Annotated in this window: 45 protein-coding genes, 1 other RNA gene and 1 pseudogene (2 of these 47 only partly in view); 18 read left to right on the plus strand and 29 right to left on the minus strand. The window is 64.2% G+C overall.

From position 1 onward, the window contains the following. On the plus strand, positions 1–554 hold the end of the coding sequence (locus tag JMY28_RS02470) for an FMN-binding glutamate synthase family protein (protein WP_201694279.1). The gene continues 1,054 nt to the left of window position 1, outside the view; 554 of the gene's 1,608 nt are visible here — the last part of the coding sequence; its start codon lies off the left edge, out of view; it ends in the stop codon at positions 552–554. Between the two features lie 101 nt (positions 555–655). Here JMY28_RS02470 and JMY28_RS02475 read toward each other — a convergent pair whose 3' ends face one another. Beyond that, complete coding sequence (locus JMY28_RS02475) at positions 656–1,267, minus strand: glutathione S-transferase C-terminal domain-containing protein (RefSeq protein WP_201694280.1); 612 nt, start codon at positions 1,265–1,267, stop codon at positions 656–658. A 271-nt stretch (positions 1,268–1,538) separates the two neighbouring features. Here JMY28_RS02475 and JMY28_RS02480 point away from each other — a divergent pair, with 271 nt between their 5' ends. The 9 genes from JMY28_RS02480 to JMY28_RS02520 all read left to right on the plus strand — a co-directional run bounded on the left by JMY28_RS02480 (position 1,539) and on the right by JMY28_RS02520 (position 11,015). Next, the gene (locus JMY28_RS02480; RefSeq protein ID WP_236596675.1) at positions 1,539–2,945 is read left to right on the plus strand and encodes an aminopeptidase P N-terminal domain-containing protein; all 1,407 of its coding nucleotides are present in this window, start codon (positions 1,539–1,541) and stop codon (positions 2,943–2,945) included. Positions 2,946–2,998: 53 nt separating this feature from the next. Further along, the gene (locus JMY28_RS02485) at positions 2,999–4,279 is read left to right on the plus strand and encodes a UbiH/UbiF/VisC/COQ6 family ubiquinone biosynthesis hydroxylase (RefSeq protein WP_201694282.1); all 1,281 of its coding nucleotides are present in this window, start codon (positions 2,999–3,001) and stop codon (positions 4,277–4,279) included. A 192-nt stretch (positions 4,280–4,471) separates the two neighbouring features. Then, positions 4,472–5,539 carry a tRNA dihydrouridine synthase DusB gene (gene dusB / locus JMY28_RS02490; RefSeq protein ID WP_201694283.1) on the plus strand — a complete coding sequence of 356 codons (1,068 nt, stop codon included), beginning with the start codon at positions 4,472–4,474 and terminating at the stop codon, positions 5,537–5,539. After that, the gene (locus JMY28_RS02495) at positions 5,536–5,769 is read left to right on the plus strand and encodes a Fis family transcriptional regulator (RefSeq protein ID WP_201694284.1); all 234 of its coding nucleotides are present in this window, start codon (positions 5,536–5,538) and stop codon (positions 5,767–5,769) included. Before dusB ends, JMY28_RS02495 begins: the two co-directional genes overlap by 4 nt. Before the next feature lie 64 nt (positions 5,770–5,833). Then, entirely contained in the window at positions 5,834–7,399 is a 1,566-nt protein-coding gene (gene purH / locus JMY28_RS02500) for a bifunctional phosphoribosylaminoimidazolecarboxamide formyltransferase/IMP cyclohydrolase (protein WP_201694285.1), read from the plus strand. 188 nt (positions 7,400–7,587) lie between these two features. Beyond that, positions 7,588–8,130 carry a crossover junction endodeoxyribonuclease RuvC gene (gene ruvC, locus JMY28_RS02505; RefSeq protein WP_028201962.1) on the plus strand — a complete coding sequence of 181 codons (543 nt, stop codon included), beginning with the start codon at positions 7,588–7,590 and terminating at the stop codon, positions 8,128–8,130. A gap of 119 nt (positions 8,131–8,249) precedes the next feature. After that, the gene (gene ruvA / locus JMY28_RS02510; RefSeq protein ID WP_201694286.1) at positions 8,250–8,831 is read left to right on the plus strand and encodes a Holliday junction branch migration protein RuvA; all 582 of its coding nucleotides are present in this window, start codon (positions 8,250–8,252) and stop codon (positions 8,829–8,831) included. A 98-nt stretch (positions 8,832–8,929) separates the two neighbouring features. Then, positions 8,930–10,006, plus strand: coding sequence for a Holliday junction branch migration DNA helicase RuvB (gene ruvB / locus JMY28_RS02515; RefSeq protein ID WP_201694288.1), 1,077 nt, complete (start codon positions 8,930–8,932; stop codon positions 10,004–10,006). A gap of 64 nt (positions 10,007–10,070) precedes the next feature. Further along, positions 10,071–11,015, plus strand: coding sequence for an oxygenase MpaB family protein (locus tag JMY28_RS02520; RefSeq protein ID WP_201694290.1), 945 nt, complete (start codon positions 10,071–10,073; stop codon positions 11,013–11,015). A gap of 89 nt (positions 11,016–11,104) precedes the next feature. Here JMY28_RS02520 and JMY28_RS02525 read toward each other — a convergent pair whose 3' ends face one another. From JMY28_RS02525 to tyrS, 4 genes are all read right to left on the minus strand, one after another. Then, positions 11,105–12,250, minus strand: a complete 1,146-nt coding sequence (locus JMY28_RS02525) for a branched-chain amino acid ABC transporter substrate-binding protein (RefSeq protein ID WP_201694292.1) — start codon at positions 12,248–12,250, stop codon at positions 11,105–11,107. A gap of 340 nt (positions 12,251–12,590) precedes the next feature. After that, positions 12,591–13,274: a histidine phosphatase family protein gene (locus JMY28_RS02530; RefSeq protein ID WP_201694294.1), complete on the minus strand. Its 684-nt coding sequence runs from the start codon at positions 13,272–13,274 to the stop codon at positions 12,591–12,593. A 3-nt stretch (positions 13,275–13,277) separates the two neighbouring features. Next, on the minus strand, positions 13,278–13,748 hold the full coding sequence (gene dtd / locus JMY28_RS02535; RefSeq protein ID WP_201694296.1) for a D-aminoacyl-tRNA deacylase: 471 nt from the start codon (positions 13,746–13,748) through the stop codon (positions 13,278–13,280). After that, positions 13,745–15,010, minus strand: coding sequence for a tyrosine--tRNA ligase (tyrS, locus tag JMY28_RS02540; protein ID WP_201694298.1), 1,266 nt, complete (start codon positions 15,008–15,010; stop codon positions 13,745–13,747). The genes dtd and tyrS overlap by 4 nt, the downstream gene beginning before the upstream one ends. 272 nt (positions 15,011–15,282) lie before the next feature. On the opposite strand from tyrS, the gene JMY28_RS02545 reads away from it, so the two are divergent. Next, positions 15,283–16,437 carry an anhydro-N-acetylmuramic acid kinase gene (locus JMY28_RS02545; RefSeq protein ID WP_268960609.1) on the plus strand — a complete coding sequence of 385 codons (1,155 nt, stop codon included), beginning with the start codon at positions 15,283–15,285 and terminating at the stop codon, positions 16,435–16,437. A 58-nt stretch (positions 16,438–16,495) separates the two neighbouring features. Here the strand turns inward: JMY28_RS02545 and erpA are convergent, their stop codons facing one another. From erpA to rplM, 3 genes are all read right to left on the minus strand, one after another. Further along, positions 16,496–16,861 (minus strand): iron-sulfur cluster insertion protein ErpA, encoded by a 366-nt coding sequence (erpA, locus tag JMY28_RS02550; protein WP_042262553.1) that lies wholly within the window; start codon positions 16,859–16,861, stop codon positions 16,496–16,498. 222 nt (positions 16,862–17,083) lie between these two features. After that, on the minus strand, positions 17,084–17,476 hold the full coding sequence (gene rpsI / locus JMY28_RS02555) for a 30S ribosomal protein S9 (protein ID WP_028201950.1): 393 nt from the start codon (positions 17,474–17,476) through the stop codon (positions 17,084–17,086). A gap of 11 nt (positions 17,477–17,487) precedes the next feature. After that, positions 17,488–17,916, minus strand: a complete 429-nt coding sequence (gene rplM / locus JMY28_RS02560; protein WP_028201949.1) for a 50S ribosomal protein L13 — start codon at positions 17,914–17,916, stop codon at positions 17,488–17,490. Between the two features lie 634 nt (positions 17,917–18,550). Between rplM and JMY28_RS02565 the strand changes: the two genes are divergently transcribed. Beyond that, positions 18,551–18,973 (plus strand): OsmC family protein, encoded by a 423-nt coding sequence (locus tag JMY28_RS02565; RefSeq protein ID WP_201694300.1) that lies wholly within the window; start codon positions 18,551–18,553, stop codon positions 18,971–18,973. Between the two features lie 68 nt (positions 18,974–19,041). Here JMY28_RS02565 and rnpB read toward each other — a convergent pair. The 3 genes from rnpB to pyrC all read right to left on the minus strand — a co-directional run bounded on the left by rnpB (position 19,042) and on the right by pyrC (position 21,516). Further along, positions 19,042–19,452: RNase P RNA component class A (gene rnpB / locus JMY28_RS02570), an RNA gene on the minus strand. Between the two features lie 70 nt (positions 19,453–19,522). Next, complete coding sequence (locus JMY28_RS02575; RefSeq protein ID WP_407945456.1) at positions 19,523–20,464, minus strand: DUF3025 domain-containing protein; 942 nt, start codon at positions 20,462–20,464, stop codon at positions 19,523–19,525. Next, entirely contained in the window at positions 20,461–21,516 is a 1,056-nt protein-coding gene (pyrC, locus tag JMY28_RS02580; protein WP_201694302.1) for a dihydroorotase, read from the minus strand. The genes JMY28_RS02575 and pyrC overlap by 4 nt, the downstream gene beginning before the upstream one ends. A gap of 351 nt (positions 21,517–21,867) precedes the next feature. On the opposite strand from pyrC, the gene JMY28_RS02585 reads away from it, so the two are divergent. Next, complete coding sequence (locus tag JMY28_RS02585; protein ID WP_201694303.1) at positions 21,868–22,776, plus strand: class II glutamine amidotransferase; 909 nt, start codon at positions 21,868–21,870, stop codon at positions 22,774–22,776. Between the two features lie 77 nt (positions 22,777–22,853). Here JMY28_RS02585 and JMY28_RS02590 read toward each other — a convergent pair whose 3' ends face one another. The 7 genes from JMY28_RS02590 to JMY28_RS02620 form a co-directional block, all read right to left on the minus strand. Then, entirely contained in the window at positions 22,854–23,579 is a 726-nt protein-coding gene (locus JMY28_RS02590) for an amino acid ABC transporter ATP-binding protein (protein ID WP_201694305.1), read from the minus strand. Further along, the gene (gltK, locus tag JMY28_RS02595; protein WP_201694307.1) at positions 23,576–24,253 is read right to left on the minus strand and encodes a glutamate/aspartate ABC transporter permease GltK; all 678 of its coding nucleotides are present in this window, start codon (positions 24,251–24,253) and stop codon (positions 23,576–23,578) included. The genes JMY28_RS02590 and gltK overlap by 4 nt, the downstream gene beginning before the upstream one ends. Then, positions 24,253–24,993, minus strand: coding sequence for an amino acid ABC transporter permease (locus JMY28_RS02600; RefSeq protein ID WP_201694308.1), 741 nt, complete (start codon positions 24,991–24,993; stop codon positions 24,253–24,255). Before JMY28_RS02600 ends, gltK begins: the two co-directional genes overlap by 1 nt. Positions 24,994–25,082: 89 nt before the next feature. Beyond that, complete coding sequence (locus JMY28_RS02605; protein ID WP_201694309.1) at positions 25,083–25,976, minus strand: glutamate/aspartate ABC transporter substrate-binding protein; 894 nt, start codon at positions 25,974–25,976, stop codon at positions 25,083–25,085. A 224-nt stretch (positions 25,977–26,200) separates the two neighbouring features. Further along, a complete protein-coding gene (locus tag JMY28_RS02610; protein WP_201694310.1) occupies positions 26,201–27,487 on the minus strand; it encodes a Glu/Leu/Phe/Val family dehydrogenase in 1,287 nt (428 codons plus the stop codon). A gap of 188 nt (positions 27,488–27,675) precedes the next feature. After that, entirely contained in the window at positions 27,676–28,632 is a 957-nt protein-coding gene (locus JMY28_RS02615) for a LysR family transcriptional regulator (RefSeq protein WP_201694311.1), read from the minus strand. A 98-nt stretch (positions 28,633–28,730) separates the two neighbouring features. Beyond that, positions 28,731–30,533 (minus strand): tetratricopeptide repeat protein, encoded by a 1,803-nt coding sequence (locus JMY28_RS02620; protein WP_201694312.1) that lies wholly within the window; start codon positions 30,531–30,533, stop codon positions 28,731–28,733. A gap of 254 nt (positions 30,534–30,787) precedes the next feature. Between JMY28_RS02620 and purB the strand changes: the two genes are divergently transcribed. Beyond that, positions 30,788–32,176: an adenylosuccinate lyase gene (gene purB / locus JMY28_RS02625; protein WP_201694313.1), complete on the plus strand. Its 1,389-nt coding sequence runs from the start codon at positions 30,788–30,790 to the stop codon at positions 32,174–32,176. Between the two features lie 106 nt (positions 32,177–32,282). On the opposite strand, the gene JMY28_RS02630 is transcribed toward purB, so the two are convergent. The 4 genes from JMY28_RS02630 to edd form a co-directional block, all read right to left on the minus strand. Continuing rightward, the gene (locus JMY28_RS02630; RefSeq protein ID WP_201694314.1) at positions 32,283–32,792 is read right to left on the minus strand and encodes a gluconokinase; all 510 of its coding nucleotides are present in this window, start codon (positions 32,790–32,792) and stop codon (positions 32,283–32,285) included. Between the two features lie 13 nt (positions 32,793–32,805). Next, positions 32,806–34,167, minus strand: a complete 1,362-nt coding sequence (locus JMY28_RS02635) for a GntP family permease (RefSeq protein WP_201694316.1) — start codon at positions 34,165–34,167, stop codon at positions 32,806–32,808. Between the two features lie 307 nt (positions 34,168–34,474). Next, positions 34,475–35,116, minus strand: coding sequence for a bifunctional 4-hydroxy-2-oxoglutarate aldolase/2-dehydro-3-deoxy-phosphogluconate aldolase (eda, locus tag JMY28_RS02640; protein ID WP_201694318.1), 642 nt, complete (start codon positions 35,114–35,116; stop codon positions 34,475–34,477). A 23-nt stretch (positions 35,117–35,139) separates the two neighbouring features. Beyond that, complete coding sequence (gene edd / locus JMY28_RS02645) at positions 35,140–37,032, minus strand: phosphogluconate dehydratase (RefSeq protein WP_201694320.1); 1,893 nt, start codon at positions 37,030–37,032, stop codon at positions 35,140–35,142. 290 nt (positions 37,033–37,322) lie between these two features. Between edd and JMY28_RS02650 the strand changes: the two genes are divergently transcribed. The 3 genes from JMY28_RS02650 to JMY28_RS02660 all read left to right on the plus strand — a co-directional run bounded on the left by JMY28_RS02650 (position 37,323) and on the right by JMY28_RS02660 (position 42,029). Further along, entirely contained in the window at positions 37,323–38,180 is an 858-nt protein-coding gene (locus JMY28_RS02650; RefSeq protein ID WP_201694322.1) for a MurR/RpiR family transcriptional regulator, read from the plus strand. Positions 38,181–38,529: 349 nt separating this feature from the next. Beyond that, complete coding sequence (locus JMY28_RS02655; protein WP_201694324.1) at positions 38,530–38,715, plus strand: hypothetical protein; 186 nt, start codon at positions 38,530–38,532, stop codon at positions 38,713–38,715. After that, entirely contained in the window at positions 38,715–42,029 is a 3,315-nt protein-coding gene (locus JMY28_RS02660; protein WP_201694326.1) for a hybrid sensor histidine kinase/response regulator, read from the plus strand. Before JMY28_RS02655 ends, JMY28_RS02660 begins: the two co-directional genes overlap by 1 nt. Before the next feature lie 270 nt (positions 42,030–42,299). Here JMY28_RS02660 and JMY28_RS02665 read toward each other — a convergent pair whose 3' ends face one another. From JMY28_RS02665 to JMY28_RS39480, 4 genes and pseudogenes are all read right to left on the minus strand, one after another. Beyond that, positions 42,300–44,234 carry an alkyl/aryl-sulfatase gene (locus JMY28_RS02665; RefSeq protein WP_201694327.1) on the minus strand — a complete coding sequence of 645 codons (1,935 nt, stop codon included), beginning with the start codon at positions 44,232–44,234 and terminating at the stop codon, positions 42,300–42,302. Between the two features lie 61 nt (positions 44,235–44,295). Beyond that, positions 44,296–45,963, minus strand: coding sequence for a GMC family oxidoreductase (locus JMY28_RS02670; RefSeq protein ID WP_201694328.1), 1,668 nt, complete (start codon positions 45,961–45,963; stop codon positions 44,296–44,298). A 477-nt stretch (positions 45,964–46,440) separates the two neighbouring features. After that, entirely contained in the window at positions 46,441–53,373 is a 6,933-nt protein-coding gene (locus JMY28_RS02675; RefSeq protein WP_236596659.1) for a YadA-like family protein, read from the minus strand. A 15-nt stretch (positions 53,374–53,388) separates the two neighbouring features. After that, a pseudogene (locus tag JMY28_RS39480) lies at positions 53,389–53,880 on the minus strand (ESPR domain-containing protein); the annotation flags it as partial. A gap of 811 nt (positions 53,881–54,691) precedes the next feature. On the opposite strand from JMY28_RS39480, the gene JMY28_RS02680 reads away from it, so the two are divergent. After that, positions 54,692–55,144, plus strand: a complete 453-nt coding sequence (locus JMY28_RS02680; RefSeq protein ID WP_201694330.1) for a nuclear transport factor 2 family protein — start codon at positions 54,692–54,694, stop codon at positions 55,142–55,144. Positions 55,145–55,191: 47 nt separating this feature from the next. Here JMY28_RS02680 and JMY28_RS02685 read toward each other — a convergent pair whose 3' ends face one another. The 3 genes from JMY28_RS02685 to holA form a co-directional block, all read right to left on the minus strand. Further along, positions 55,192–55,614, minus strand: coding sequence for a CopD family protein (locus JMY28_RS02685; RefSeq protein WP_201694331.1), 423 nt, complete (start codon positions 55,612–55,614; stop codon positions 55,192–55,194). A gap of 78 nt (positions 55,615–55,692) precedes the next feature. Further along, positions 55,693–56,964, minus strand: a complete 1,272-nt coding sequence (locus tag JMY28_RS02690) for a glutamate-5-semialdehyde dehydrogenase (RefSeq protein WP_201694600.1) — start codon at positions 56,962–56,964, stop codon at positions 55,693–55,695. Positions 56,965–57,162: 198 nt separating this feature from the next. After that, positions 57,163–57,671 carry the final stretch of a DNA polymerase III subunit delta gene (gene holA / locus JMY28_RS02695; protein WP_201694332.1) on the minus strand. The gene runs 688 nt beyond the window's last position, so only the last 509 of its 1,197 coding nucleotides appear in the window; its start codon lies off the right edge, out of view; it ends in the stop codon at positions 57,163–57,165.

The following is a 57,671-nucleotide window of genomic DNA, read 5'->3' on the forward strand; positions in this document are numbered from 1 at the left end:
ACCATATCGGCACGCCGCTGCAGGAAGGGCTGCTCCTCGTGCACAACACGCTCGTGGGCATCGGCCTGCGCGACAAGATCAGGATCGGCGCGAGCGGCAAGATCATCACCGCGTTCGATATCGCGCGCACGCTCGCGATCGGCGCGGACTGGGTGAACTCGGCGCGCGGCTTCATGTTCGCCGTGGGCTGCATCCAGGCGCAGAAGTGCCATTCGGACCGCTGCCCCACCGGTGTCGCCACGCAAGACCCCGTGCGCCAGCGCGCGCTGAACGTGCCGGACAAGGGCGAGCGCGTCTTCAACTTCCATCACAACACGCTGCACGCGCTGCAAGAGCTGATTCAGGCCGCGGGTCTTGCGAGCCCATCGGATCTGCGCGCGCATCACATCGTGCGGCGCGTGTCGTCGTATGAGGTGCAGTTGATGTCGGAACTGCTCAAGTACCTGAAGCCCGGCGATCTGCTCGAAGGCCGCTATCGCTATCAGCTGTATGAGAAGTGGTGGCCGGTCGCGCGCAGCGATTCGTTCGCGCCGGCGGAGGAAAAGATCGTCTGAGGAAGACGATTCGCGCTGCTGCGCGACGCTCACGAAAACGCCCGACGGCACGCCATGCCGTCGGGCGTTTTCACATCGACTGCCTGCCTGTGAACTGCTGATTAGCCTTGCGGCACCGTGTCGACGAACGACTGGCGCTGCGAGAGCTTCTCAAAGTGGCGCGCGAGATTCGGATGCGCTTCGCGCCAGTTCAGCTCCGGCATGCGGAAGTCGAGATAGCCGAGCGCGCAGCCCACGGAGATATCCGCGATCGTGTAGCGGTTGCCTGTGCACCACGGATTGCCGTCGAGTCCCTTGGCCATCGCGGCGAGACCTTCGTGGATCTTGCGCTCCTGGCGCTTCACCCACGCCTCGCTGCGCTGCTCCGGCGTGCGTTGCGTGCCTTCGAGGCGGATCAGCACGGTGGCGTCGAGCATGCCATCGGCGAGCGCCTCCCAGCAGCGCACTTCAATACGCTCACGGCCTGCGGGCGGAATGAGCTTGGCCACGGGCGAGAGCATGTCGACGTACTCGCAGATCACGCGCGAGTCGAACACGGCCTCGCCGTCGTCCATCACGAGACACGGAACCTTGCCGAGCGGGTTGAAATCGTGAATCGCCGTTTCCTCGCCCCACACGTTCTCGAGCACCAGCTTGTAGTCGATTTTCTTTTCAGCGAGCGTGATCCGCGCCTTGCGGACATACGGGCTGCCGAGCGAACCGATAAGTTTCATACCACCTGCCTTTTCTGGAATCCGGCCGAAGTATACGTTGGATTCGCATTTTTCTGACGTGCCACCTGTTGCGGTGCAGGATTTTTCCTACAAATGATGTAGGCAGGAGACAACCCCCGGCGGCGGCGGCGCGTGCCGAGGATCGCCGCGAGCGCGCGCGTCCGTGTGTAGCCAGCGCTACAATCTCGCGATGGACTCGACCCTCAAGCACAGCGCCCCGGCCGCCTCGAGCGAACCCCACCCAGCCGCCAACGTGGCCGACGCAGCCGACATGCAGCGCGGCCCCGACGGCGGCGCGGCGCTCTATCGCGCGCGCCGCGAACGCGTGCTTGCGGCGCTGCGTGCGCAAGGCGGTGGCGTCGCGCTCGTGCCGACCGCGCCCGAAGCGCTGCGCAATCGCGACGCGGACTATCCCTATCGGCACGACAGCTACTTCTACTACCTCACCGGCTTCACGGAGCCCGAGGCGCTGCTCGTGCTCGACGCGAACGCGGGTGAAAACCAGCCTGCGGCGATCCTGTTCTGCCGCGCGAAGAACGTCGAGCGTGAAACGTGGGAAGGGTTTCGCTTCGGTCCCGACGCCGCGCGCGAAGCGTTCGGCTTCGACGCCGCCTTTCCCTTCGACGAACTCGATGCGCGCATCCCGCAGCTCATCGCGAACCGTCCGGCGCTGCACTACGCGCTCGCGGCTTCCGGGCGCTTCGACGCGCAGGTGAAGCGCTGGATCGATGCGGTGCGTGCGCAGGGGCGCAGCGGCGTCACCGCGCCAGCCGCCGCGTACGACCTGCTGCCGCTGCTCGACGACATGCGAGTGATCAAGGACGCGCACGAACTCGACACGATGCGCCGCGCGGCGAAGATCTCGGCGCTCGCGCACGTGCGCGCGATGCAGACGTGCCGGCCCGGCATGCGCGAATACGAGATCGAAGCGGAGCTGCTCTACACGTTCCGCAAACACGGCGCGCAGGCGCCGGCCTACGGCTCGATCGTCGCGGCAGGCGCGAACGCATGCGTGCTGCACTACCCTGCGGGCAACGCGGTGGCGCGCGAGGGCGACCTCGTGCTCATCGACGCCGCGTGCGAGTTGAACGGCTACGCCTCGGACATCACGCGCACATTCCCCGCGAGCGGCCGCTTCACGAGCGCGCAACGCGAGCTTTACGACATCGTGCTCGCCGCGCAGCAGGCTGCCATCGACGCCACGCGCGCCGGCGTGAACTTCGAGGCGCCGCACGACGCCGCGGTGCGTGTGCTCGCGCAGGGGCTGCTCGATACCGGCATCGTCGACCGCCAGCGCTATGCGAGCGTCGACGACGTGATCGCCGAGCGCGCCTATGCGCGCTTCTATATGCATCGCACCGGGCACTGGCTCGGCATGGATGTGCACGACGCGGGCGATTACCGTGAGCGTGGTGATCGTGGCGTTGCGGCGAGCGCCGACAAGCCGGACGCTGCGCCGCCCTGGCGCACGCTGCGCCCCGGCATGACGCTCACGATCGAGCCGGGCCTCTACATCCGCGCGGCCGAGGACGTGCCTGAGCGCTACTGGGACATCGGCATTCGCATCGAGGACGACGCCATCGTCACCGAAACGGGCTGCGAGCTGATCACGCGCGGCGTGCCCGTTGCCGCCGATGAAATCGAAGCGCTGATGCAGGACGCGCAGCACGGCGCCTGACCCAAGCGCAGACGCGAACGCGCGAAGATTCCACACGAAGCGAAGCAAACGACATGAACGCAGTTTCCGGCAGCGCGAACGACACTTCCACCGGCGCGAACGCGCACGCCCATTTCGATCACGATGTGACGATCGTCGGCGCGGGGCCGGTGGGTCTCGCGCTCGCGGGCTGGCTCGCACGGCGCAGCGCCACGCAAGGGCTCTCGATCGCGCTGATCGACGCGCGCGAACCCGAGGACAGCGCCGGCGACCCGCGCGCCATTGCCGTTTCGCAGGGCAGCCGCACGCTGCTCCAGGCGCTCGCGTGGCCGCGCGACGCCACGCCCATCGAGCGCATCCATGTTTCGCAGCGCGGCCATTTCGGGCGCACGCTGATCGACCGCCACGACTATGACTTACCCGCGCTCGGCTACGTGGCGCGCTATGGCGCGATTGTTCAGGCGCTCGCGGACGCCGTGCGCGGTACGCACGTGCACTGGCTGCGTCACACGCAGGCGCACGATCCCGTCGTGGAGCACGACGGCGTGACGCTGCCGGTCGTGAGCGCGGGGGTCGAGCGGCAGTTGCGCACGCGCATCCTCGTGAACGCAGAAGGCGGCCTGTATCGCGCGCTGCCGCAACACGACACGCAAGACGATACGGACGAGGCCGACGTGAAAGCTGTCGTGCCGGCCGCCGAAACCAAACGCACGCGCGACTACGGCCAAACGGCGCTGGTCGGCGTGGTGACGCTCGCGGCCCCGCAGCCACACGTGGCGTGGGAGCGCTTCACGAGCGAAGGCCCCATTGCGCTCCTGCCGATGGGCGGCGTGCGCGGCGCGGACTACGCACTCGTGTGGTGCTGCTCGCCTGCGCAAGCCGAGCGCCGCGCGCAGCTTTCCGACGCCGATTTCCTCGCCGAGCTCGGCGTGGCGTTCGGCGCCCGCATGGGCCGCTTCACGCAAATTCACGGTCGCGCGGCGTTCCCGCTCGGCTTGAATGCGCTCGATGCGCTGGTTTCCGGTAACGGCCGCATCGCGGCGGTCGGTAACGCCGCTCAGACGCTCCATCCGGTGGCGGGCCAGGGCCTCAATCTCGGCCTGCGCGACGCCCACGCCCTTGCCGACTCCCTCGCGCAACACGGCGCCACGCCGCGCGCGCTCGCCGAGTTCGGGGGCCGCCGCGCGTTCGACCGGCGCATGACGATCGGCGCGACGGATACGCTCGCACGCCTGTTCACCGTCGATTTCGGGCCCCTCGCCACGCTGCGCGGGCTCGCACTCACTGCGCTCGAATTCGCACCGCCCGTGAAGACGGCGCTCGCGCGGCAGATGATGTTTGGACAGCGGAGTTGATGCGGCTAACTGAGGGTCGCATCACTTTTCTTTGCATGGCGCAACGCCATCCCGCAACAGGACCAGGGTCCGCGCTGCGCGACCTCGCATCCCGCTTACGCTAAAATACGCGTTTCCCCTTTTTCAAATACACGCCGTTCGCCGCGCCAGCCGGAATGCCATCCGGGTCGCGGCACCGGCCTCGCCCGCGTCATGTTCACTATCGGCCGTCACACCTTGCGTAATAATCTGTTCGTCGCCCCCATGGCGGGTGTCACGGACAGGCCGTTCCGCCAGTTGTGCAAGCGCCTCGGCGCGGGCTATGCGGTGTCCGAAATGGTCGCGTCCAACGCGCAGCTCTGGAAGAGCGAAAAGACCATGCGCCGCGCCAATCATGCGGGCGAAGTGGAACCCATCTCCGTGCAGATCGCCGGCGCCGATCCGGAAATGATGGCCGAAGCCGCGCGCTACAACGTGGCGAACGGCGCGCAGATCATCGACATCAACATGGGCTGCCCGGCCAAAAAGGTCTGCAACGTCGCGGCCGGCTCGGCGCTGCTGCAGAACGAGCCGCTCGTGGCGCGCATCGTCAAGGCCGTGGTCGACGCCGTGGGCGCGGGCCCGGACGCCGTGCCCGTCACGCTCAAGATCCGCACGGGCTGGGACCGTGACAATCGCAACGCGCTCACCATCGCGCGCATTGCTGAAGAAAGCGGCATCGCCATGCTCACCGTGCACGGCCGCACGCGCGCCGACCTCTATCACGGTGAAGCGGAGTACGAAACGATTGCCGCGGTAAAAGCCGCGGCACGTATTCCGGTGGTCGCGAACGGCGACATTACGTCGCCGCAAAAGGCGCGCGAGGTCCTCGCGCTCACGGGCGCCGACGCCATCATGATCGGCCGCGCGGCGCAGGGACGCCCGTGGCTGTTCCGCGAAATCGAGCATTTCCTCGCGACGGGAGAGCTGTTGCCGCCGCCGCGCGTGGACGAAATCCAGTCGATCATGAATGAGCATCTGGAGGACCACTACGCGTTTTATGGCGAATTTACGGGTGTGCGTACTGCGCGCAAGCATATCGGCTGGTACACTCGCGGCCTTTGCGGCGCCAATACGTTCCGGCACCGCATGAATACGCTGGACACCACGCGCGAGCAGCTCGTCGCCGTCAACCAGTTCTTCGACGAACAGAAGGCGCGCTCCGAGCGCCTCGTCTACGTCGACGACGAGAACAACGACAGCGACGGCAGCGACGAATCAACCGATCGACTGGCAGCATGAGCAAGCACAACATCGAACAATCCGTCCGCGAGAGCCTTGGCATCTACTTCCAGGACCTCGACGGCAGCAATCCGCACGACGTCTACGACATGGTGATGGCGTGCGTCGAAAAACCGATGCTCGAGGTGGTGCTCGAGCAGGCAGGCGGCAATCAGTCGCTGGCCGCCGAGTATCTCGGCATCAACCGCAATACGCTGCGCAAGAAGCTCCAGCAGCACGGCCTGCTGTAACGCCGCTGCGCTTTACTGGACCTTCGGCGCGGACTCCTCGATCTATCGGCAACTCTCCCACATCATGATCAAGCAAGCGCTCATCTCCGTTTCCGACAAGGCAGGCATTGTCGACTTCGCGAAATCCCTCTCGGATCTCGGCGTCAAGATCCTGTCGACCGGCGGCACCGCGAAACTGCTCGCGGACGCGGGTCTTCCCGTCACCGAAGTGGCCGACTACACCGGCTTTCCGGAAATGCTCGATGGGCGCGTCAAAACGCTGCACCCGAAGGTGCACGGCGGCATTCTCGCGCGCCGCGACCTGCCCGAGCACATGGCCGCGCTCGAAAAGCACGACATCCCGACGATCGACCTGCTCGTCGTGAACCTCTACCCGTTCGTCCAGACGGTGTCGAAGGACGAGTGCACGCTCGAAGACGCGATCGAGAACATCGATATCGGCGGCCCGACCATGCTGCGCTCGGCGGCGAAGAATCATCGCGACGTGACCGTGGTGGTCGATCCCACGGACTACGCGAAGGTACTGGAAGAGATGCGCGCGAACGGCAACACCGTGGGCTACGCCACGAACTTCCGCCTCGCGACCAAGGTGTTCTCGCACACGGCGCAGTACGACGGCGCGATCACGAACTACCTCACGAGCCTGACTGATGCGCTCGAGCACAAGTCGCGCAACACCTACCCGGCCGTGCTGAACCTCGCGTTCGACAAGGTCCAGGACCTGCGCTACGGCGAGAACCCGCACCAGAGCGCCGCGTTCTACCGCGACCTCACGACGCCCGTCGGCGCGCTCGCGAACTACACGCAGCTCCAGGGCAAGGAACTCTCGTACAACAACATCGCCGACTCGGACGCGGCATGGGAATGCGTGAAGACGTTCGACGTCCCGGCCTGCGTGATCATCAAGCACGCCAATCCGTGCGGCGTGGCGATCGGCGCGAACGCGCTCGAAGCGTACTCGAAGGCGTTCCAGACCGACCCGACCTCGGCGTTCGGCGGCATCATCGCGTTCAACCGCGAAGTGGACGAAGCCGCGGCGCAGGCCGTTGCGAAACAGTTCGTCGAAGTGCTGATCGCGCCGTCGTTCTCGCAAGCCGCGAAGACCGTGTTCGCCGCGAAGCAGAACGTGCGTCTGCTGGAAATCGCGCTGGGCGATGGCCATAACGCGTTCGACCTGAAGCGCGTGGGCGGCGGCCTGCTCGTGCAATCGCTCGACGCGAAGAACGTGCAGCCGCACGAACTGCGCGTAGTGACGAAGCGCCACCCCACGCCGAAGGAAATGGACGACCTGCTGTTCGCATGGCGCGTCGCCAAGTTCGTGAAGTCGAACGCCATTGTGTTCTGCGCGAACGGCATGACGATGGGCGTGGGCGCGGGCCAGATGAGCCGCGTGGACTCGGCGCGTATCGCCAGCATCAAGGCCGAGAACGCGGGCCTGAAGCTCGCGGGCACGGCAGTCGCGTCGGACGCGTTCTTCCCGTTCCGCGACGGCCTCGACGTGGTGGTCAACGCAGGCGCGACCTGCGTGATCCAGCCGGGCGGCTCGATGCGCGACGACGAAGTGATCGGCGCCGCCGACGAGCACAACATCGCCATGGTGATGACGGGCATTCGCCACTTCCGTCACTGATCCTTGCGCGCGGCGCGTGAGCTGCGCGGTGAACTGCGCGTGACGCACCGCTTGAGCCGAGCCCGCCGGACGCATGTCCCGCGGGCTTTTTCTTTGCGCGGCGCGCCGTGTTCGCTAGCGCCCTCGAGGCTCGCGGCATGGATGCCGTTCGTTGTACCATCGCAGCACATCCGTTTTCCCCGCAATTCATGAGAATCCTCGGCATCGACCCCGGCTTGCGTGTCACCGGCTTCGGCGTGATCGAGCGTCACGGCCATCAGCTCACGTATGTCGCAAGCGGCGTCATCCGCACGGCCGATGCCGATCTGCCCACGCGCCTCGGCACCATCTTCGAGGGCGTCTCCACGCTGATCCGCCAGCACGCGCCCGATCAGGCCGCGATCGAAAAGGTCTTCGTCAACGTCAATCCGCAGTCGACGCTCCTGCTGGGGCAGGCGCGCGGCGCGGCGATTTGCGGGCTGGTTTCGGGCGGCGTGCCGGTGGCCGAGTACACCGCGCTGCAGCTCAAGCAAGCCGTGGTGGGCTACGGACGCGCGACCAAGGAGCAGATGCAGCAGATGGTCGTGCGCCTGCTCGCCCTCACGGGCACGCCCGGCACCGACGCGGCCGACGCGCTCGGCATGGCGATCTGTCATGCCCACGGCGGGGATGCGCTTGCCACGCTCGGCGGGCTTGCGCCTGCGCTCGCGAAGAAGGGCATGCGGGTGCGGCGTGGACGGTTGATAGGCTGAATGCGAGGCTGAATGCGCGGCTGATGCGCGTGGCCGAACGGCCAACGTTCCGGCCGCGCTCTCCGTACTGCCCTGCCCTGGGCTACACTCCTGAGCTTTCCCTCATCACAGAAACCGCCATGATCGGTCGCATTGCCGGCGTATTGCTGGAAAAGAACCCGCCGCACCTGCTTATCGACTGCAACGGCGTCGGCTACGAAGTCGACGTGCCGATGAGCACGTTCTACAACCTGCCCGGCACCGGCGAAAAAATCGTGTTGCTCACGCAGATGATCGTGCGCGAAGACGCGCATCTGCTCTTCGGCTTCGGCACGCAGGAAGAGCGCGCGACGTTTCGCGAACTGCTCAAGATCAGCGGCATCGGCGCGCGCATGGCGCTCGCCGTGCTCTCGGGCATGAGCGTGCACGACCTCTCGCAAGCGGTCACACAGCAAGATGCGGCGCGCCTCACGCGCGTGCCCGGCATCGGCAAGAAAACGGCCGAGCGTCTGCTGCTCGAACTCAAGGGCAAGCTCGGCGCGGACCTCGGCGCGATGGCCGCCGCAGCATCCCCTTCCGACCACGCAAACGACATCCTCAACGCGCTGCTCGCGCTCGGCTATTCGGAGAAGGAAGCGCTCGCCGCGATCAAGAACGTGCCCGCCGGGACCGGTGTTTCCGAAGGCATCAAGCTCGCGCTCAAGGCGCTTTCGAAGGGCTGATCGCCGTCGCGCAGGCCTGCGCTGGGCTGTTAGTTGCGGCGCCATCGTGGTGCTCGGGACGGTCCGCCGCCGCATAGTCTGCGCGGTACAATCGCTGGATGATCGAAACCGACAAACTCGCCGCCAACCACGCCGGCGCCGACCGCGTGATCGCCGCCACGCCCACCTCGACTCACGAGGAAGCGTTCGAACGCGCGTTGCGCCCGCGCCAGCTCGACGAATATGTCGGCCAGGAAAAGGTGCGCGGCCAGCTCGAGATTTTCATCGAGGCAGCGAAGCGCCGTTCCGAACCGCTCGACCACGTGCTGTTGTTCGGGCCACCGGGCCTCGGCAAGACCACGCTTGCGCACATCATCGCGCGCGAAATGGGGGTCAATCTGCGGCAGACGTCGGGCCCCGTGCTGGAGCGCGCGGGCGATCTCGCGGCGCTGCTCACCAATCTCGAAGCCAACGACGTGCTCTTCATCGACGAAATTCACCGGCTCTCGCCGGTCGTCGAGGAAATCCTGTACCCGGCGCTCGAGGACTACCAGATCGACATCATGATTGGCGAAGGGCCGGCCGCGCGCAGCGTGAAGCTCGACCTCCAGCCGTTCACGCTCGTGGGCGCGACGACGCGTGCGGGCATGCTCACGAATCCGCTGCGCGACCGCTTCGGCATCGTCTCGCGCCTCGAGTTCTACAACTCGAGTGAGCTTTCGCGCATCGTGCAGCGCTCCGCTTCACTGCTCGGCGCGCAGATTCACCCTGACGGCGCGCTCGAAATCGCGCGCCGCTCGCGCGGCACGCCGCGTATTGCGAACCGCCTGCTGCGGCGCGTGCGCGACTACGCCGAAGTCAAGGCCGACGGCTCGATCACCGCCAAGGTCGCCGACGCCGCGCTGCGCATGCTCGACGTCGATCCCGTAGGCTTCGACCTGATGGACCGCAAGCTGCTCGAAGCCATCTTGCACAAGTTCGACGGAGGCCCGGTGGGCGTGGACAACCTGGCCGCAGCAATCGGCGAGGAGCGCGACACGATCGAGGACGTGCTCGAGCCGTATTTGATCCAGCAGGGCTATCTGCAGCGCACGCCGCGCGGCCGCGTGGCCACGCAACTCAGCTACCGCCACTTCGGCCTCACGGTGCCGGACGACGCATCGGCGGGCGGCGACTGGGCACCGGACGCGTCGTAAGGCGCGGCACATCTCCGCGGCACCCTCCATAACGCAACGTCACCGCAGCGCGAGCGAGAGCACGATGTCCGATCACGCCGGCCTCCCTCCCAACGCTCCAGAGCCGACCGGCTTTGCCGGTCAACTCGCGCGCCGCCTGCGCATGACGCTCGCCGAAAGTATCACGCACCTCACCACCGGCAGCGGCCCGAGACTCGATTACTCGAATCCACCGGGCGACCCCGGCCTCTTCGGCCCCGACGCCGTTTGCTGGAAAGTCCACGCCGATTTCGCCGCGATGATGGCGGGCGGCGTCAGTGCACTGCTGCTTCAGGCGCTGCATCCGCTCGCGCTCGCCGGTGTGTGGGACCATTCGACGTTTCGCATCGACATACTCGGGCGGCTGCGGCGCACCGCCACCTTCATTGCGGGCACGACGTACGGCAGCCGCGCCGACGCGCTGGCTTTGATCGAACGCGTCAAGACGATCCACGTCGCCGTGACGGGCGTCACGCCCGATGGCCGCCCCTATCGCGCGAGCGATCCCGCGTTGCTGACGTGGGTGCACGTGGCCGAAGTCTCGAGCTTTCTCGGCGCGTATTTGCGCTTCGTGAATCCCGCGCTGCCGGGTGAGATGCAGGATCAGTACTACGCCGAAGTCGCGCGCATTGCCGAACTGCTGGGCGCGACGAACGTGCCGCGCTCGCGCGCCGAAATCGCTGCGTATTTGCAGTCGATGCAGCCCGAACTCGTCGCGAGCGACCGCACGTTCGAGGTCGTGCGCGTGCTCATGGTGGCGCCTGCGCCGCGCCCAGGAATGCGCCCCGCCGGCGCGCTGATCAGGAACGCGGGCATCGACCTGTTGCCGCCCTTCGCGCAACAGATGCTCGGTTTCGACTCCTTCGCCTTCGCGCGCCGCGCGCTCGTGCGGCCCGGCATGCGAGCGATCGCACCGGTATTGCGCTGGGCGCTCGTCAATGGCGTGTCGAAACGCGCGCGGCGGCGGGCTGCGGCAAAAGCCACGCAATAAGCGCGGCGCAATAGAAAAACGGCCAACCCGCCTGGCGCCGGTTGGCCGTTCCGTTTGCAGCGCGCCGATGCGGCTGGGCGCCTGCGTACTTACATCTTCACCACGTCGAGCAGCGTCTTCTTGCCCGCCTTGTAGTTGTAGAGCGAGATCACGCCGTGCTTGAGGTCGCCCTTCGCATCGAAGGTCGTCTCGCCAATCACGCCCTTGTAGTCCGTGCCCGGGATCTGCGCGAGGATCTTCGCGTGGTCGGTGGAGTTCGCGCGCTTCATCGCATCGACGACGATGTACACCGCGTCATACGTGAACGGCGCATCGAATTCGATCGGGTGACCGAAGCGCTTCTGATACTTCGCCGCGAACGCCGCACCGCCGTTCATGCGCTCGACCGCCATGCCGGCCTGCGAGCAGACGATATTGTCCGTCGCCGCGCCCGCGAGCTCCGCGAGGCTTTCCGTGCACACGCCGTCGCCCGACAGCACCTTCGCGCGCAGACCGAGTTGCTTCGCCTGCTTCGCGAACGGGCCACCGGTAGCGTCCATGCCGCCGTACATGATTGCGTCGGGGTTTTCGCCCTTGATCTTCGTCAGAATGGCGCGGAAGTCGACGGCCTTGTCGTTGGTCGCGTCGTGCGAGAGCACCTTCATGCCCAGCGACTTCGCCGTCTTCTCGAACTCGTTAGCGAGGCCCTGGCCGTACGCGGTCGAGTCGTCGACCACGGCCACGGTCTTCACGTTCAGGGTCTTCGCCGCATAGTCGGCGAGCGCGGGGCCTTGCTGGGCGTCGGTCGCAACCACGCGGTACGTGGTCTTGAAGCCCTGCTGCGTGTACGAAGGATTGGTCGACGACGGCGAGATCTGCACGATGCCCGCGTCGCTGTAAATCTTTGAAGCCGGAATCGATGCGCCCGAATTCAGATGGCCAATCACGGCAGCGACCTTGTCGTCGACCAGCTTCTGCGCGACCTGGGTGGCCTGGCGCGGGTCGGCGGCGTCGTCCTGGGCGTCGAGCGCGAGCGTGACCTTCTGGCCGTCGATCGTGAGACCCTGGGCGTTGATTTCCTCGATAGCGAGGCGCGCGCCGTTCTCGTTGTCCTTGCCGAGGTGAGCCGAACCGCCCGTAAGCGGCCCGACGTGGCCAATCTTGACGACCTGGTCGGCCGCCGCATTGCCCGACAGCGCTGCGAGCGCCATGACCGCTGCGCTCACCGGCAGCAGTTTGTGAAGCTTGAACGTCATTGATCTTTCTCCTGCGTGTTTTTCTGGGAATACCCGTTCGTATAACAACCTTGGGCACGCGGCTTCACGCTTGTCATGCGCGCGCGTCCCTCTTCAACGCAGGGCCAGGCCTCGCGCCCGGTTGCCAAAGTGCCCAAAGGTCCGACAAATGTTAGCAGGACGCTTAACTTTGCGGTTGGGCTTTGGAAAGAACCCGCAAGCGAGCGGAAAGAAAATAGCTGGGGCCTTAGCCTGAACTCGGGCGCGGCCCAGGAACAACGGGGATGAACAACGCGGGGATGGGAAAGGCTGAAAAAAACAGGACAGCGCGGCTGGACACCGCGCTGTCTGGGAAAACAGGTTAGCGCCCCGCCTCGGGCGTGCGCTTGAAGCCATCGTCGGCGCTGACACCGCCCAGATGCGCCACGTCGCCCCATGCGACAACGCGCGCCTGCGTCACGTAGTCGTCGCGTTCGAAATCGACGACGTTCGCGCTCGTGTTGAGAAGCGGCCACGCGCGCGGCGCGTCGAGCGTGAGGCCGTTCGCGAACCGGTACACGCAGTCGAGCACGCCGCCGTGCGCAACGCACGCAATACGGCCGCCCGGATGCCTGGTCAGGATCGGCTCGAGCGCGTGTAGCACGCGGTGGTAGAACTCGCGCTGCGACTCGCCCTCGGGCGGCGCGAAGCCAGGGTCGCGCGTTTGCCAGTGCGCGTACTCGTCCGGAAAGCGCTCGGCGATTTCGTCGCTGTCATGGCCCTGGAACGCGCCATAGTTGCGCTCGCGCAGCCCGTCGGTGAGCTGCACCGGCAAACCCAAGGCTTCGGCAATGGGCTGCGCCGTCTGTTGCGCGCGCAACAGGTCGCTAGACCAGATTGCGTCGATCCGCGCGCCCGACTGCACTTCTTTCGCGAGCCGCGCGCCGAGTTGCTGCGCCTGTGCCACCCCGCTTTCAGCGAGCGGAATGTCGATATGCCCCTGGATGCGCTTGATGCGGTTCCAGTCCGTTTCGCCGTGGCGGATAAAGAGGATCTGCGTATTCATGGTTCAGTTGCGCACTTGCAGCCAGAACGTGACCGGGCCGTCGTTGACGAGCGACACCTGCATGTCGGCGCCGAACTCGCCGGTCTCGACGGTCGTGTGTTTCTCGCGCGCGGCAGCGACGAAATAATCGAACAGACGCCGCCCCTCTTCGGGCGGCGCGGCCGGCGTGAAGCTCGGGCGCAGGCCGCTGTTCGTATCTGCGGCGAGCGTGAACTGCGAGACGAGCAGCAGGCCGCCGGGGGCACCATTGCCGTCGATGTTCTGCACGCTCAGGTTCATCTTGCCCGCCGCGTCGCTGAACACGCGATAGCCGAGCAGCTTCGCGAGCAGCTTGTCGGCGTTGGCCTCGGTGTCGCCGCGCTCGGCACACACCAGCGCGAGCAGCCCCTGGCCGATCGCACCGGTCACGCGCTCGCTGCCGCCTTGCGCCACGCGCACTTCCGCGCGGCGCACGCGCTGGATCAGCGCAATCATGCGGTGAGCGTCACGCGCGCAAAGCGCCGCTTGCCCACTTGCACGACGAACTCGCCCGCCTCGATCTTGAGGCCCTTGTCGGAGACGGTAGCGCCGTCGATCTTCACGCCGCCCTGCTCGATGTTGCGCAGTGCTTCGCTCGTGGACGGCACGAGCCCCGCCTGCTTGAGCAACTGGCCGATGGCAAGCGGCGCGCCCGCGAGCGTGACCGACGGAATGTCGTCCGGCACGCCGCCCTTCGCGCGGTGGTTGAAGTCTTCGAGCGCGCGCCCGGCGTCGGCCTGCGAGTGAAACCGCGCGACGATTTCCTGCGCGAGCAGCACCTTGAAATCGCGCGGGTTGCGGCCCGCTTCGATTTCGCGCTTGAAGCCCTCGATCTCGTCCATCGGGCGGAACGAGAGCAGCGTGAAGTAACGCCACATCAGCACGTCGGAAATGGACATGAGCTTGCCGAACATGTCGTTGGGCTTCTCGCTGATGCCGATGTAGTTATTCTTCGATTTCGACATCTTCTCGACGCCGTCGAGGCCTTCGAGCAGAGGCATCGTAAGAATGCACTGCTGTTCCTGGCCGTACTGCTTTTGCAGTTCACGGCCAACGAGCAGGTTGAACTTCTGGTCCGTACCGCCGAGCTCGAGGTCCGCATTGAGCGCGACCGAGTCGTAGCCCTGCATGAGCGGATACAGGAATTCGTGGATCGAGATGGGCACGCCGCCCTGGAAGCGCTTGGTGAAATCCTCGCGCTCCAGAATGCGCGCAACCGTGTAGCGCGACGCGAGCTTGATCATGCCGTCGGCGCCGAGCGGCATCGACCATTCGCTGTTGTAGCGGATTTCGGTCTTTTCACGGTCGAGCACGAGCGCGGCCTGCTCGAAGTATGTTTTCGCGTTCGATTCGATCTGTTCGCGCGTGAGCGGCGGCCGCGTGGCGTTGCGGCCCGACGGGTCGCCGATCAGCGAAGTGAAGTCGCCGATCAGGAAGATCACGGTGTGGCCGAGATCCTGCAACTGGCGCATCTTGTTGAGCACGACCGTATGGCCGATGTGGATGTCGGGCGCCGTCGGGTCGAGGCCGAGCTTGATGCGCAGCGGCTTGCCCGTGGCCGCGCTGCGGGCGAGCTTCTGCTCGAATTCTTCTTCGATCAGCAGTTCGTCCACGCCGCGCTTCGTGACGGCAAGCGCGTGACGGACTTCGTCGGTGACCGGAAAGGCGTCTTTTGCGCCGGTGTTGGCGCCGTTGCTGGAGGTGGACTCGTTGCTCATGCTTCGATCGGTTCTGTCGTTAAGTCTGGGTCTAGACCGCAATTTTACGTGATTCGACTCGCGAGGCTGCGGTTTGCGGGTGTTTGTGGGTCGCGCACGCGGCGTTGACTCGCATTCCACGACTTGATCATGATTCTCCAGACCAACGAGATCGAGCATGGGGGTCTGAAGCCAGGAGCGGACAACAGTCAGCCGATCGGCTTACGCTCGAACGGCATTGCGCCGATAATTCCCTCGCAGGGCACTGAATTGCATTGATAAAGGAGCAGAACGTGGCGCCACGCGACGCACGAAACGAGAGCGCACACGCCGCCGACGGCGTGTATTTCGGCCTGATGTCGGGCACGAGCATGGATGGCGTGGACGGCATTGCCGTGCGCTTCGAGGCTGGCCAGCGGCCAGTGGTGCTGGCCGAGGCCTTCGTCGGCTTCGCGCAGGGGCTGCGCGAAGCGCTCTTTTCGTTGCAGCAGCCAGGCGAGAACGAGATCGAGCGCGAGGCGCTCGCCGGCAACGCACTCGCGGCCCGCTATGCGGTGTGCTGCCACGAGTTGCTGCGTGCGGCCAATGTTTCCTCCGGCGATGTGCGCGCAATCGGCGCGCACGGCCAGACCGTGCGGCATCGTCCGGAGAAGGGCTACACGGTGCAGATCCAGAACCCGGCGCTGCTCGCGGAACTCACCCACATCGACGTAATCGCCGACTTCCGCAGCCGCGACGTCGCCTCGGGCGGCCAGGGCGCGCCGCTCGTGCCCGCGTTCCACGCGACGCTGTTCGGCTCGCAGGAAGACACTCGCGTGGTCTGCAACCTGGGCGGCATCAGCAACATCACGGTGCTCTCGTCGACGGGCGCCGTGCGTGGGTTCGATTGCGGCCCGGCCAACGCCCTGCTCGACCTCTGGGCCGAGCGCCATCTGGGCAAGCCCTACGACGAGAACGGCAAGTTCGCCGCCAGCGGCAATCTGCATCAACCGCTTCTGAACGCCCTGATGGACGAACCGTTCTTCGAACAGCAGCCGCCCAAGAGCACAGGCCGCGATCTTTTCAATGCCCAGTGGCTCGACGACAAGCTCAAGGGCTTTGAGTCGCTCACGCCCGCCGACGTGCAGGCCACGCTAGTCGCACTGACCGCCGTGAGCGTGGCGCGCGAGATCGAGCGTCACGCGAGCGATTGCCGCGCCGTGTATGTCTGCGGCGGCGGCGCGCGCAACGCGGCATTGATGGCGGCGCTGCAAAAGGCGCTCGAAACGGGCGGTGTGGCCGGCGTGCCGGTCATGACGACCGAGGCGCTAGGCGTACCGCCGCATCAGGTGGAGCCGCTTGCCTTCGCGTGGCTTGCCATGCGCTGCGTAGCACGCGAGCCGGGCAATCTCGCCGCCGTCACCGGCGCTGCCGGCGAGCGCGTGCTGGGTGCGATCTATCCGCGCTAAAGTGAACGCGCCAAAAAAACGGGGCCGAAGCCCCGTTTTTTATTCGGCAGTCAATCGATCAAACCGAGAACGACGAGCCGCAACCGCACGTGGTGGTCGCGTTCGGGTTCTTGATGACGAATTGCGCGCCATTGAGATCGTCCTTGTAGTCGATCTCGGCGCCGACGAGGTACTGATAGCTCATCGAGTCGATCAGAAGCTGGACGCCGTTGCGGTTCATCACGGTGTCGTCTTCGTTGACCGTCTCGTCGAACGTGAATCCGTACTGGAAGCCCGAGCAGCCGCCGCCCTGCACGAATACGCGCAGCTTCAGCTCCGGGTTGCCTTCCTCGTCGATCAGTTGCTTGACCTTGTCAGCCGCTGCTTCGGTGAAAACGAAGGGACCGGGCATTTCGGTCGCGGTAGTTTCAGTGACAGCGCTCATTCGAACTCTCCAAAAAAGCTTCTAGCCGCTATTGTAGGGCTGTTCCCGATATCGTGCTTAAGCCCACAAAATCAAGGGTTTCTCCAAACTTCTGCAGCTTGCGCGCCACGCGTGGGACGCGCCGAAAAAAACGAAAAAGCCGCCCAGCGCACGGAGCGCGGACGGCTTTTGCAGCAGCGCTGCGCCCCGCGAGGGGCGCAGGCCCAAAGCGCCAATCTGAAATTAACGCTTCGAGAACTGCTTGCGGCGACGTGCCTTGTGGAAACCAACCTTCTTACGTTCCACTTCACGTGCGTCACGGGTGACGAAGCCAGCTTGCGACAGTGCCGGCTTGAGCGTTGCGTCGTAGTCCATCAGCGCGCGCGTGATGCCGTGGCGAACTGCGCCGGCCTGGCCGGTTTCGCCGCCGCCCGTCACGTTCACCTTGATGTCGAACGTCGCGCCGTGGTTCGTGAGTTCCAGCGGTTGACGCACGATCATCAGCGACGTTTCGCGCGAGAAGTAGTCGGCGATGGGCTTGCCGTTGACGACGATTTCGCCCTTGCCCGACTTGATGAAGACACGAGCGACGGCGCTCTTGCGGCGGCCCGTACCGTAATTCCAGTTACCGATCATGTGGGCTCCCCTTAGATCTCGAGCGCCTTCGGCTGTTGTGCCGAGTGCGGGTGCGTTGCTTCTGCGTAGACCTTCAGCTTCTTGATCATCGCGTAACCGAGCGGGCCCTTCGGCAGCATGCCCTTCACGGCCTTCTCGAGCGCGCGGCCCGGGAAGCGTTCTTGCATCTTGCCGAACGTCGTTTCGTAGATACCGCCCGGGTAGCCCGAGTGACGGTAGTACTTCTTGTCGGTGGTCTTGTTGCCCGTGACCTTCAGCTTGCCGGCGTTGATGATGATGATGAAATCACCAGTGTCGACGTGCGGGGTGAACTCAGGCTTGTGTTTGCCGCGAAGACGGCGTGCCACTTCGCTGGCGACACGGCCGAGAACCTTATCCGTCGCGTCAATCACGTACCATTCGCGCTGCACTTCATGTGCCTTGGCGGAAAAAGTCTTCATGATCGATCCAAAAAAAATGCTGTGCCCTGTTTTGGTCCTGCTTGTATGGTGACGCTCGTTGGCGCCGGCGCAGGCTCTCCCTGGTTGGGTTCCCCCATTCTTCCCGCGGGCATGGATGCGGGAAACCTAAGATTATAAAGGGGAATTTGGCCGCGAGTCAAAGTATTGCTTTCGGTGAGGCTGGAGGCGGCAAAACGAAGGTTGCGGACGAAAAAAAGCCCGAACGCGTTGTTCGGGCTTAATCCACTCTTTGGAGGAGGGTGGAGGAGACATGCTGAGGTGTCGTGAAGCACGACAACCAATGAGCCCAATTATACGGATGGCCCTTGTGCGACGCAAGAGCGTTTGCATTGCGAAATTTAACACCATAATGTGAAATTTCATCGAATCGATACATCGACAGAAAAACTCATAAAAATCAGCATCTTGTCAATTCGTCACACGAAAGGTACGCAGAAGCACTAGAGCGAAACCCCTAATTGCGTAAGAAAAAACCGTCTTGTCTACAGGATGTCGCGCCGCAACATACACGCACGTGGCATAAGGCGCGCGCGGCCATGTCCCCCCGGACATACCAGTAAGGTGCGGGCTACAATGCCGTCTGAATCAAGAAACCGCGCAGAGGCATACGCACATGGAATGCAAAGTTAGCTGGATGGGACAAGACGGCATGGCGTTCGCAGCCGAAACGGGCAGCGGCCATCTCGTCAACATGGACGGCGCGCCGGAAGGCGGCGGCCACAACCTCGCACCGCGGCCGATGGAAATGGTGCTGCTCGGCACCGGCGGCTGCACGGCGTACGACGTGGTGCTGATCCTGAAGAAGAGCCGCCAGGAAGTGAGCGGCTGCAGCGTGACGCTCAAGGCCGAGCGTGCGAGCGAAGACCCGAAGGTCTTCACGAAGATCCACTTCCACTTCACCGTGACCGGCAAGAATCTGAACCCGGCCACCGTCGAGCGCGCAATCAACCTCTCGCACGACAAGTACTGCTCGGCGTCGATCATGATCGGCAAGACCGCCGAGATCACGCATACGTTCGAGATCGTCGCGACCTAAGCCCTGCGGCAAAAGAAAAAGCCGGCGCGGTTCATCGAAGAACCGCGCCGGCTTTTTGCATGAATGAGCTGCAAAGCAGGCCGATAAGCCGGATTCTGTGCACACGCCGCGTCCGAAGACGCGCCGCGCGTGGCAGCCATTCCTCTAGGCGCGCCATTGCTGACGCGCTCAAGCTTCCTACCCGCAGACGGAATGGGGGCCCCATCCTGCATCCCGAAGATGCGCGCCTGCCTACTTGGAATTGCTCCGGGTGGAGGTTACCGTGCCGTCTACGTCACCGCAGACGCGGTGCGCTCTTACCGCACCGTTTCACCCTTACCTGATCCCGACCGAAATCGGGCCATCGGCGGTCTGTTCTCTGTTGCCCTGTTCCGCGTGTCGCCACGGATGGCCGTTAGCCATCACCCTGCCCTGTGGAGTCCGGACTTTCCTCGCCCCCTCGACCGAAATCTCGGGGCCGCGACTGCCTGGCCTGCTTTGCGAGGCGCGATATTAGCACGTGCGGGCGCGCGGCGTCTGGGGCCGGATCGATTGCTGAGCGCCGGCCTTTTAGCGAGTGCGGCGGCCGGCGCGAAAGACCGTAGCGTCGTCGTAGAACGACGGGTCTTCGTTATGCGCCCACCAACCCGGAATGCCGAGTACAGGCAGCGGTGCGAAGCTGCGCCCGTTGAGCGCTGCGTCGGTGGCGAGCTTGACGCTCACCGTCTCGTCCAGATACGCGTCTCGTTGCGCGCGCGGCCACGTGAAATACGCTTGCGGCACTTCGACCACCCATGCGTGCGCCGTGCACGCCGCATAGGGCGAGATCAGCTTTTCGAGCAGCGCATGGCCGAAGACGCGGACTTCGCAGCGCGCGAGGCAAACCGTCTCTTCGAACGCGGCTTCCCAACTCGCGCGCTGCGCCACGAACAGCGTGCGCCAATCGAAGGCGCGCAGCGCCGCGATGAGCGCGGCGTCCGATGAGGCATAGAGCACCGCGTTCTCGTCGAAGAGCGTGAGGGCGTCACGCACGCCGCCGCGCGTGGGGCCTACGCCCAGCACGTCGATCGCAGCGGCCTGGCGCGCGTTCAGCGTCGCCTTGATGCGCGGGAACGCGAACCAGGCCAGCGCGTTGAAGAAGTCGTGGAGATTGTGTCGCGTCGGCACGCAGCCCGTCGCCGCGATATGCGCCTCGTAGGCCGAGCCCTCGGGCAGGTCGTCCTGCGCGATGAAGCGCAGCGGCTGGCCGCGGCCCGTGCTTTGGGCGGCAGCGAGCGCATCGGCGTTCAGTTCAGCCAGGTACGCCGCGTATCCCGCCAGCGCGGCCTGCTGCCAGCGCCGGCCGCGCGCTTCGTGCTGCGCAAACCAGCGGCGGCCCCAGTCGATGTCGGTGAAACTGCCCAGCGGCATGGTCCGGCGCGGTTCGCGCGCGGGCATCGGTGCGTGCGCATCGACTGCCCCGCTCAGGCCGATCGTTGCGAGCGCAGCCACACCCGGCCCCGCCTCGCTCAAATGAGCTTCCAGCCGATTGTCTCGCCGCCGCGCAGCGGCACGACGGGCGTGTCGCCGGCCTCGATTTCGGCGGGCAGCGTCCAGCTCTCGCGGCGCAACGTGACCGTTTCGGCCGCGCGCGGCAGGCCGTAGAAGTCCGCGCCGTAAAAGCTCGCAAAGCCCTCGAGCTTGTCGAGCGCGCCTGCATTGTCGAACGCTTCGGCGTAGAGCTCGAGCGCGTGCAGCGCCGTGTAGCAGCCCGCGCAACCGCACGCGTGCTCCTTCAGGCCCTTCGGGTGCGGCGCGCTGTCGGTGCCGAGGAAGAAGCGATGATCGCCCGAGGTCGCCGCCGCAACGAGCGCCACACGATGCGTCTCGCGCTTGAGCACGGGCAGGCAGTAGTAGTGCGGACGGATGCCGCCCTGGAAGATCGCGTTGCGGTTGTAGAGCAGGTGATGCGCGGTGATCGTCGCGCCGAGGAGGCCAGGCGCTGCGTGATCGGCGCGGATGTAGTCGACGGCGTCCTTAGTCGTGATGTGCTCGAACACCACCTTGAGCGCTGGGAAATCGCGACGCAGCGGCGTCATCACGCGGTCGATGAAGACCTTCTCGCGATCGAACAGGTCGATGTCGGCGCTCGTCACTTCACCGTGCACGAGCAACGGCATGCCCACTTCCTGCATGGCTTCGAGCGCCTTCGCGCACTTGCGGATGTCCGTCACGCCGGCGTCCGAGTTCGTCGTCGCGCCCGCCGGATACAGCTTCACGCCGTGCACGAAGCCGCTCGCCTTCGCGCGGCGGATTTCCTCGGGCGGCGTGTTGTCGGTGAGATAGAGCGTCATCAGCGGCTCGAACATCGAGCCCGCCGGCAGCGCGGCGAGAATGCGCTCGCGGTAGGCGGCGGCCTGCTCCGTCGTCGTGACCGGCGGCTTGAGGTTCGGCATGATGATCGCGCGGCCGAACTGGCGCGCCGTGTGCGGCAGCACCGCCGCGAGCATCGCGCCGTCGCGCACATGCAGGTGCCAGTCGTCGGGGCGGGCGAGCGTGAGAGTCGTGAGGGAAGAGGCGTTCATGGCTAGAGTCAGGCGCAGCTACGGTATGAATGAACGGCGGCAAGTTCGCGCAAACGCGCTCAGGCTGCCGGATATTCCGGGCATATCACGGCAACAAGTGCGGCGTTGATCGATGCAAAGCCAACGCACGCGTTGCCCGCACCGTCGCGTACACACGACAATTCGCACTGCATTGACGCCGGCACGCGCCCTTCTACGCAAGCCAGCAATGCATCCGACAAATTTCGTATTGGCGCCCCGCAGGCCGGTGATATGCTTGGGAAATCATTATTGTAACGGGTCGACGGCGGGTCCCGCCTTCCACTGCAGCCGCCTTACGCCGTCCCAGTCGCATCACGCACCATCAGCACCATGTGCCAACTTCTCGGAATGAATTGCGCCGCGCCGACGGACGTCACGTTCTCCTTCACAGGATTCGCGGCGCGCGGCGGCGCCACCGATCACCACGCCGACGGCTGGGGTATCGCGTTCTTCGAGGACAAGGCCTGCCGCCTTTTCATCGACAACGAGCCATCGGCGCGTTCGCCGATCGCCGAGATGGTCAAGCACTACCCCATCAAGTCGCGCAACACCATCGCCCATATCCGCAAGGCCACGCAAGGCAACTGCGCGCTCGAGAACAGTCATCCGTTCCTGCGCGAGCTGTGGGGCCGGCACTGGATCTTCGCGCACAACGGCGACCTGCAGGAATTCAATCCGGTGATGTCGGGCGTGTATCAGCCGGTTGGCACGACCGATAGCGAACGCGCGTTCTGCCTGCTGCTACAAGGCTTGCGCAAGGCGTTCCCCGGTGCGCAGCCGCCGCTCGACGAACTGTTCGCCGCGCTGGAGGCGCTCACGCGCGAGGTCACGCAGTTCGGCGTCTTCAACTTTCTGATGTCGAACGGCCAGGCGCTGTTCGCGCATTGCTCGACGCATCTCTACTATCTCGTGCGGCGCTGGCCGTTTTCGACGGCGCATCTCGTCGATGCCGATGTCTCCATCGACTTCGCCAAGTACACGACGCCCGAGGACCGCGTGGCCGTGATCGCCACCGCGCCGCTCACCGACAACGAGGTCTGGACACGCTTCGCCCCCGGCGACCTGCTGATGTTCCAGCACGGCGACGTGATCGCCCGAACCAGCGTACCGGTGCCGCAAAAGGTGCTCGACAAGCTCGCCAACCCTTCGCTCGATGCGTCGGCCAGCGCACCGTGCGTCGCGCAGCCGGGTGAGATCGACCCGGAAGCCGTGGCCGCGCTGCAGACCTGGGGCGAGTAAGCCGGGCGATGCCCGAAACGAAAAAAGCCGCGCATCGAGCGCGGCTTTTTTGCTTTCTGCAAGCGGGCGAACAAGCCTCAGTGCAGGATCTTCGCCAGAAAATCCTTCGCGCGGTCCGACTTCGGGCTCGCAAAGAAGGCTTCCTTCTGGTCGTCCTCGACGATGAGTCCCTGGTCCATGAAGATCACGCGGTGCGCGACCTTCTTGGCAAAGCCCATTTCGTGCGTCACGCACATCATGGTCATGCCTTCCTGGGCTAGCTCCACCATCACGTCGAGCACTTCGTTGATCATCTCGGGGTCGAGCGCCGAGGTCGGCTCGTCGAACAGCATGGCGATGGGGTCCATCGACAACGCGCGCGCAATCGCCACACGCTGCTGCTGACCGCCCGAGAGCTGGCCCGGGAATTTATCGGCATGCGCGCGCAGGCCCACACGGTCGAGCAGTTTCAGGCCCTTTTGCGTGGCCTCGTCCTTGCCGCGGCCGAGCACCTTGATCTGCGCGAGCGTGAGATTCTCGGTAATCGACAGGTGCGGGAACAGCTCGAAATGCTGGAACACCATGCCCACCTTCGCACGCAGCTTCGAGAGATTGGTGCGCTTGTCACCCACCGACTCGCCGTTCACGAGGATCTCGCCCTGCTGGAACGGTTCGAGCCCGTTGACGGTCTTGATGAGCGTGGATTTGCCCGAGCCCGAGGGCCCGCACACCACCACCACCTCACCCTTCTTCACTTCCGTCGTGCAGTCGGTCAGCACCTGGAACTGGCCGTACCACTTCGAAACGTTCTTAATTGAAATCATCTTGCGACCTTTTTCTGAAGACCTTTCACAAGGCTCGACGCGATCACGCAAATCACGAAATAACATGCGCCCGCGAACAGTACCATCTCGACCATCGTCCCGTCACGGTCACCGACATTGGTGGCCGTGCGGAAAAAGTCGGCGAGGCTGATCACGTACACGAGCGAGGTGTCCTGAAACAGCACGATCGCCTGCGTGAGCAGCAGCGGCACCATCGCGCGGAACGCCTGCGGCAGCACCACGTATTGCATGGCCTGGCCGTAGCGCATGCCGAGCGCGAACGACGCGTTCACCTGCCCACGCGGCACCGCCTGAATGCCCGCGCGAATGATCTCGGAATAATACGCGGCCTCGAACAGGGAGAATGCGATCATCGCGGAAGCGAGGCGAATGTCGATGTCGGGCGAGAGACCCAACACGTTTTGCAGTACCTGCGGCACGATCAGGAAGAACCACAGCAGGACCATCACGAGCGGGATCGAGCGGAAGACCGTGACGTAGCCCTTGGCGAACCATTCGAGCGGCTTCACGCTGGAAAGTCGCATGAGCGCGAGCAGCGTGCCCCAAAGAATACCGACCACGATCGCGCACAGCGTGATCTTGAACGTGATGATCGCGCCCGTCCACAGCGTGGGCAGCGCGCCCGGAATGCCGCTCCAGTCGAAGTGATGCATCACTTGCCTCCGATGTAGCCGGGCAGACGCGACTTCGCCTCGACCCAGCGCATGAGCGTCATGACGACGAGATTGATGAGCACGTAAGCGAGCGTGACCGCGATGAACGACTCATAAGTCTGCGCCGTGTAATCGACGAGTTGACGCGCCTGAGCCGACAGATCGAGCAGGCCGATCGTCGAGGCGACCGCGGAGTTCTTGAAGATGTTCAGGAACTCGGAAGTGAGCGGCGGCACGATGATGCGGTACGCGACCGGCAGCAATATATAGCGGTACGTCTGCCATTGCGTGAAGCCCATCGCGAGGCCGGCCGCGCGTTGGCCACGCGGCAGCGCGTTGATGCCCGAGCGCACCTGTTCGCACACGCGCGCCGCGGTAAAGAGCCCGAGACAAACGACCGACGCCGTGAAGAACTGCACGCCCGGCGGCGATTGCTTGAACGCATTGCCTATCGATTGCGGCACGATTTCCGGCAGCACGAAGTACCAGATGAAGAACTGTGCGATGAGCGGAATATTGCGGAAGATCGCCACGTAAACCGTGCCGACGCCCGCGAGAAACTTGTTCGGCATCGTGCGCAACACGCCGAAGAACGACCCGACGATGAGCGCGATCACCCACGCGCACAGCGACACCGAGACCGTCACCCAGAGACCGGAGAGAATCCAGCCAAGGTAGGTGGTGGGTTCGCCCGTCGAGACCGGGCTGAGCAGAATGCCCCAGTTCCAGTGATAGGACATCAGGAGACTCCAAGAAAAAGAACGGAAGAAGCGGCGCTTCTTCCGTTCCGTGCTAAACGCTAGATGCCGGTCGAACGGCCGGGGCCGTGTTAATCGATCGCCTTGTCGTTCGGATTCTTGAACAGTGCTTTCATGTCGTCGCTCATCGGGAAGTTCAGGTTGAGACCCTTCGGCGGAATCGGCGATTCGAACCACTTCTTGTAGATCACGTCGCCTTCGCCCGAAGTCTGGACCTTGGCGATGGCGTCGTCGGCGACCTTCTTGAACTCAGGATCGTTCTTGCGCATCATGCAGCCGTACGCTTCACGCGACTGCGGCTGACCGACGATCACGAAGTCGCCCGGATTGTTCGACTTGGCGCGCTCGCCCGCGAGCAGTGCATCGTCCATCATGAACGCCACTGCGCGGCCCGTGGAGAGCGTCATGAACGACTCGCCGTGGTCCTTCGCGCTGATGATGTTCATGCCCATGCTCTTGTCCTGGTTCATCTTGCGCAGGAGGCGCTCGGACGTCGTGCCTGCCGTCGTCACGACGGTCTTGCCCTTGAGGTCGGCGAAGTCCTTAACGCCCGAATCCTTCTTCGTCATGAGGCGCGTGCCGATCACGAAAATCGTGTTCGTGAAGGCGGCCTGCTGCTGACGCTCGGCATTGTTCGTGGTCGAGCCGCATTCGATGTCCACCGTGCCGTTCTGCACGAGCGGAATGCGGTTCTGCGACGTGATGGGCACCATCTTGACCTTCAGGTTAGGCATGTTCAGCTTCTGCTTGACCCCTTCGACGATTTTCATCGCGTAGTCTTGCGAGTAGCCGATCACATTCTGCTTGTCGTCATAGTACGAAAAAGGAATGGACGACTCGCGGTGCCCCAGCGAGATGACGCCCGTATCCTTGATCTTCTTGAGCGTGCCCGCGTCCTGCGCGAAAGCGCTGGTGGCGACGAAACCAAGGAGTGCGAGCAGAGAGGCGGTCTTTTTGATTTGCATTGTTTTCTCCGGTACAAGAACCTGCGCCAGTTTAGCAAAGTAATTTTTTTGAAAGAATCAAGAGTGACCCTGGCGCAACGCTGAATGTGCGAAGGCGGACGCTCCCTTGTGGAGAACGTCCGCCTTCTATGCGCCTTGATGTGCAGCGCAAAAACTTGTCACTGCCTGGTCACTGCACCGTCATTGTTCCGTCACCTTGCGGCGCGAATGCGCACCGTTTGCGATCAGGGGTACAGACCGCGCATTTCGCGCGCCATCAGGATGCGTTTACATGCAACGATGAACGCCGCGGTACGCATCGAGACTTTCTGCTCGCTCGACACTTGCCACACCGCCGTGAAGGCTTCTCGCATCACGCGTTCGAGACGTTCGTTAATTTCGTGCTCGGTCCAGAAGAAGCTCGAGAAGTCCTGCACCCATTCGAAGTACGAAACGGTCACGCCGCCCGCGTTCGCCACCACGTCGGGAATCACGAGAATGCCCTTGTCGTGCAGGATGTCGTCGGCTGCCGTCGTGGTCGGGCCGTTCGCGCCTTCCACGATGATCTTCGTGCGGATCTTGCCGGCGTTCTTCTCGGTGATCTGGTTTTCCAGCGCGGCCGGAATAAGGATGTCCGTTTCGACGGTCCAGAATTCGTCGTTCGACATGACGTCGGCGCCCGTGAAACCTGCCACGCCGCCCGTCTTCGCGACGTGCTCGAGCAACGCTTCCGCGTTCATGCCGCTCGAGTTGTAGAGCGTGCCGGTATGGTCCTGCACCGCGACGATCTTCGAGCCCGCTTCCTGGAAGAGGCGCGCGGCAATGCCGCCGACGTTGCCGAAGCCCTGCACGGCGATGCGTGCGCCGTCGATCGACAGACCCGTGCGGCGCGCAGCCTCGCAACCCACGACGAACACGCCGCGGCCCGTGGCTTCGCGTCGGCCGAGCGAGCCGCCGAGCGAGATGGGCTTGCCCGTCACGACGCCCGTGGCCGTCTGGCCCTGGTTCATCGAGTAGGTGTCCATCATCCACGCCATGATCTGCTCGTTCGTGTTGACGTCCGGCGCGGGAATGTCGGTGTTCGGTCCGATGATGATGCCGATTTCGCTGGTGTAGCGGCGCGTGACACGCTCGAGCTCACCACGCGAAAGCGTGCGCGGGTCGACGCGGATACCGCCCTTCGCGCCGCCGTACGGCACATTCACTGCAGCGTTCTTCACCGACATCCACGCAGAAAGCGCCATTACTTCGGAGAGCGTAACGTCCTGGTGATAACGCACACCGCCCTTGCCGGGACCACGCGAAACGTTGTGCTGGACACGATAGCCTTCGAAGTGCGCAACGGTGCCGTTATCGAGCTCAATAGGGCAATCGACGATCAGGATACGCTTCGGACGCTTGAGCGTTTCGAGCCAGCGCGAAAGCGAGCCGAGGTACGGCGCCACGCGGTCGACCTGACGAAGATAGTTGCCCCAGGGGCCGAGATCATCGGCGTGGAGATAGGAAGGAACCGACTGCAGTTGGGATGACATGAACGCTCCGATCGAACAAGTGGTGCCATTGTCAGAAAACGCCCACGTGAAATCCAATGCCGTTTGATCATCCCGTTATGCTTTTCGTGCATAACGTCCCCGAAGTCGAAAAAACGTGTCGCGGCTCCGTGCTGCAGGCCTTACAGGCTGAAATAGCCTGACTGTTTGCACTCCCGGCTGCCGCTGCGTCAGCGCTTGCCCTGCGCAAGTTCCTCGCTTACTGCATCCCACAACTCACGCACGAGCGCCTGGCGCGCGTCGTCGCCCTGCGTCGCGAGCTTGTCGCGATAGAGGCGGATCTCCATGTCGAGCGTGAACTGGCCCTCCGGCACGCCTCGTGTGCCCCGGTCGAGGCGGATCAACTCGCCCTGGGCCACGGCGTCTTCCACCGCGCTGTGCGGCAAAAAGGCGATGCCGTGACCAGCAAGCGTCATCGCCTTGAGCCCCTCTGCCATGTCGGTTTCGTACACGCGGTCCAGGTAGAGCCGCGCAGGGGCGTTGGCAACGATCACCTCGGTCATGCGGCCGAGATACGCGTTCGGCGTGTAGGAGAGATACGGCGCGGGCGCATCTGGCGTGCCGGGCAGCGTGTAACGCGCGCGCCCCGCGCGCTGCGGCGCCGAGTACGGGCTGATCGACTCGATGCCGAGCGTAAGCGTGTCGTAACGCGCGGGGTCTAGCGTCACGGGGTGGCTCGGGTGGTGATAGCCCATCACGAGGTCGCAGCCACCCTCCACGAGCGACAGCACGGCGTCGTGCACGTTCAGCGCGCGCAGCCGCGTGTGGATGCGGCCGAGCTTCGCCTCGACGCGCTGCAGCCAGCGCGGAAAGTACGTGAGCGAAAGCGTATGCGGCACCGCGAACTCGATCGTCGCGGCGGGCGTGGCCGTATGGCCGCGCAATAGTGTGCGCGCCTCATGAAACTGCGAAAGCATCGCGAGCGCCTGCTCGTAGAAGACCTGGCCCGCCGCCGTGAGACGCGTCGGATAGACCGAACGATCGATCAGCTCGGTGCCCAGCCACGCTTCGAGCGCCTGGATACGGCGCGAGAAAGCCGGCTGCGTCACGTGGCGCAGTTCGGCCGAGCGGCTGAAACTATGCGTCTCCGCAAGCGAAACGAAGTCTTCGAGCCATTTGAGTTCCATGCGGGGCCAGCGAGCGGATGAGAAGCCCGCATTCTAGGCCCGCGGGCGCTCGCCTGGGCGCCCGCGCGGCGAAATTCGCGCAGCGCCGTCCGGATACGTTAGCGGGACGCCTGGGCGAGCGCGGTTTCCAGTTCGGCGACCACGCCGCTCCAGTCGCCGAGCGTGGACTGACGGAACACGCGCGCCGACGGATACCAGACCGAATCCGCGCGATCCTTGCCCCAGCGCCAGTCGGGCTGCGCGGCAAGCATCACCCACACCGGCTTGCCGAGCGCGCCGGCGAGGTGCGCGACCGACGTATCGACCGTGATGACGAGGTCAAGCGCCTCGATGAGCGCCGCCGTGGCAGCGAAATCGTGCAGATCGTCGCCGAGCGCGTCCATCGGCCAGCGACCCGCGACCGTTGCGAGCTGCGCGGCCCCCGGGCCCTTCTGGATCGCGAACCAGGCGTTGCCGGCGGGCGCGGAGAGCGGCAGAAGCGACTTGAGCGCAACGGAACGGAAAGCGTCGAAATGGTGGCGCGGGTTGCCCGACCAGACAAGCCCGATGCGGCGATTCGCGGCGCCGGCCTGCGCGTTCACGCGTGCGCGCCAGCCGGCGGACTGCACGGTATCGGCGTGCATATAAGGCGTGTCGGCATAGATCGGGCGGCCAGGAAACTTCAGCGGCAGGCTCATCACGTCGCACCAGTAGTCGTATTGCGACGCGATGGCTTCGTCGCTCGGCGCGGCGTCGAGCACGCGCGCAACGCCCGGCACCGTCGCGGCGAGCGACGCCAGTTCCGGCGCGACCCACGCGTGAACCTGCGCCCCCATCTGCGCCAGCAGGCCCGCATAGCGCACGAACTGGATCTGATCGCCCACGCCCTGCTCACGGCAGATCAGGAAGCGCTTGCCATCCAGCGGCTCGCCCTGCCACTCGGGGCACGGCAACTTGCGGTAGTTGGCCTTGGCGGTCGAAGTGAGCTTGCGGTTCTCGAAGAGCGGCCAGCCGCCGGTGTAGTCTTCGCGCCGCAGCATCAGCATGCCGAGCTGAAAACCCGATTCGGGCAGGTCCGGGTTCAGCTCCAGTGCGCGTCGATAGTCAATCTCCGCTTCGTCGTAGCGCGCGAGCGCTGTCAGCGCGAATGCCAGATTGTTGATGATGCCCGCGCCATCGGGCTTGAGCTGCGCAGCACGCCGGTAAAGCGGAATCGCCTCTTCATAGCGGTGCATCGCGTCGTAGGCATAACCGAGTTCGAAGAGCGCAAGCACGTTGTCAGGCTCGCGCGCGATCACGGCCGCGAAGCAGGCGGCCGCTTCGGCGTGCTTCTCCATTGAGCGCAGCAGTCGGCCCATGTGGATCAGCGTCTTCAGATCATGGGGATCGAGCGCGGCGGCGGCGCGGAACTCCACGAGTGCGGCGGCTTTTGCGCCGCCGGCTTCCCGTGCGCGTCCGAGATTGAACGCGAAGTGTGCGGATTGCGGCGCAAGCGTACGCGCACACTGATAGTGCCGCGCAGCGCTCGCGATATCGCCGAGTTCCATCAGCGCATTGCCGAGATTGTTGTGTGCGTTCGCAAAATCGGGCGCGAGCGCCAGCGCTTTGCGCTGCCAGGCGGCGGCGCCTGCAAAGTCGCCGAGGCGGGTCGCGACCACGCCACGGTTAGCTAGATATTCGGCGTTGTCAGGAGCCTTCGCGAGCGCGCGGTCCATCAGGGCGGCGGCTTCCTTCAGTTGGTCGCGGCCGAGCGCAATCACGCCCAGGTAGTGCAGCGCGTCGGAATGTTCGGGGTGCGCCGCGAGCGCGGACTGATAGTAAGCGTGGGCGTCGTCGATCCGGCCCGCACGGTGGCAAGCAAGACCGGCTTCGATCAGAGCAGCGGCCTCGTCGGGAGAAAGAGTGAGAGCATCGGGGGTCATGGCGGCAAATATTTGATTAAGCGCAAACTTTTGATGTGACCGCACTCTATATCCGTCTCAAAACTCCCGATCCCGTTAAGAGGCGGGCGCGACGTCACGCCTCAGGGAACGTCACGACCCGCCGCTCACGGGCGGCTGACAGCGCCGGCCACGGCCCCTGTCGGCAAGGTGATAAAATCTTCGATTCACGCCGTCTCGAATCCGACTGCAACCGACTGCCAACTGAGCGTAACGCGCTACGTTACGTCCCCATCATGTCCGACACTCGTCCCGATACCCTCTTCGCGCTCAACGCGCTCTCCCCGCTCGACGGCCGCTACGCCTCGAAAACCGAAGCGCTGCGCGACTGGCTCTCGGAAGCCGCGTTCATGCGCAACCGCGTGACCGTGGAAATCCACTGGCTGATCGCGCTCTCGCAGGCCGGGCTCGCGGAAGTGCCGCGCTTCTCGCAGGCGTCGGAGCAGTTCCTGCTCAAGCTCGCCGAGAACTTCACGGCGCACGACGCCGCGCGCATCAAGGACATCGAGCGCGTGACGAACCACGACGTGAAGGCCGTGGAGTACTGGCTCAAGGAGTCGGTGAAGGGTCAGCCGGAACTGGAGCGCGCAAGCGAGTTCATCCACTTCGCCTGCACCTCGGAAGACATCAACAACACGTCGCACGGCCTGATGCTCGCGGGCGCCCGCGAGCACGTGATCCTGCCGGCACTGCGCTCGGTGCATCAACGGCTCGTCACGCTCGCGCACACGCATGCGGGGCAGCCGATGCTCTCGCGCACGCACGGCCAGCCGGCCAGCCCCACGACGCTTGGCAAGGAAATCGCCAACGTCGCGGCGCGTCTCGCCCGGGCGATCCAGCGTATCGAGAAGGTCGAACTGCTCGGCAAGATGAATGGCGCGGTCGGCAACTTCAACGCGCACCTTTCTGCGTATCCGGAATTCGACTGGGAAGCGTTCTCGAAGGAAGTCGTCGAAAAGCGTCTCAAGCTCGTGTTCAACCCGTACACGATCCAGATCGAGCCGCACGACTACATGGCGGAGCTGTTCGACGCCGTGGCGCGCGCGAACACGATCCTGCTCGACCTCGACCGCGACGTGTGGGGCTACATCTCGCTCGGCTACTTCAAGCAGAAGACGAAGGCGGGCGAAATCGGCTCGTCGACCATGCCGCATAAGGTCAACCCGATCGACTTCGAAAATTCGGAAGGCAATCTCGGCCTCGCCAACGCGACGCTGCGCCACCTCTCGGAAAAGCTGCCCGTTTCGCGCTGGCAGCGCGACCTCACCGACTCGACGGTGCTGCGCAATATCGGCGTGGCGTTCGGCTACTCGCTGCTCGCGTATGACGCGCTGATCCGCGGTCTGGACAAGCTCGAAGTGAACCCGCAGCGCCTGAACGACGACCTCGACGCCACGTGGGAAGTGCTGGCCGAGCCGGTGCAGACGGTCATGCGCCGCTACGGCATCGAAAATCCGTACGAGCAGCTGAAGGAACTCACGCGTGGCAAGGGCATCACGCGCGAAGCCCTGCAGACGTTCGTCAGCGGCCTCGCGATTCCCGAAGACGCGAAGAAGCGTCTGCTGGAGATGACGCCCGCGTCGTACGTCGGCAAGGCAGTGGAACTGGCGAAGCGGATTTCGTAATCGCGACACCGCAAGGCCATAAAAAAAGCGCTCGATCGAATCGAGCGCTTTTTCGTTTACCGCCGCACGATCGTGTGATCGTGCGTGGTCGTGTACCGCGGCGATATCAGGAGGCCGGGTTGCCGCGCGCTTCCATCTGCTTCATCACTTCGTCGACGATCTGTTCCGGCGTAAGTTCGATGCTCACCACGATCGCCTCGTCGGCGCCCGGCGCTTCGAGCGTGTCGAGCTGGCTTTGCAGCAGCGACGGATCGAAGAAGTGGCCGGTGCGCGAGGCGAGGCGCTCGTGCAGCACTTCGAACGAGCCCTTCAGGTAGACGAAGCACACGTCGCGGTCGTTGCCGCGCAGGATGTCGCGATACGAGCGCTTGAGCGACGAGCAGGTGAACACGGCCGTTTCGTGGGCGCGCTGCTTCTCCTCGATCGCCGCGCGAATCGTGCGCAGCCACGGCCCGCGGTCTTCGTCGGTGAGGGGAATGCCGTCGTGCATCTTCTTCTTGTTGGCTTCGCTGTGGAAGGCGTCGCCGTCGGTGAAGGTGCACTCGAGGCGCTCGGCGAGCAATTCGCCGATGCGTGTCTTGCCCGCGCCCGACACGCCCATCGCTATCAAGATCATTTCCTGCTCCTCGTTACAACACCGCCGCCAGGGCAAACGTGAGGCCGAGCCCCAGCAGCGAAATAATGGTCTCAAGCAACGACCAGGTCTTGAACGTCTGACCCACGGTCATGCCGAAATACTCCTTGATCAGCCAGAATCCGCCGTCGTTGACGTGCGAGAAGATCAGCGAGCCCGAGCCCGTGGCGAGCACGAGCAGCTCCGGCTTCACCGTCATGGCGCCGGCCGATGCGATCGGCGCGACGATACCGCAGGCCGTGGTCATGGCGACCGTGGCCGAGCCCGTTGCGAGCCGGATCAGCGCGGCGACGAGCCAGCCGAGCAAAAGCGGCGACAGATGCTCGTTCTGCGCCAGCTCGACGATCTGCTTCGACACGCCGCTGTCCATCAGCACGCGGCCAAAGCCGCCGCCCGCGCCCACGATCAGCGTGATGCCCGCGATCGGCGCGAGGCAGTCGCCGCAGAACTTCTGGATCTGCTCGCGCGTGAAGCCGCGTTGCGCGCCGAAGGTCCAGAAGCTTACCAGCACGGCGATCAGCAGCGCGACGTCGGAGGTGCCGATAAAGTGCAACAGGTTGTTCGGCAACGTCTTGGGCGTGAATACGAGATCGGCCCAGCTGCCGATCAGCATGAGGATCACCGGCAGCAGGATCGTGAAGAGCGTGACGCCGAAGCCCGGCAGTTCGCTATCGGGCTTGGGGTCGGCCTTGCTCACGAACTGCTCGGAGAGCGGATTGCTTTCCGGCAGCTTGATAAAGCGGTGAATGAAGAGCGCGAAGAGCGGCCCGGCGATGATCGCGCAGGGCACGCCCACCATCAGGCCGTAAGCGATGGTCCTGCCGATGTCGGCGTGATACGCCTGCACGGCGAGGAGGGCGGCCGGGTGCGGGGGAATCAGCCCGTGCACGACCGAGAGACCCGCCACCATCGGCAGGCCGATCAGCAGCAGCGACTTGCCGGTGCGCTTGGCGACGTTGAACGCGATCGGAATGAGCAGCACGAAGCCGACTTCGAAGAACACCGGCAGGCCGACGATGATCGCGACGACCATCATCGCCCAGTGAATGTTCTTCTCGCCGAACCAGCGGATGAGCGTCGTGGCGACGCGCTCGGCGCCGCCCGATTCCGCCATCATCTTGCCGAGCATCGTGCCGAGGCCCACCACGATGGCAATGTGGCCAAGCGTGTTGCCGTTGCCGGTCTCGAACGACTTGACGATCTGATCCATCGGCATGCCGACGGCGAGACCGAGCAGCAGCGAAACGATGATCAGGACAAGAAACGGATAAACCTTGAAGCGCGTGATCAGCAGAATCAGCGCGGCGATCGCGACGAGCGCGTAAATCAGCAGCATGCTGCCGTGGGCCACTCCCATGAGGCTCTTCTCCAGGTAGTTGTTTGATGTCCTTTCGCCCTGCGTCGACGCGTGTGGCGCGCAACGGCTGCGGCACACGTGGAACTGATGGGGAACGAAAGGGCCGGCCGTCGCCGGGCCGGCGATTGTAGAGCTTATAACGACTTTTGGTGCAGCGTGCTTGAAAGACGAGCGAGCCGCGCAAAGCGAGCGCCAGAAAGGCGCCGTTTGCGCGGCTCGTTGTACCCCTCATACCCGCGAGGAGCACGGCGTTCCAGTCATCGTTGCGCCGCAGCATGCGGCGCGAGCGTCAAGCAGAAGCGCTTTTTTAGCGCACCGGGCGCGAAAGCTCGCTCGCGGCGTGCGCCAGGCGCGTGACTTCGTCCCAGTTCTGCGCGGCGATCGCCGCCTTCGGCGTGAGCCACGAGCCGCCCACGCACACCACGTTGGGCAGCGCGAGGAAGGTCGGAGCCGATTCGGCGCTGATACCGCCCGTCGGGCAGAACTTGAGCGTCGGGAACGGACCGTGGAACGCCTGCAGCATGTTCAGGCCACCGGCAGGAACCGCCGGGAAGAACTTGACGATCTCGTAGCCCAGTTCCATCGCGACGATGATGTCGGTCGGCGTCATCACGCCCGGCAGGAGCGGCAGGCCCGCGTCGAGCGAGGCCTGATGGATCTCGCGCGTGAGGCCCGGCGAAACGCCGAATTGTGCGCCGGCCTTCTTCGCGAGCGCGCAGTGCTCGGGTTTCGTGATCGTACCCACGCCCACGACGATATCCGGCGCGATCTTCGCGGCGCGCTCGATGGCTTCGATGCCGGCCTTCGTGCGCAGCGTGATTTCCAGCACCTTCACCCCGCCCGCGTGGAGCGCGCGGGAAACGTGCTCGCCCTGCTCCGGCGTGTCGAATGCGAGCACCGGGATGACCGGACCCAGGCGGACGATGTCGGCGACTGTGCTATTTGCCATGTTCAGGCTCCTTGATGATGAATTCAGTTAGCGGCGTGGGCCGGCGCATGGGTGGTCGAAGCGGCGGGCGCGGGCGCGGCCTGCTCGCCCACGAGCGGACCGAACACCGTTGCACCCAGCTCCGCCGGCGCGGCAGTGGCGCGGAACACGCCGAACAGCTCGCGGCCAAAGCCCACTTCGTTGAGTGCCTGATGCGCGGGCTGCGCGACCGGGCGCGCGTCCCAGTCGGCCGCATCCACTTCGATGTCGAGTACGCCTTCCACCGCGTCGATCACGATCGTATCGCCGTCGCGCACTTTGCCAATCGGACCGTGAAGCAGCGTTTCCGGCGAAACGTGGATCACGGCGGGCACTTTGCCCGACGCACCCGACATGCGCCCGTCAGTCACGAGCGCCACGTGAAAGCCCTTGTCCTGCAGCACGCCGAGCAGCGGCGTGAGGCGGTGCAACTCCGGCATGCCGTTGGCGCGCGCGCCCTGGAAGCGCACGACGGCCACGAAATCGCGCTCGAGTTCGCCGCGGTCGAACGCTTCCTGCACGGCTTCCTGCGAATCGAACACGATGGCGGGCGCACGTACCTTACGGCGCTCCGGCGCGACAGCGGAAACCTTGATGACGCCGCGGCCCAGACGCCCCTGCATCAGGCGCAAGCCACCGTCTGGCTGGAACGGCGTCGGGAGCGGGCGCAGAACGGACTCGTCGGCGCTCTTCTCGACGGCGGGCACCCACGTGAGCTTGCCGTCGATGAGCTTCGGCTCCTCGGTGTAGTGACGCAGGCCACGGCCCGCGACGGTATTCACGTCTTCGTGCAGCAGGCCGCCGTCGAGCAGTTCGCGCACGAGGAACGCGACGCCGCCCGCCGCGTGGAAATGGTTCACGTCGGCCTTGCCGTTCGGATACACGCGCGCGAGCAGCGGCACGGCGTCCGAAAGCGCGTCGAAGTCGTTCCAGTCGATGATGATGCCCGCCGCGCGCGCCATCGCCACGAGGTGCAGCGTGTGGTTGGTCGAGCCGCCCGTCGCCATCAGCGCGACGATGCCGTTGATCACGGCCTTTTCGTCGACCACATGGCCGATCGGCGTGTAGTTGCCGCGCTCGACGGTAAGTTCGAGCACGCGGCGCGCGGCGGCGGCAGTCAGTTCGTCACGCAGCGGCGTGTGCGGATGGATGAAGGCGGAACTCGGCAGATGCAGGCCCATGATCTCCATGAGCATCTGATTGCTGTTGGCCGTGCCGTAGAACGTGCAGGTGCCATGGCCGTGATAGGCGGCCGCCTCCGATTCGAGCAGCGCTCCGCGATCGCACTGGCCCGTGGCGAACTGCTGGCGCACCTTGGCCTTGTCGTCGTTCGTGATGCCGCTCGTCATCGGGCCGGCGGGCACGAAAATCGTGGGCAAATGGCCGAATTGCAGCGCGCCGATCAGCAGGCCGGGCACGATCTTGTCGCACACGCCCAGGCACAGCGCCGCATCGAACATGTTGTGCGTGAGCGCGACGGCCGTGCTCATCGCGATCACTTCACGCGAAAAGAGCGACAACTCCATGCCGGCGTTGCCCTGCGTGACGCCGTCGCACATCGCCGGCACGCCGCCCGCGAACTGCGCGACGCCGCCGCCTTCGCGGGCCGCCTTCTTGATGATGTCGGGGAAATCCTTGTAGGGCGCATGCGCCGAGAGCATCTCGTTATAGGCCGAGACGATGCCGATGTTCGGCTCGCGGATCGACTTGATGGCGATCTTGTCACGACCTTCGAGGCCGGCGAAGCCGTGCGCGAGATTCGCGCATGAGAGCGCGCCGCGCGCCGGGAACCGGTCCTGAGCAGCCGCGATACGCGCCACATAGGCCTCGCGAGTGGGCTTGCTGCGCTCGATCACGCGCTGCGTGACCTTCATCAACTGAGAATGCGGGGAAACCATCGAATCTCCTTCCTTCTTGTCTCGGCGGGGACGCTCGGGGCCGGATCGGACGCGTTTTCGACGGTCTGATCAGCGATGACGCGATGTTAGTAGAAAAACTACAAGCCGACAATCCCGGAAAGACCCTGGGAGCGCAGCATTAAACGAACGCCTAGTCTCACTATAGACGGGCTATACGTCGAATCTCACCGCCCGGCATACAAAGCCGCAAGCGATGATCTTGTAGTTTTTGTACATAACCTCCGATCCGTTATAGTCCACGGATCTTTCAGCATAGTGCGAGTTTCCTGATGCTGCTGTCCCAGGTGAAAGCCATGCGCGAGCAATTGCGCCCATCGGAGCGCAAGCTCGCCGATTACGTTGTCGAGGCGCCGCGCGAAGTGCTCGATCTTTCGATGACCGAGGTCGCCGAACGCGCGGGCGTGAGCCAGCCGACCATCGCGCGGTTCTGCCACGCGCTGGGATTCTCGGGATTCCGGGAGTTCAAGATTCGCCTCGCGCAGGCCGTCGCCGCCGATCTGCCTACGGAGCACCCGGCCGTCTACCGCGACGTGAGCCCGAACGAGCCGGTGCCGGGCGTCGCGGCCAAGGTGCTCGAGCGCACCATCGGCGCGCTGGTGCAAGTGCGCAACAACCTCTCCACCGACTCGCTCGCCGCCGCGATCGACCTGCTCGCGCACGCGTCGCGTATCGAGTTCTATGGCGCGGGCGGTTCGGGCATCGCCGCGCAGGACATGCAGCACAAGTTCTTTCGCCTTGGCATGCCGAGCGTCGCGTATTCCGATCCGCATACGTTTCTCATGTCGGCGGCGCTGCTCGGTCCCGGCGACGTCGTCGTGACGATCTCGAACACCGGACGCACGCGCGACATCGTAGACGCCGCGCGCGCTGCGCTGGATCGTGGCGCGAAGGTCATCGCCATCACGCATGGCACTTCGCCGCTCGCCCGCCTCGCGAGCGTAGGCCTGCATGCCAACGTCGACGAAGATACCGACGTCTTCTCGCCGATGACTTCGCGCACCTCGCATCTCGCGATCGGCGACATACTCGCAGTAGGTGTGGCGCTGCAGCGCGGGCCGGAGCTTGCGGAAAAACTCGCAGGCGCCAAGGACCTCATCGCGCGGCGACGTCTGGACCCGAACGGCTGAATATTGCTCTGGCGGTGCGAACGGCGTTGCGCCGAATGTCTTGTGAGCCCAACTGCGGGCTATGGGCTGTGCACCACTCCGTCCGAATCAACTGCGCACCGGCCAAAAGCAGTTCGTCGACACCGTCTTTACGCGGTCGATATCACAGCCCATGACTCGATAGCGGCATGCGCCGCGCGACACGCGTGCCCGGCGATCACCGCAGAAAAGGATCGGATATCGCTGACATATAATGATTTGAGTTTGGGTGAAAGCGCATAGGGATTGAAGCCACGTCCGGTAGGCAGTTCTTCCGGGATCCTTCACTTAAGACTGCTATCCGATGCTCATGACGATTGCAACGCGAAACATGCGTATCGCGGTGACTGACGCCCATTCGACCGTCTTGACCGCCTTCGCCAATGATCATGAGGCGATGCGGGGCTGCGGTGTCCTCGCGAAGGCCGGAACCGGCACGGCGTTGCTCGACGCCCCGCGCCGTTTCGGCTTCAACGCCGATCCGATCCGCTACGCCGCCGAACGCGGATTCGCGTAATGCCACGCCGATTCCGCCCGGTCGCTTCGCCCCAGGCCTCGCCAGCTGCCGCGCTCAAAACGCTCGAGCACAACCTGAGGCGCGAGAGGCATCTCTTTACGATGCTGACCGGCCTGCTCATCTTTGCGGCGCTGTGCCTGGCGGCGATCGCGATCAGCGGCGTGGTGCTCACCGTGCTACGCGAGCAGCGGCTGGAGGCACGCATTGTGAACGCCCAAGCCAACGCACAGATCTGGCGACACTTGGGCATCCTTGGAAGCGCAGCAGTCGCCCTGACGCTCGAAGATGCGCCGGAGCGCGAGGCACAGACGGACGGCGCGACGTCTTCGCGCTGCTCCCCGACGTTCGGCCCGAGCGGTGGTTCGCCGGATCTTCTTGCGGTTTGCGAGCGGTTCGTCGCGGCCGTCAAGATTTGGTCCGACGTCCCCATTATGCTGTTGCGCGTCGACGGCAGCGCAGCGTACAGCCACGGTCTCACAGTAAAGGGTTCGCAGTTGCCGCCGGGCGAAGCAGCGCACCTGCTCGCCGACACGGCACTTCTGCGCCTTGCTGCGAGCAGCCAGGATTCGCTCGCCGCTGGCGACCGACTGAAGGTATCCTGGTTCCGCCCTCCCACCGCGCTCGGATTTGCGCCCAATCTTGTGCTCGGCGCGACGCCGGTGCAAAAGGACGGCAAACCCTATGCGTTCGTCATCACGAGTGTCGATCTCGGCACGTTCAGCCGCACGCTGCCCGGCAGCGCCTCGGAGCACGCATTGACGCTGCTCGATGCACGTGGCGCCATCCTGGATACATCGCTTTCACCGGCCGGCGCGCAATACCTTGACCGGCGCGTCGCGAGCCTGCCCGCAGGCCTGGCCCATATCGTCCCGCGCTACGGCCTGGCGATGCGCGAGGAACCACTAGCAAGCGACTTCGGTCACTACATGGTCGCGCTCTCGTGGAGCGACCTCTTTACGCTGACGCGCGCACCGGTCGTCCTCATCCTCATCCTGACGGCGGCGCTCGTTGCAATGCTCGTCATGCTCTCGCGCTACTGGAATCGCCACGTGCTGACGCACACCTACGACGAGGCCACACGCGCAGTCGAGGGAGAGCTGCTCAATCACCTGCTCGTTCACGCGACGCCTGTTGGATTGTGCATCGTCAGGCGCAGCAACTTTGAGATCGTCATTGCGAATCAGATCGTGCGCAATGTGCTCGGCCTCGACGCGCAAACTACGCGGCTGCCGAACGCCCTGTGCGCCGAGTTCGAGAGGCACTGGCCGTGGCCCGCGCTCGCGAATGGCGACGACGAAACACCGGTGCACGAGTTACCGTTCTCGCTGGAGCGGCCCGGCGAAGTAGCGCTGCATCTCGCCATTACGTATGCGCCCGCCACGATGAACCGCGAGGACGTGATGTTCTGCGCGGTCGCCGACATGTCGAAGCACCACGAGGCCGAACGCCTGCTGCGCGAAGCGAAGCTCATGAGCGACGAGGCCGCGCGCGCGAAGGTGAGCTTTTTTGCCGCGATGAGCCACGAGATCCGCACACCGCTCGCCTCGCTCGTCGGCAATATCGAACTTTTAGCGCGTGGACCGCTTGCGCCCGAACAGGGTGCGCGCGTACACGCCATGCAAGTTTCAGCCAGCGAGCTGCTGCAAATCGTCAGTGACGTCCTCGATTTCTCAAAGATCGACGTGGGGCAGATGAGGCTGAATGAAGAGGCCGGCTCCGTCGCCGCGTTGCTCGAGCGTATTGCCCTCGCCCACGCGCCGCTCGCCGCGCGCCAGCGACTGCCCTTCTATCTCGTGATTGACCGGGCGTTGCCGGCGCAGCTGCAGTTCGATGTCGTGCGGCTCGCTCAGATCGTCAACAACCTGCTCAGCAACGCGTTCAAGTTCACACAATCGGGGAAGATCGTACTGCATGCCCGCTGGCACGACGATGCGGTCGAAATCAGCGTCAGCGACTCCGGCTGCGGCATCCCCGCCGACTTGAAGAAGCAGCTGTTTCAGCCGTTCACACAGGGCGACGACCAGCGATTCACGCAGGCGCGCGGCACCGGCCTCGGGCTTTCAATCTGTGCGCGCCTTGCGAGCTTGATGCGGGGCCGCGTGGAGATCGACAGCGCGCCGGGCGTGGGTACGCGTGTGGCCGTCATCCTGCCGCTGCGCCGCGAGGGTGACGCTACAGCCGCCGACGGATGGACGCTCCCGGACACGCATCCGGCCATACTATGCCGTGCGCCCGAGAACCGCGAATGGCTTGGCAATCTGTTCGACAGTCGCGTGAGCACACCGACTTTCCTGAGCTCCGATCAGCCGCCGCGCGAAGGGACGTTCGATTATCTGCTGGTTACCAATGAATTCTCGCCAGACGACGTTCGGCTACTCTGGAGCGACGCCGCAAAAATCGTCTGGCTGCGCCAGGACGGGCCCCTCGTCCCTGTCGCGCTTGACGGCGGCGGCGCCGAAGTCAGTCTGTACAGCCTCTCAGGTATCCGTGCTGCGACCCAGATGCTGCGTCCTGGCACCGCTGTGTCCACGGCAGCGCTGCAGTCCGCAACGAACAGGCCCGCCGAAGAAGGCGAATTCCCCTCCCTCACGGCACTGATCGCCGAGGACAATCTTCTCAATCGCGGTTTGCTGCGCGACCAGCTGCGCACGCTCGGCGCGAAGGTAGTCGAAGCTAAAGACGGCGAGGAAGCGCTTGCGCGGCTCGACGGGCAACACGTGGATCTCGTCTTCACCGATCTCAACATGCCTGTCATGAACGGCTATCAGTTGCTGGAGGCAGCACGCAAGAGGTATCCGGACCTGCCAATCTACGCCGTGAGTTCGAACGCGTTACCCGAACAGATCGCGCAAGGCCGCGCAATGGGTTTCACCGATTACCTGAGCAAGCCAGTCACACTTGCCGATCTTGCCCGTGTGCTGGCAGCCGTGGCTACGCAGGCCGCAAGCACGCCCAAGCCCGAAGTGCAAACTGCGAGTGAATCGCAAACAAGCGCGGAGACTGAACTACCGCGTTTCCCGGCGCTAGCCCCTGAGATTGTTAGCATCTTCGTCGAGCAGGCCGACCACGACATCGCCGACTACACCGAAATCGCACGACAGCGAGATGTCAAGCGACTACGCGATTGGGCACATCGCGTCTCTGGCGGTCTCGCGGTGCTCGGACCTTCGATGCTGAATGAAGCCTGCCTCGAACTGCGCTCGACGATACGCGAAGCAGGTGCGTGGACCGAAGACGTGGACGAACTGGCGGCAGCAGTCACGACGGAACTGGCAGCACTGCGCACGATCGCATCGCCTCGTGAGGAAAACTGAATAACAACGCGGATTCGGCGTAAGCGGTCGGCCAGCATCGTTGGGAAAGCTGGTACACAGGCCGAATTCGACCCATCGTCGCAACACTCCCGTATAGGAGGTGGCGATGCGCACAAAGAAGCGGAGATCGGATCGGACAGGACGAGCAAACGCGCGGACGCCAGGGCTCCCGCCGCCGTTGATCTTGTCGAGGCCGATGCCGTTGTTCATGCCGTCGCCCGGCGAGAAGGCGAGCATACCGCCCTCGCCCACATCGTTAGCCGCGCCGTATCAAGGCTCGACGACGTTGAATTCGCCGTCGAACTGATCGAGAGTTTCAAACATGCTGCCAAAAAGCGCGATCTGGCCTTCGAGCACGATGTCGCCCGCCGCCAAGGCATCCCGAAAGCCGGTTTCGCCGCAAAGAATCCGGTTCAGCGTGCTTCTCGACATCGCTACACGCAGGTCCGTCGCCGTGTTTCCATCCGAGGCCGACCACGTGAGAGCGCCATGCTGCAAATTCAGCGTGAACAGCTTTTGAAGGTCCGTGAACAACCATTCAATTCGCATTTTCAAATGCTGCGCCTTCAGCCCGTCAATACGCACGGCAAGGTAGTCGAAGAACATTTCCTCGGTGATCGCACAGACCATGTCGCGGCTGCGGGCGCCGAACTGGGTTGATGCATCCCGTCCGTGGCGCAACTCGCGCGCGCCGAGCAGGAATGCATTGCGCCACGTTGCCGACTCGGTCTGGTAGCCCATCTGTTCGAGCGCCGCGGCGCCTAGCTCGCGCGCTTCGCGCAAACGGGGTTGCGCAAAGACGAGGTGATTCATCACTTGCGCGACCCAGCGATATTCGCCCCGATCGAAATCCAGGCGTGCGCGCTCGAGCATCGCCCGGGCGCCGCCCATGTATTCGACGTAGCGCGGCGCCGATGCCTCGGGCGGCAGCGCATGCAGGTTAGCGGGATTGCCGTCGTACCAGCTCAGATAGTGCTGGTAGATGGCCTTCACGTTATGCGAGATGGTGCCGTAGTAACCACGCGTGTGCCACTTCGCGCGCAGCGCGTCCGGCAGGCGGATCTGCTCCGCGATTTCGGCCGCATTCAATCCATGGTTCATCAGGCGCACGGTCTGGTCATGCAGGAACTTGTAGAGGTCCCGCTGCGCCTCAAGGTAGTCGACAATGCGCGCGTTACCCCACGTCGGCCAGTTGTGCTGGGCGAACACAACCTCGGCCCCGCGCCCATAGCGCTCCAGCGACTCGCCCAGATAGCGCGACCATAGTTGGGCATTGCGGACCTGCGCGCCGCGCAGCGGACACAGATTGTGGAGTGAGCGCGTGGCGTTCTCGGCGAGATTGAGCGCACGCTCGCCAGGGAACCAGAAATGCATCTCTGCAGGCGCTTCGCTTTCCGGCGTGAGCTGAAACACGATTTCGACGCCGTCAATCACATGCGTTTCGGTTGCCTCATGGATCAGTTGCGTCGGCCGTATCAGTGTGATCGTGCCGCGTGGGATGGATTTGCCCATACCGGTATCGATCTGGCAGCACGCACCGCGCGCCAGCGTGTGGCCGAACTGGAACTGGGCGCGGCGAGCCATTGCCGTTCCGGCCATCACGTTTTCCGACACGGCTTCTTCCATGAAGCCTGCGGGTGCGATGATCGCCGTCCTGCCCGCGGCGACATCGGCTTCGCTCACCACGCCCCGCACCCCACCGAAGTGATCGGCGTGACTGTGACTGTAGATCACGGCGACCACGGGCCGTTGCGGTCGATGCGCGAAATACAGGTCGAGCGCGGCGGCGGCCGTTTCCTTGCAGGTGAGCGGATCGATGACGATCAGACCGCTGTCGCCCTCGATGAACGTCACATTCGAAACGTCAAAACCTCTGACCTGGTAGATGCGCTCCGTCACGCGGAACAGACCGTGGATCGTGTTGAGCCGCGCGTGTCGCCAGAGCGCGGGGTGGGCCGTGGCCGGTGCCTGTTCCTCCTCGAGGAATTCGTAGCCGGCGAGAGTCCATACCAGTTGTCCGTACTCGCCGCGTATCTCCGCATCGGCAATCGTCCCGATGAAACCACGGTGAGCGTCGAGCACTTCGAGCGGGTCGTCCGCTGGCAAGTCGAGCGAGGCCGCCTCGTGCGCCGCGATCGTGGCGGCAGTTGCCGGCAGCACCCCGGACGGCGCATGGACATCTTCGTGTTTCAGCGAGTGTGACATCGTGAACTCCGTTGATTCGTCGAGCGCCCTCACCACGGGCGAAAGCGCAGTGTCTTGCCGATCAGCGCGCAGCGGCGCGGATCATGTCCGCCGCCTTTTCGCCGATCATCATTGCGGGCGCGTTGGTATTGCCGCCGATCAGCGTGGGCATGATCGAGCAATCGACCACCCTCAGGCCTTCGACGCCTCTCACGCGCAGTTCGGGATCGACTACCGCGAGCCGGTCCGTGTCGGGGCCCATCCGGCAAGTGCCTACCGGGTGATACAGGCAGTCAGCGTGGTCGCGCACGAAAGCGCGCAGACTTGCCTCATCTGCAAAACTCTCGCTCCTCATCTCGCGGCCGCCCAGATCCCTCATCGCGGGCTGCCCGAGCACATCGCGCATGATGTGGATGCCGGCAATCAGCGTTTCCATATCGCGCGGCGCGCTCATGAGTTGCGTATCGATCAGCGGCGCATCGCGCACGTCGGGCGAGCGCAGACGAACGAAGCCGCGGCTCTCAGGGCGCAGCACGCAAACGTGCCCCGAGTAGCCGTGACCCAGCTTGCGCCGGCTGCCCATGTTGCGATTGCCGATCAAGGCCACCGTGAACACCAGGTTGAGGTCGGGGCGTTCCACCTCGGGGCGGCTCTTCACGAACGCTCCGGCCTCGACAAAATTGGAGGTGAGCATGCCGGTACGATCGCGCCGGTAGCGCCGGATCTCCCTGAGAAGGCGCAGCCCCCCGCGCAGCGTCGCGCCGAACAGATCGGTGCTGTCGAGTTGCGTATTGATGACGATGTCGAGATGGTCCTGCAGATTTTCGCCAACGCCAGGCAAGTCCTGGAGCACCTCGACGCCGAAAGAGCGCAAGTGCTCTGCCGGCCCGATGCCGGACGCCAGCAGCAGTTGCGGCGAATTGAATACACCGCCGGAGACGATTACCTCGCGGCGCGCGCGCAGCACCTGCTCAACGCCACCACGGACAACGACCACGCCCACCGCGCGCCGGCCGTCGAAGACGAGACGCAACGCTTGCGTCTCGGTCAACACGTGCAGGTTCGTCCTGCCGTTGTTGTAACGCCCGTTGGCGGCTTCGCCGCGGTGCAGATAGGCGCGCGCGGCGTTCCAGCGTTCACCGTTGTGCTGAGTCACCTGGTAGTAGCCGAACCCTTCCTGTTCCGCGCCGTTGAAGTCGTCGTTCAGCTTGTGGCCAGCCTGCTCGGCCGCTTGAAGAAAGGACTTCGCAAAAGGATTTGGAGACCGAAGATCATTGACATAGAGCGGGCCTTCGGTGCCGTGCCACGGATTGTCCGTGCCCGCGAAGCGACGATTGTTCTCGCTGCGCCTGAAATACGGTAGTACGTCGTTGAAGCTCCAGCCATGGCAGCCTTGTGCGGCCCAGTCGTCGTAGTCCTTGTGATGACCGCGGATATAGACCATGCCATTGACCGACGACGAGCCGCCAAGCACGCGCCCGCGCGGCTGGTAATTGGTGCGGCCGCCGAGCGCCGCCTGGGGCTCGCTGTAGTATCCGTAGTTATAGGGGCCGGGCTTGACGACGGTCTTGGCCAGTCCAACCGGCGTCCAGATCAGATAGTGATCGTCACAGCCACCGCTTTCGATCACGGCAACGCTGATGGTGGGGTTTTCGGCCAGACGTCCGGCAACGGCGCAGCCGGCGGACCCCGCTCCGATCACAAGGTAGTCGTATTCGCCGGCAACGGGCGCGCTGGAAGAAGAACGCATAGGGGTTCCCTTTCGTGGATGCGGCTCACGTCGCCGCCCACTTGTCCGTTATGTTCGCGAAGATTCGGCGGGTTGCCCCTTCCGGACCTACACCTGTCTCCATGGCAGTGCAGTGGACCTGCGAACGCCAGGGTAACAGCAAAGCGCGGGAGGCAGCCCCACCCGGATGAGGTAGGTGAGCCGCATCGCGGTTCACGCTGGCAACGTCTGATGCGCACCGTCGAGTGTTCCCGGCCCGAACCTCTCATGTCTGGAAGCCAGCGTACCGATGCTGGCTAGCGGCCAGGCCGCCGAGCGCACGTAACAAGGCTTGCGGCCCTCGCGAGTTGTTCATGCCGAAAGCGTCGCCATAAAAAAAGCGGACTCCCGAAGGAATCCGCTTTACGCTTCGGCCTGAACTACGCAGCCGAACTAAGTAGGCAGCCAGGCTCGCCCGAGGCGGCCATACCGCGTCGCCTCCGGTTCGCCGTCAGGCGCTTACCATTGGTACGACATACCGCCGCCGTACGTTGCACCGCCACCCGAGGCGTAACCACCGCCCAACTTCACCTTGATGTTCTGGGTGATGCGAGCCGAGGCGCCGAGCGCCACTGCCTGGTAGCCCTGGAAGTTGGCCGTACCGACACCAACTGCAATGGTCTTACCTTGATCGACGTCCGGAATCATCGTCAGCGCGGTTGCCGCTGCGACACCGCCGTAGGCGTTGCGAGCCACGGAGTTCACGTTGCTCTGGAGCGCATTCAAGCCGCTCTGGAGCTGACCCATGTTCGCCGCATCGGTCGGGTTGACGCCGTTCGCGACGTTGGTGATACGACGCTCGTTGCCTTGCGAGCCCACGGACACAGTGTTGTCCTCGTCCGCCACCGAGTTCGCACCGAGCGCGACCGAGTTGTTACCCGTGGCCGAAGCCTTGTCGCCGATCGCCGTCGAGTTCGCACCCGAAGCTGTTGCACCGCCGCCCGCCGCGATCGAGTTGGAACCCGTTGCCGAGGCCGCACCGCTCGTGGTGTTGGTCGAGATGTACTGCGAACCGGTGTCGCCGATATTCTGGATCTGCTGACCCAGATCTGCGACGTGCTGGTTCGTGGCGTACAACTGCGCGCCCGTCACGGCGTCGGAGCTCGATGCCGAGAGCTCGCCGTCGCTCAGGTTGGTCAGCTTGACCGTCGAAGTCGAACCCGTACCGCCCAGCGTGATCTTGTCGTGTGCCGTCGAGTCGTACTGGACTGCATTCGCGACCTGAGCCGAGATGTTCGTCACGTCGCCAGCGATGCTCGTGATCGTCTTCTCGATGTTGGTCACACGGCCGTCGAGGTTCGTCACGCGGCCGTCGAGGTTGGTGATCACATCGCCAACGCTCGTGAAGGTGTTGCCCCCCACGTTGTACGTCGGAGCCGAGATCGAACCATTGCCGTTGACCGTCGAACCACCGCCCAGTGCGTCAGCCGTGGTCGATGCCGTGTTGTACAGCTGCGTACCGTTCACGGCGTCGAGGCTGCTTGCCGAGAGAGCGCCGTTTGCGACGTTGTGGATGACGACCGGTGCGTGGCTCATGTTGCCACCCAGCGTGATCGAGCTCATCGACGTGTCGTCGTACGCAACGAAGGCGTTCGTTACGTTACCCGACTTGTCGAATTGTGCGCCCATCGCCTGAAGCTGCGCGTAGTTCACCGCGTCGTAGGCCGTGGTGCCGTTCGCCACGTTGTGCAGCGCCACCGGCGTGGTCGAACCCGCGCCACCCAGCGTGACCGAGCCCTTCGACGTGTTGTCGTACGCAACGAACGCGTTGAGCAGGTTGCCCGAACCGTCCGTCTTCGCGCCCAGTGCGTACAGCTGCGAGCCGTTCACCGCGTCGACGCTCGATGCGGTGACCTGGCCTGCCGCGACGTTCGTCAGGACGACCGGCGACTTCGAACCGACGCCGCCGAGCGTGATCTTGCTCATCGACGTATTGTCGTAGGCCACGAACGCGTTCAGCAGGTTGCCCGAACCGTCCGTCTTCGCGCCCAGTGCATAGAGCTGAGAGCCGTTGACTGCATCGAAGCTCGAGGCATTCAGTGCGCCGTTTGCGATGTTGTGCAGCGCGACCGGCGAGTGGTTTGCACCACCGAACGTCACCGAGTTCATCGACGTGTCGTCGTAGGCGACGAACGCGTTGAGCAGGTTGCCCGAAGCGTCCGTCTTCGCGCCCAGTGCGTACAGCTGCGAACCGTTGACTGCGTCGACGCTCGATGCCGCTACTTCGCCGTTTGCGACGTTCGTCAGGGCGACCGGGCCTGTCGTCGTGTTCTGGCCGCCGAGCGTCAGCTTGGTATGCGTTCCGTCGTCGTACACGACCGCATCCACACCGCCACCCTTGGCCGCTTCCATGACGGCGTCGAGTGCCGTGCCAACATCGTTGTACGTCTGGTTCGAAAGCACATAGGTCGGCACGCCGATAGATCCGTCCGCGTTGACCTTCGAGTTACCGCCCAGCGCCGTAGCCGTCGAGCTTGCCACACCGTAGAGCTGCGTGCCGTTCACCGCGTCGAAGCTAGATGCGCTCACCACACCTGCTGCAACGTTGTGCAGCGCTACCGGTGCATGGTTCATGCCGCCGCCCAGCGTGACCGAACTCATAGACGTATCGTCGTACGCAACGAACGCGTTGAGCAGGTTGCCCGCGTCGTCGGTCTTTGCACCGAGTGCGTACAGCTGTGAGCCGTTCACCGCGTCAACGCTCGATGCGGTCAAGCCGCCATTCGCGACATTCGTCAACTTCACAGCCGCGCCCGTGCCGCCCAGCGTGACCGAACTCATCGACGTACCATCATAGTGCACCGCCAACGGATCCGTAGCGGTACCACCGCCGCCACCGTCGCCCAGCGCGTCGATCGCGTCGCCCACGCTGCTATAGGTCTTGCCGCCGATGATATAGGTCGGCTGCACGATCGAACCATCCGCGCCAACGGTCGCATTCCCACCGAAGGCCGACACCGCTGCAGTCAGTTGGCTGACGTTTACCGCGTCGGTGCTGGCCGTACCGTTCGCAACGTAGATGATCTGGCGCTGCTGGTTGCTCGAGCCGACAGCAATGCTATTCGCACGATCCGCAACCGAGGACGAGCCTAACGCCACGGAATTCTGCGCTGCACTGGTGACGTTAGCCTTGCTGCCAAGTGCAATCGAATTCGTTGCCTGCGAGTCGACCTTCGTGCCAAGACCAATTGCCATTGAGTTGGTACCGGCAGCCGAGCTGTTAAAGCCGATCGCCAGCGCGTTGTTGGCCAACGCGTATGCGCCCGCACTCAGTGCGTTCGAGTCGGTCCCAAGCGAGACCGCACCGTAGCCCAGTGCGTTGGCGCCAGCGCCGGACGCCGTTGCGCTCGTTCCCATCGCGAAAGATCCGGTGTTGGTTGCCGTCGCAGCTGTACCAACCGCCACCGCTCCCGTTCCCGTTGACAGGGCGCTCGCACCGATGGCAACGCCCGCGCCGACGGTGGAAGTCGCGGCCTGCCCAATTGCCACGTTCCCTGTAAGCGGTGTGGCGTACGCGGCGTCGCTACCATCGGCCGGCCCGGCAACCTGGACCCAGGGATTGGAACCCGAATCCCCAACCGCACTTTCCGCGCTCAATGCAGTGAGGTGGTTGTTCACAGCCTTGAGCGCCGTCTTGGTATCGCTCGCCATATTGTCGACCGCCGCCGGCATGGTCGCCGACACGCCGCCCATCGCAGCGTTCAACTGATCGAGATTGACGGCGTCCGTACCGATCGCGCCAGCAGACACGTTCGTGATTCGACGGGTGAGATTGGCCGACGAGTCACCAACGGAAATCGTGTACGGCGTGTTCGCAACCGAGCCAAGGCCCAGTGCGACCGCTCCCACTGCGGTGGACTTTGCAGCGACACCCGAGCCGCTGCCGCCAATGTAGGGGTTGCCCGTAATCACGGCCTGCGTCATCTGCGCCACGTTGACAGCGTCGGTCGCTTCAACGCCAGCCGCAACGTTTTTCAGCGTCACCGGTGCGTGGCCCGAGCCGCCCAGCGTGACCACGCTCTTCGACGTGTCGTCGTACGTCACGAACGCATTCGTGATGTTGCCCGACGCATCGGTCGTCGCACCCAGCGCGTAAAGCTGCGAGCCATTCACTGCGTCAATGCTCGAGGCGCTCAGCGCGCCGTTCGCCACGTTCGTCAGCTTCACCGCTGCGTGGCCCGAACCGCCCAGCGTCACCGAGTCATGTGCCGACGAGTCGTACAGCACGGAATCGGCCACCGTGCCCTTGATCTTCGTGATGTCGCCCGAGATGTTCGTCACATCGCCCGCGAGGTTCGAGACGCTCTGGTTCGTCGTGTACAGCTGGCCACCGTTCACCGCATCGGTGCTCGAGGCATTGCTGATGTCACCGGCCGCAACGTTCTTCACCTTCACCGCTGCGTGGCCCGAGCCACCCAGCGTGATCGCACTCTTCGACGAGTCGTCGTACGTCACGAACGCATTCGTGATGTTGCCCGACGCATCGGTCGTCGCACCCAGCGCGTAAAGCTGCGAGCCATTCACTGCGTCAATGCTCGAGGCGCTCAGCGCGCCGTTCGCCACGTTCGTCAGCTTCACCGCTGCATGGCCCGAGCCGCCTAACGTCACCGAGTCATGTGCCGACGAGTCGTACAGCACAGAATCGGCCACCGTGCTCTTGATCTTCGTGATGTCGCCCGAGATGTTTGTCACATCGCCCGCGAGGTTCGAGACGCTCTGGTTCGTCGTGTACAGCTGGCCACCGTTCACCGCATCGGTGCTCGAGGCATTGCTGATGTCACCGGCCGCAACGTTCTTCACCTTCACCGCTGCGTGGCCCGAGCCACCCAGCGTGATCGCACTCTTCGACGAGTCGTCGTACGTCACGAACGCATTCGTGATGTTGCCCGACGCATCGGTCGTCGCACCCAGCGCGTAAAGCTGCGAGCCATTCACTGCGTCAATGCTCGAGGCGCTCAGCGCGCCGTTCGCCACGTTCGTCAGCTTCACCGCTGCATGGCCCGAGCCGCCTAACGTCACCGAGTCATGTGCCGACGAGTCGTACAGCACAGCATCGGCCACCGTGCTCTTGATCTTCGTGATGTCGCCCGAGATGTTTGTCACATCGCCCGCGAGGTTCGAGACGCTCTGGTTCGTCGTGTACAGCTGGCCACCATTCACCGCATCGGTGCTCGAGGCATTGCTGATGTCACCGGCCGCAACGTTCTTCACCTTCACCGCTGCGTGGCCCGAACCGCCCAGCGTGATCGCACTCTTCGACGAGTCGTCGTACGTCACGAACGCATTCGTGATGTTGCCCGACGCATCGGTCGTCGCACCCAGCGCGTAAAGCTGCGAGCCATTCACTGCGTCAATGCTCGAGGCGCTCAGCGCGCCGTTCGCCACGTTCGTCAGCTTCACCGCTGCGTGGCCCGAACCGCCCAGCGTCACCGAGTCATGTGCCGACGAGTCGTACAGCACGGAATCGGCCACCGTGCCCTTGATCTTCGTGATGTCGCCCGAGATGTTCGTCACATCGCCCGCGAGGTTCGAGATGCTCTGGTTCGTCGTGTACAGCTGGCCACCGTTCACCGCATCGGTGCTCGAGGCATTGCTGATGTCACCGGCCGCAACGTTCTTCACCTTCACCGCTGCGTGGCCCGAGCCGCCCAGCGTGACCGCGCTCTTCGACGAGTCGTCGTACGCCACGAACGCATTCGTGATGTTGCCCGACGCATCGGTCGTCGCCCCCAGCGCATACAGCTGCGAACCGTTCACCGCGTCAACGCTCGAGGCGTTCAACCCGCCGTTCGCCACGTTCGTCAGCTTCACTGCCGCGTGGCCCGAGCCACCCAGCGTCACGGATGCCATCGACGAGCCGTCGTAGTGCACGGCCAACGGATCGACACCGCCAACCGCGTTCAACGCATCTCCCACATTGCTATAGGTTTTGCCGCCGATGACGTAGGACGGGTTCACGACCGAACCGTCGGCGCCGACCGTCGCATTGCCGCCGAAGGCCGATACGGCGCTCGTCAGCTGGCTAACGTTGACGGCGTCGGTGCTGACCGTGCCGTTCGCAACATAGATGATCTGACGCAGTTGCTTGCTCGATCCCACCGAAACGCTGTTCGCGCGATCCACGACCGAGGAAGTACCGAGCGCAACCGAGCTCGGCGCTGCACTAGTCGCTTTGGCCATGTAGCCAATCGCCATCGAACCTGTTGCCTTCGAGTCGACGTTTGCGTTCTGACCGATCACCACGGAGTTCATAGCGGCAGCCGAGGTGTAATTGCCGAACGCCATTGAGTTGGTACCGAGCGCGTTCGCGCCCATACCCAGTGCGGTTGAGTTGTCGGCCTGTGCCACAGCGCCGTAACCAATTGCGTTCGCCTGGCTGCCAATAGCCTGCGCGGCGAGGCCCACAGCGGTGGACCCGTTATTAGCCGCCGTTGCACCAGTGCCGATCGCCACCGCCCCCGTTCCCGTTGAGCGCGCCTGCGCGCCGATAGCCACACCCGCTCCGACGGTCGCGGTCGCAGCCTGCCCGATCGCCACGTTTCCGGTAAGGGGTGTGGCGTACGCTGGGTCGCTGCCGTCGGCTGGCCCGGCCACCTGGATCCATGGGTTCGACGGACTCGAATCCGCTACCGCGCCTACCGGATTTACTGCGCTCAGTGCACCGAGCCGGTTGTTCACAGACTGAAGGGCCGTGTGCGTGCTATCTGACAGGTTGTTGACCGCCATCAGCATGGCCGAATCCGAACTACTCAGCTGCCCGACAGTAGCGGCGTCCGTCGAAGCGACGCCAGGCGCCACATTCGTGATCCGACGGGTAAGGTTGGCCGCCGAGTTACCAACGGAAATCGTGTAGGGCGAATTCGCGACCGAGCCAAGACCCAGCGCGACCGATCCCGGTGACGTGGCTTGAGCAGCGGCGCCGTTGCCGTTTCCGCCGATGTACGGGTTGCCCGTGGCCGCGTAGTTCTGCATCTGCGCTACGTTGACCGCATCGGTCGGATCCACGCCAGTGGCCACGTTCTTCAGCACCACGGGAGCGTGCGAGGTGCCAACACCACCCAGCGTCACCGAGCTGTGCGCCGACGAGTCGTACTTCACCGCATCGGCGTTGCCACCGATGTTCGTGACGTCGCTATACAGGTTCGAAATATCCGAGGTGTTCTTCGTGATTTGCGTGTTCGTCGCGAACAGTTGCGAGCCGTTCACCGCATCCGTGCTCGAGGACGTCACCTGGCCGGCCGACATGTTGGTGACCTGGCGCGTCGCACCTGCGCCGCCCACGCTCACCACGCCGGTCGGCGTTGCGCCCGCATAATCGTACGTCGTCCCGCCGATCACGCCGCTGGCCGTGTTGACAGCGGTGGCTGTGGTCGTTCCGTTGCCGAGCGCCACCGAATTCGCAGTCGTTGCCGCGGCACCGGTACCGATTGCTACGGCGTTAGTCGCAACTGCATTTGCAAAGGGGCCAACAGCCACTGAACGCGTGCCGCTCGCTAAGGAATTGCCGCCAACCGTAACCGCGTCGATTGCCGCGGCCCATGCACTCTGACCGATCGCTATTGCATCTTGACCAACAGCGCTCGCATTGCAGCCAACCGCATATGCAGAACCGCCGCCCGGCGCATTGGTGTTGTCCGCGTACGGTATCGTATAGCCCCCTCCCACGCACGTCGAACTGCCCGTGGAAGTCGCGATCACTGGCGTGCCGCCGCTATCCTTGACCGTCCCGGAGGCAAAAGCAGCGGTGCTTGCGAATGAGCCCGCTCCCAGAAGAAGGACTGCATTGAGTGCCGCGGCCGTATTTCTGGAGGACCGTTTCCCATGAGCACTAGCATTTTCCTGCACCGCAACCCACGTCCCCGTGGACTCGTTCCAAACTGATCGATATGTCTTGTTCATTCTTTGCCCTGATTAAAGACGAGTGACGAAACATCAGACGAGGCGGTGCGTTAGCGCAAAGCGGCACCGACTGCGTCAACAACGCAATGGATATCGCCCCGATCAGCATTGAGAAAATACCGACAGAATTAAACGGGACAGATACCACGACACTCGCGACTTTATTAATCAGTAACCAGAAGCGACATAGGAGAACTCTTAAACAAAAATTTTAGATCGGCATTACCTCATCGATGCAGACAAACGGCTACATGGCCGGGTCAGCGTAGTCTACGTAAAAAGAATAAATTAAACGCATTCAGCCGCGAATGCGATGAAATCCTCACAATATGAGATCAGCCCTACTATTCTTACTACAAAAAATAATCCGAATATCACATCGAAAATCCACTTCACCCTCATTTGAAATAGAAAAATCCTACAAATAATTTGCATCAATACATTTACAGTCAATTCCATGGGTAACTCCCCTAAACAACGACCTTCCATGGTCTTTTTAACCCGAATCAAATCCCATCCCGCGACGCAGTTACCCGCTTTCGTCAAAGGCAGCCCACGGCTGCGACATCTAACAACAGCCCGTGCCTCGCCGCTCTTTTGAGATTCGTCCTATATCTCAAGAACTGTCGGCTCCATAGAATTTCGTTGTCGGGAAACGCTGACACAGGGCTCACGCTCTACGAACCTCAAGGCCGTAACGCAGAACCTCGCGCCGCTCGCATGTCCTTCACGCCGGCGCCACACCCACCGCGCCCCATCCGTTTCCTTGCCTCCAGGCCCTTCGCCTTCACCGTCACATCAAGGAAACACGATGAACCGCATGTTGATTCTCGCCGCCGCCAGCCTTCTCGCGACTTCCGCTTGGGCCGCGTCCAAGCCCGCCTCGACCAGCCCCATTTCCGAGCGTCTTCAAATCGAACTGCTCGAACATCAGTGGACCCAGGCCGCAGCGACCGGCGACCGCCCGGCGCTCAACGATCTGCTTGACGATAAGTTCTTCGAGGTATTTCCAGGCAACATCCGCCGCAACAAACGCGACCTGATGGCCGCCGCTGCGCAGCCGCAAGGCGGCTCACAGGTGCTGGAAGACGTGCGTGTACAGGTGATCGACAATGTCGCAGTCGCGACCGGCATCAACCGATACACACCCGCAGCGGGCTACAAGGCGATCGAGTACCGCTTCACCGATGTGTTCGTGAAGCGCGAGGGCGAATGGAGGGTTGCGGCGGCACGCATGCTGCGCAAAGAGACGGGCACCATTTGAGCGATGCCCGTGCGGCGGCGTGCCGCAGCGGGATCAGGTGGGCAGGATCAGAAAGGCTTGATGACGGCCAGCGCTACCGCGGCCAGCATGCCGAGCACCGGCAGTTCGTTGAACATGCGATACCACTTGTCGGAGCGGCGGTTCTCGCCGCGTTCGAAGGTCTTCAGAAGGCGTCCGCAGTATGCGTGGTAGGCGATGAGCAGCACCACCACGCCCACTTTCGCGTGGATCCACCCCTGGCCGCGCCCGATGCCCACCACGAGCCAGAGCCAAAGTCCGCACAACAAGGCGGGCACGGCGATCAGCGTCATGAAACGGTAGAGCTTGCGCGCCATGATGAGCAGGCGCTTGACCGCCGCGGGCTCCGTTTCCATTGCGAGATTCACGAAGATTCGCGGCAGGTAGAAAAGGCCGGCGAACCACGAGGCGATCAGCACGATGTGAAACGTCTTGACCCAGAGCATCGACATCCTTTTTTTCTTCTTGATGGGCGATTGAGGGGAGCGGCAGCGCACATTTCGCGGCGCGCCGCCACGCCTGACGAAAGGCTACTGCCGGCCTTCGCCGTGTCCGAGCACCACGTACTTGAGCGACGTCAGGCCTTCGAGGCCAACCGGGCCGCGCGCGTGCAGCTTGTCGTTGGAGATGCCGATTTCCGCGCCAAGACCAAACTCGAAGCCATCCGCAAAACGCGTCGAGGCGTTCACCATGACACTCGCCGAATCGACTTCGCGCAGGAATCGCATCGCCCGATCATGGTCTTCCGTCACGATTGCATCGGTATGGTGCGAGCCGTAGGTGTTGATGTGCTCGACCGCCTCATCGAGATTGGTGACGATCTTCACCGCCAGCACGGGCGCGAGGTACTCGGTGCGCCAGTCTTCTTCCGTGGCGTCCACGAGCGGGCCGACGCCCGCGTCGGCGAGAATTGCACGCGCCGCGGCGTCCACGCGCAGTTCGACATCCTTCTCGCGATAGAGCCTGCCGAGCGGCGGCAAGACGTCATTCGCGATGCCGCGCGCAACCAGCAGCGTCTCCATCGTGTTGCAGGTGCCGTAGCGGTGCGTCTTGGCGTTGTCACATACCGTCAGCGCCTTCGCGAGATCTGCACGGTCGTCCACGTACACGTGGCAGATGCCATCGAGGTGCTTGATCATCGGCACGCGCGCCTCGGCCATCAGGCGCTCGATCAGGCTCTTGCCGCCGCGCGGCACGATCACGTCGACGAATTCCGTCATGGTGATGAGCTTGCCCACCGCCGCGCGGTCGGCGGTTTCGACCACCTGCACCGCGTCCTGGGGCAGGCCAGCCGCAGCCAGCCCTTCACCGATCAGCTTCGCGAGTGCCGTGTTGCACTCCAGCGCCTCGGAGCCGCCGCGCAGGATCGTGGCGTTGCCCGACTTCAGGCACAGCGCCGCGGCGTCGATCGTCACGTTTGGCCGCGACTCGTAGATGATCCCGATCACGCCGAGCGGCACACGCATCTGGCCGACCTGAATGCCGCTCGGGCGGAACTTGAGATTGCTGATCTCACCAATGAGGTCGGGCAGCGCGGCAACCTGGCGCAGGCCTTCGACCATCGTCTTCAGCGCCTTGTCCGAGAGCGTGAGACGGTCGATGAAGGCCGCATCGTGGCCCTTCTCCTTCGCTCGTGCGAGGTCGCGGCCGTTTGCATCCTTCAATTGCTGCGCGTCGCGCTCGATGGCTTGCGCCACCGCTTCGAGCGCCGCGTTCTTCGCGGCCGTCGAGGCCCGTGCCATCGCGCGCGAAGCTTTGCGGGCGCGGCGGCCGAGGTCGGTCATGTACTGGTCGATATCCATGGTGTCTTTCGTCATGCGGCGCGTGAGGCGCAGTCGATGGATGCGCCAAGCGCGGTTCGATTCAAAGCGGTCCAGGCCGATTTTAAGGCCAGCCGCCAAGGTTTGCTGGACGTGGCCGGGCGGCTGGGCGTGCGTACTGGCCGCGCGGCGGGCGTAGAGCAGGCGCCGAAGCGCCGGTTCGCGCAAGCGTGGAGCGCTTTAGCCCGGCCGGCCCGACGGCCCTGCGGTGCGCGGTCGGGCCGCTGCCGCTGCGGCGGCTGCCGCCGCTGCTGGGCTGCGCTGCTGACCGCCCGGCTGCGCGCGCCCAGGCGCCGCAGCGCTGCGCGCCGGCGCTCCGCCGTCGCGGGGCGCGGCGACCGTCATCGCCAGTTCGAACAGGCCGTCCCAAGCGTCCGGCGGCAGCGCGTTGCGCCAATCGGCGCGCGATTGCCCCGAAAGCCCCTTCACCTGACGATCGAGCCGCGCCGCCAGCGCAAGACCCCGCTCGAGCGTGGCTTCACTCAGGCGCGAAAGCGCCGGCCCGATGAGCCGCTCGCGCGGCCCCCAAACGCGGTTCTCGCGCAGCAGCATGGCGAGCGGCTTGCCCCCCGCCACACCGCGCTTGATGCGTAGCAGCGTGCGAATTTCCTCGACCACGGCCCATAGCACCAGCACCGAAGCCTCGCCTTCGCCCTGCAGCCCGTCGAGCATGCGCGCGAGGCGCCCGA

Source organism: Paraburkholderia hiiakae, assembly GCF_904848665.1.
GTDB classification, from domain to species: Bacteria; Pseudomonadota; Gammaproteobacteria; order Burkholderiales; family Burkholderiaceae; genus Paraburkholderia; species Paraburkholderia hiiakae.

Excerpts from the sequence above, each read along its gene's own strand:
- JMY28_RS02475 (WP_201694280.1), bottom strand. The coding sequence starts at position 1,267 with ATGAAACTTATCGGTTCGCTCGGCAGCCCGTATGTCCGCAAGGCGCGG.
- JMY28_RS02480 (WP_236596675.1), top strand. The coding sequence starts at position 1,539 with ATGCAGCGCGGCCCCGACGGCGGCGCGGCGCTCTATCGCGCGCGCCGC.
- JMY28_RS02485 (WP_201694282.1), top strand. The coding sequence starts at position 2,999 with ATGAACGCAGTTTCCGGCAGCGCGAACGACACTTCCACCGGCGCGAAC.
- dusB (WP_201694283.1), top strand. The coding sequence starts at position 4,472 with ATGTTCACTATCGGCCGTCACACCTTGCGTAATAATCTGTTCGTCGCC.
- JMY28_RS02495 (WP_201694284.1), top strand. The coding sequence starts at position 5,536 with ATGAGCAAGCACAACATCGAACAATCCGTCCGCGAGAGCCTTGGCATC.
- purH (WP_201694285.1), top strand. The coding sequence starts at position 5,834 with ATGATCAAGCAAGCGCTCATCTCCGTTTCCGACAAGGCAGGCATTGTC.
- ruvC (WP_028201962.1), top strand. The coding sequence starts at position 7,588 with ATGAGAATCCTCGGCATCGACCCCGGCTTGCGTGTCACCGGCTTCGGC.
- ruvA (WP_201694286.1), top strand. The coding sequence starts at position 8,250 with ATGATCGGTCGCATTGCCGGCGTATTGCTGGAAAAGAACCCGCCGCAC.
- ruvB (WP_201694288.1), top strand. The coding sequence starts at position 8,930 with ATGATCGAAACCGACAAACTCGCCGCCAACCACGCCGGCGCCGACCGC.
- JMY28_RS02520 (WP_201694290.1), top strand. The coding sequence starts at position 10,071 with ATGTCCGATCACGCCGGCCTCCCTCCCAACGCTCCAGAGCCGACCGGC.
- JMY28_RS02525 (WP_201694292.1), bottom strand. The coding sequence starts at position 12,250 with ATGACGTTCAAGCTTCACAAACTGCTGCCGGTGAGCGCAGCGGTCATG.
- JMY28_RS02530 (WP_201694294.1), bottom strand. The coding sequence starts at position 13,274 with ATGAATACGCAGATCCTCTTTATCCGCCACGGCGAAACGGACTGGAAC.
- dtd (WP_201694296.1), bottom strand. The coding sequence starts at position 13,748 with ATGATTGCGCTGATCCAGCGCGTGCGCCGCGCGGAAGTGCGCGTGGCG.
- tyrS (WP_201694298.1), bottom strand. The coding sequence starts at position 15,010 with ATGAGCAACGAGTCCACCTCCAGCAACGGCGCCAACACCGGCGCAAAA.
- erpA (WP_042262553.1), bottom strand. The coding sequence starts at position 16,861 with ATGAGCGCTGTCACTGAAACTACCGCGACCGAAATGCCCGGTCCCTTC.
- rpsI (WP_028201950.1), bottom strand. The coding sequence starts at position 17,476 with ATGATCGGTAACTGGAATTACGGTACGGGCCGCCGCAAGAGCGCCGTC.
- rplM (WP_028201949.1), bottom strand. The coding sequence starts at position 17,916 with ATGAAGACTTTTTCCGCCAAGGCACATGAAGTGCAGCGCGAATGGTAC.
- JMY28_RS02565 (WP_201694300.1), top strand. The coding sequence starts at position 18,551 with ATGGAATGCAAAGTTAGCTGGATGGGACAAGACGGCATGGCGTTCGCA.
- pyrC (WP_201694302.1), bottom strand. The coding sequence starts at position 21,516 with ATGAACGCCTCTTCCCTCACGACTCTCACGCTCGCCCGCCCCGACGAC.
- JMY28_RS02585 (WP_201694303.1), top strand. The coding sequence starts at position 21,868 with ATGTGCCAACTTCTCGGAATGAATTGCGCCGCGCCGACGGACGTCACG.
- JMY28_RS02590 (WP_201694305.1), bottom strand. The coding sequence starts at position 23,579 with ATGATTTCAATTAAGAACGTTTCGAAGTGGTACGGCCAGTTCCAGGTG.
- gltK (WP_201694307.1), bottom strand. The coding sequence starts at position 24,253 with ATGCATCACTTCGACTGGAGCGGCATTCCGGGCGCGCTGCCCACGCTG.
- JMY28_RS02600 (WP_201694308.1), bottom strand. The coding sequence starts at position 24,993 with ATGTCCTATCACTGGAACTGGGGCATTCTGCTCAGCCCGGTCTCGACG.
- JMY28_RS02605 (WP_201694309.1), bottom strand. The coding sequence starts at position 25,976 with ATGCAAATCAAAAAGACCGCCTCTCTGCTCGCACTCCTTGGTTTCGTC.
- JMY28_RS02610 (WP_201694310.1), bottom strand. The coding sequence starts at position 27,487 with ATGTCATCCCAACTGCAGTCGGTTCCTTCCTATCTCCACGCCGATGAT.
- JMY28_RS02615 (WP_201694311.1), bottom strand. The coding sequence starts at position 28,632 with ATGGAACTCAAATGGCTCGAAGACTTCGTTTCGCTTGCGGAGACGCAT.
- JMY28_RS02620 (WP_201694312.1), bottom strand. The coding sequence starts at position 30,533 with ATGACCCCCGATGCTCTCACTCTTTCTCCCGACGAGGCCGCTGCTCTG.
- purB (WP_201694313.1), top strand. The coding sequence starts at position 30,788 with ATGTCCGACACTCGTCCCGATACCCTCTTCGCGCTCAACGCGCTCTCC.
- JMY28_RS02630 (WP_201694314.1), bottom strand. The coding sequence starts at position 32,792 with ATGATCTTGATAGCGATGGGCGTGTCGGGCGCGGGCAAGACACGCATC.
- JMY28_RS02635 (WP_201694316.1), bottom strand. The coding sequence starts at position 34,167 with ATGGGAGTGGCCCACGGCAGCATGCTGCTGATTTACGCGCTCGTCGCG.
- eda (WP_201694318.1), bottom strand. The coding sequence starts at position 35,116 with ATGGCAAATAGCACAGTCGCCGACATCGTCCGCCTGGGTCCGGTCATC.
- edd (WP_201694320.1), bottom strand. The coding sequence starts at position 37,032 with ATGGTTTCCCCGCATTCTCAGTTGATGAAGGTCACGCAGCGCGTGATC.
- JMY28_RS02650 (WP_201694322.1), top strand. The coding sequence starts at position 37,323 with ATGCTGCTGTCCCAGGTGAAAGCCATGCGCGAGCAATTGCGCCCATCG.
- JMY28_RS02655 (WP_201694324.1), top strand. The coding sequence starts at position 38,530 with ATGCGTATCGCGGTGACTGACGCCCATTCGACCGTCTTGACCGCCTTC.
- JMY28_RS02660 (WP_201694326.1), top strand. The coding sequence starts at position 38,715 with ATGCCACGCCGATTCCGCCCGGTCGCTTCGCCCCAGGCCTCGCCAGCT.
- JMY28_RS02665 (WP_201694327.1), bottom strand. The coding sequence starts at position 44,234 with ATGTCACACTCGCTGAAACACGAAGATGTCCATGCGCCGTCCGGGGTG.
- JMY28_RS02670 (WP_201694328.1), bottom strand. The coding sequence starts at position 45,963 with ATGCGTTCTTCTTCCAGCGCGCCCGTTGCCGGCGAATACGACTACCTT.
- JMY28_RS02680 (WP_201694330.1), top strand. The coding sequence starts at position 54,692 with ATGAACCGCATGTTGATTCTCGCCGCCGCCAGCCTTCTCGCGACTTCC.
- JMY28_RS02685 (WP_201694331.1), bottom strand. The coding sequence starts at position 55,614 with ATGTCGATGCTCTGGGTCAAGACGTTTCACATCGTGCTGATCGCCTCG.
- JMY28_RS02690 (WP_201694600.1), bottom strand. The coding sequence starts at position 56,964 with ATGGATATCGACCAGTACATGACCGACCTCGGCCGCCGCGCCCGCAAA.